At 71.4% G+C, this 54841-nt stretch carries 59 protein-coding genes, 1 pseudogene and 1 riboswitch (2 of these 61 only partly in view); of the genes and pseudogenes, 23 read left to right on the forward strand and 37 right to left on the reverse strand.

Annotated elements, in window-relative coordinates; translation table 11 throughout:
- Window positions 1-230, reverse strand: partial view of a PadR family transcriptional regulator gene (locus ABD437_RS12615; protein ID WP_344648962.1) — the 5' portion only. It extends 115 nt beyond the left edge of the window; the window shows 230 of its 345 coding nt (coding positions 1-230); the start codon lies at window positions 228-230; the stop codon falls past the left edge of the window.
- Between the two features lie 94 nt (window positions 231-324).
- Between ABD437_RS12615 and ABD437_RS12620 the strand changes: the two genes are divergently transcribed.
- Window positions 325-975 carry a 50S ribosomal protein L11 methyltransferase gene (locus ABD437_RS12620; RefSeq protein WP_344648963.1) on the forward strand — a complete coding sequence of 217 codons (651 nt, stop codon included), beginning with the start codon at window positions 325-327 and terminating at the stop codon, window positions 973-975.
- A 150-nt stretch (window positions 976-1125) separates the two neighbouring features.
- Here ABD437_RS12620 and ABD437_RS12625 read toward each other — a convergent pair whose 3' ends face one another.
- From ABD437_RS12625 to ABD437_RS12645, 5 genes are all read right to left on the reverse strand, one after another.
- The gene (locus ABD437_RS12625) at window positions 1126-1830 is read right to left on the reverse strand and encodes a hypothetical protein (RefSeq protein ID WP_344648964.1); all 705 of its coding nucleotides are present in this window, start codon (window positions 1828-1830) and stop codon (window positions 1126-1128) included.
- Complete coding sequence (locus ABD437_RS12630) at window positions 1827-2318, reverse strand: RNA polymerase sigma factor (protein WP_344648965.1); 492 nt, start codon at window positions 2316-2318, stop codon at window positions 1827-1829. Before ABD437_RS12630 ends, ABD437_RS12625 begins: the two co-directional genes overlap by 4 nt.
- Before the next feature lie 51 nt (window positions 2319-2369).
- Window positions 2370-3083 (reverse strand): class I SAM-dependent methyltransferase, encoded by a 714-nt coding sequence (locus ABD437_RS12635; RefSeq protein WP_344648966.1) that lies wholly within the window; start codon window positions 3081-3083, stop codon window positions 2370-2372.
- A 42-nt stretch (window positions 3084-3125) separates the two neighbouring features.
- On the reverse strand, window positions 3126-3506 hold the full coding sequence (locus tag ABD437_RS12640) for a PPOX class F420-dependent oxidoreductase (protein WP_344648967.1): 381 nt from the start codon (window positions 3504-3506) through the stop codon (window positions 3126-3128).
- Window positions 3507-3650: 144 nt separating this feature from the next.
- Window positions 3651-4028, reverse strand: coding sequence for a DUF4406 domain-containing protein (locus ABD437_RS12645; protein WP_344648968.1), 378 nt, complete (start codon window positions 4026-4028; stop codon window positions 3651-3653).
- Between the two features lie 48 nt (window positions 4029-4076).
- Between ABD437_RS12645 and ABD437_RS12650 the strand changes: the two genes are divergently transcribed.
- Window positions 4077-4832 (forward strand): DeoR/GlpR family DNA-binding transcription regulator, encoded by a 756-nt coding sequence (locus ABD437_RS12650; protein ID WP_344648969.1) that lies wholly within the window; start codon window positions 4077-4079, stop codon window positions 4830-4832.
- A gap of 10 nt (window positions 4833-4842) precedes the next feature.
- A complete protein-coding gene (locus ABD437_RS12655) occupies window positions 4843-5670 on the forward strand; it encodes an alpha/beta fold hydrolase (RefSeq protein ID WP_344648970.1) in 828 nt (275 codons plus the stop codon).
- Here the strand turns inward: ABD437_RS12655 and ABD437_RS12660 are convergent.
- From ABD437_RS12660 to ABD437_RS12670, 3 genes are read right to left on the reverse strand one after another with little or no spacing between them, the layout of a single operon-like run.
- Window positions 5667-6809, reverse strand: a complete 1143-nt coding sequence (locus tag ABD437_RS12660) for an RNA polymerase sigma factor (RefSeq protein WP_425558140.1) — start codon at window positions 6807-6809, stop codon at window positions 5667-5669. The two genes, ABD437_RS12655 and ABD437_RS12660, sit on opposite strands and share 4 nt — an antisense overlap.
- Window positions 6810-6856: 47 nt before the next feature.
- Window positions 6857-7201 carry a YciI family protein gene (locus ABD437_RS12665; protein WP_344648971.1) on the reverse strand — a complete coding sequence of 115 codons (345 nt, stop codon included), beginning with the start codon at window positions 7199-7201 and terminating at the stop codon, window positions 6857-6859.
- Entirely contained in the window at window positions 7198-7833 is a 636-nt protein-coding gene (locus ABD437_RS12670) for an SRPBCC family protein (RefSeq protein ID WP_344648972.1), read from the reverse strand. Before ABD437_RS12670 ends, ABD437_RS12665 begins: the two co-directional genes overlap by 4 nt.
- A 68-nt stretch (window positions 7834-7901) precedes the next feature.
- Here ABD437_RS12670 and ABD437_RS12675 point away from each other — a divergent pair, with 68 nt between their 5' ends.
- Genes ABD437_RS12675 through ABD437_RS12685 form a run of 3 tightly spaced genes read left to right on the forward strand, consistent with a single transcriptional unit; the run spans window position 7902 to window position 9749 of the window.
- The gene (locus ABD437_RS12675) at window positions 7902-8381 is read left to right on the forward strand and encodes a cupin domain-containing protein (protein ID WP_344648973.1); all 480 of its coding nucleotides are present in this window, start codon (window positions 7902-7904) and stop codon (window positions 8379-8381) included.
- Between the two features lie 44 nt (window positions 8382-8425).
- Window positions 8426-9322, forward strand: a complete 897-nt coding sequence (locus ABD437_RS12680; RefSeq protein WP_344648974.1) for a hypothetical protein — start codon at window positions 8426-8428, stop codon at window positions 9320-9322.
- A 58-nt stretch (window positions 9323-9380) separates the two neighbouring features.
- Entirely contained in the window at window positions 9381-9749 is a 369-nt protein-coding gene (locus ABD437_RS12685; protein WP_344648975.1) for a hypothetical protein, read from the forward strand.
- Here the strand turns inward: ABD437_RS12685 and ABD437_RS12690 are convergent.
- Window positions 9736-11010: a DUF1479 domain-containing protein gene (locus ABD437_RS12690; protein ID WP_344648976.1), complete on the reverse strand. Its 1275-nt coding sequence runs from the start codon at window positions 11008-11010 to the stop codon at window positions 9736-9738. The two genes, ABD437_RS12685 and ABD437_RS12690, sit on opposite strands and share 14 nt — an antisense overlap.
- Window positions 11011-11106: 96 nt before the next feature.
- Between ABD437_RS12690 and ABD437_RS12695 the strand changes: the two genes are divergently transcribed.
- Entirely contained in the window at window positions 11107-12183 is a 1077-nt protein-coding gene (locus ABD437_RS12695) for an ROK family transcriptional regulator (RefSeq protein ID WP_344649033.1), read from the forward strand.
- Here ABD437_RS12695 and ABD437_RS12700 read toward each other — a convergent pair.
- Both ABD437_RS12700 and ABD437_RS12705 read right to left on the reverse strand, forming a co-directional pair.
- Window positions 12167-12481: a DMT family transporter gene (locus tag ABD437_RS12700; protein ID WP_344648977.1), complete on the reverse strand. Its 315-nt coding sequence runs from the start codon at window positions 12479-12481 to the stop codon at window positions 12167-12169. The two genes, ABD437_RS12695 and ABD437_RS12700, sit on opposite strands and share 17 nt — an antisense overlap.
- Window positions 12482-12495: 14 nt before the next feature.
- Window positions 12496-12565, reverse strand: a riboswitch (guanidine-III (ykkC-III) riboswitch).
- 18 nt (window positions 12566-12583) lie between these two features.
- Complete coding sequence (locus ABD437_RS12705) at window positions 12584-13033, reverse strand: MarR family transcriptional regulator (RefSeq protein ID WP_344648978.1); 450 nt, start codon at window positions 13031-13033, stop codon at window positions 12584-12586.
- Window positions 13034-13093: 60 nt separating this feature from the next.
- Between ABD437_RS12705 and ABD437_RS12710 the strand changes: the two genes are divergently transcribed.
- A complete protein-coding gene (locus ABD437_RS12710; protein ID WP_344648979.1) occupies window positions 13094-13480 on the forward strand; it encodes a tautomerase family protein in 387 nt (128 codons plus the stop codon).
- Here the strand turns inward: ABD437_RS12710 and ABD437_RS12715 are convergent.
- From ABD437_RS12715 to ABD437_RS12750, 8 genes are read right to left on the reverse strand one after another with little or no spacing between them, the layout of a single operon-like run.
- The gene (locus tag ABD437_RS12715) at window positions 13470-13991 is read right to left on the reverse strand and encodes a mycothiol transferase (protein ID WP_344648980.1); all 522 of its coding nucleotides are present in this window, start codon (window positions 13989-13991) and stop codon (window positions 13470-13472) included. The two genes, ABD437_RS12710 and ABD437_RS12715, sit on opposite strands and share 11 nt — an antisense overlap.
- Window positions 13991-14722 (reverse strand): VOC family protein, encoded by a 732-nt coding sequence (locus ABD437_RS12720; protein WP_344648981.1) that lies wholly within the window; start codon window positions 14720-14722, stop codon window positions 13991-13993. The genes ABD437_RS12715 and ABD437_RS12720 overlap by 1 nt, the downstream gene beginning before the upstream one ends.
- A gap of 40 nt (window positions 14723-14762) precedes the next feature.
- Window positions 14763-16484, reverse strand: coding sequence for a GAF domain-containing SpoIIE family protein phosphatase (locus ABD437_RS12725; RefSeq protein WP_344648982.1), 1722 nt, complete (start codon window positions 16482-16484; stop codon window positions 14763-14765).
- Window positions 16485-16526: 42 nt separating this feature from the next.
- Window positions 16527-17684, reverse strand: a complete 1158-nt coding sequence (locus ABD437_RS12730; protein WP_344648983.1) for a serine hydrolase domain-containing protein — start codon at window positions 17682-17684, stop codon at window positions 16527-16529.
- A 33-nt stretch (window positions 17685-17717) separates the two neighbouring features.
- Window positions 17718-19064: an FAD-dependent monooxygenase gene (locus ABD437_RS12735; RefSeq protein WP_344648984.1), complete on the reverse strand. Its 1347-nt coding sequence runs from the start codon at window positions 19062-19064 to the stop codon at window positions 17718-17720.
- A 51-nt stretch (window positions 19065-19115) separates the two neighbouring features.
- Complete coding sequence (locus ABD437_RS12740) at window positions 19116-20048, reverse strand: PDR/VanB family oxidoreductase (protein ID WP_344648985.1); 933 nt, start codon at window positions 20046-20048, stop codon at window positions 19116-19118.
- Between the two features lie 2 nt (window positions 20049-20050).
- Window positions 20051-20518 (reverse strand): MOSC domain-containing protein, encoded by a 468-nt coding sequence (locus tag ABD437_RS12745; RefSeq protein WP_344648986.1) that lies wholly within the window; start codon window positions 20516-20518, stop codon window positions 20051-20053.
- Window positions 20515-21204 carry an alpha/beta fold hydrolase gene (locus ABD437_RS12750; protein WP_344648987.1) on the reverse strand — a complete coding sequence of 230 codons (690 nt, stop codon included), beginning with the start codon at window positions 21202-21204 and terminating at the stop codon, window positions 20515-20517. The genes ABD437_RS12745 and ABD437_RS12750 overlap by 4 nt, the downstream gene beginning before the upstream one ends.
- 50 nt (window positions 21205-21254) lie before the next feature.
- On the opposite strand from ABD437_RS12750, the gene ABD437_RS12755 reads away from it, so the two are divergent.
- The gene (locus ABD437_RS12755) at window positions 21255-21941 is read left to right on the forward strand and encodes a FadR/GntR family transcriptional regulator (protein ID WP_344648988.1); all 687 of its coding nucleotides are present in this window, start codon (window positions 21255-21257) and stop codon (window positions 21939-21941) included.
- A gap of 2 nt (window positions 21942-21943) precedes the next feature.
- On the opposite strand, the gene ABD437_RS12760 is transcribed toward ABD437_RS12755, so the two are convergent.
- Window positions 21944-22315: a RidA family protein gene (locus tag ABD437_RS12760; protein ID WP_344648989.1), complete on the reverse strand. Its 372-nt coding sequence runs from the start codon at window positions 22313-22315 to the stop codon at window positions 21944-21946.
- A 111-nt stretch (window positions 22316-22426) separates the two neighbouring features.
- Entirely contained in the window at window positions 22427-23014 is a 588-nt protein-coding gene (locus tag ABD437_RS12765) for a TetR/AcrR family transcriptional regulator C-terminal domain-containing protein (RefSeq protein ID WP_344648990.1), read from the reverse strand.
- Between the two features lie 88 nt (window positions 23015-23102).
- Between ABD437_RS12765 and ABD437_RS12770 the strand changes: the two genes are divergently transcribed.
- Genes ABD437_RS12770 through ABD437_RS12785 form a run of 4 tightly spaced genes read left to right on the forward strand, consistent with a single transcriptional unit; the run spans window position 23103 to window position 26268 of the window.
- Entirely contained in the window at window positions 23103-24032 is a 930-nt protein-coding gene (locus ABD437_RS12770) for an acetamidase/formamidase family protein (protein WP_344648991.1), read from the forward strand.
- A 29-nt stretch (window positions 24033-24061) separates the two neighbouring features.
- Window positions 24062-24505 carry a DUF4396 domain-containing protein gene (locus tag ABD437_RS12775; protein ID WP_344648992.1) on the forward strand — a complete coding sequence of 148 codons (444 nt, stop codon included), beginning with the start codon at window positions 24062-24064 and terminating at the stop codon, window positions 24503-24505.
- 3 nt (window positions 24506-24508) lie between these two features.
- Complete coding sequence (locus ABD437_RS12780) at window positions 24509-25126, forward strand: hypothetical protein (protein ID WP_344648993.1); 618 nt, start codon at window positions 24509-24511, stop codon at window positions 25124-25126.
- Window positions 25123-26268, forward strand: a complete 1146-nt coding sequence (locus ABD437_RS12785; protein ID WP_344648994.1) for a PrsW family intramembrane metalloprotease — start codon at window positions 25123-25125, stop codon at window positions 26266-26268. Before ABD437_RS12780 ends, ABD437_RS12785 begins: the two co-directional genes overlap by 4 nt.
- Here ABD437_RS12785 and ABD437_RS12790 read toward each other — a convergent pair.
- The gene (locus ABD437_RS12790) at window positions 26245-27705 is read right to left on the reverse strand and encodes an alpha/beta hydrolase (RefSeq protein ID WP_344648995.1); all 1461 of its coding nucleotides are present in this window, start codon (window positions 27703-27705) and stop codon (window positions 26245-26247) included. The two genes, ABD437_RS12785 and ABD437_RS12790, sit on opposite strands and share 24 nt — an antisense overlap.
- A 90-nt stretch (window positions 27706-27795) precedes the next feature.
- On the opposite strand from ABD437_RS12790, the gene ABD437_RS12795 reads away from it, so the two are divergent.
- Window positions 27796-28500, forward strand: a complete 705-nt coding sequence (locus tag ABD437_RS12795; RefSeq protein ID WP_344648996.1) for an endonuclease/exonuclease/phosphatase family protein — start codon at window positions 27796-27798, stop codon at window positions 28498-28500.
- On the opposite strand, the gene ABD437_RS12800 is transcribed toward ABD437_RS12795, so the two are convergent.
- Window positions 28449-29348 (reverse strand): serine/threonine-protein kinase, encoded by a 900-nt coding sequence (locus ABD437_RS12800; RefSeq protein WP_344648997.1) that lies wholly within the window; start codon window positions 29346-29348, stop codon window positions 28449-28451. The two genes, ABD437_RS12795 and ABD437_RS12800, sit on opposite strands and share 52 nt — an antisense overlap.
- A 165-nt stretch (window positions 29349-29513) precedes the next feature.
- Here ABD437_RS12800 and ABD437_RS12805 point away from each other — a divergent pair, with 165 nt between their 5' ends.
- The gene (locus ABD437_RS12805; RefSeq protein ID WP_344648998.1) at window positions 29514-30350 is read left to right on the forward strand and encodes an oxygenase MpaB family protein; all 837 of its coding nucleotides are present in this window, start codon (window positions 29514-29516) and stop codon (window positions 30348-30350) included.
- Here ABD437_RS12805 and ABD437_RS12810 read toward each other — a convergent pair.
- A complete protein-coding gene (locus tag ABD437_RS12810) occupies window positions 30321-31070 on the reverse strand; it encodes a maleylpyruvate isomerase family mycothiol-dependent enzyme (protein ID WP_344648999.1) in 750 nt (249 codons plus the stop codon). The genes ABD437_RS12805 and ABD437_RS12810 overlap by 30 nt on opposite strands.
- Window positions 31071-31158: 88 nt before the next feature.
- On the opposite strand from ABD437_RS12810, the gene ABD437_RS12815 reads away from it, so the two are divergent.
- Entirely contained in the window at window positions 31159-31539 is a 381-nt protein-coding gene (locus ABD437_RS12815) for a YciI family protein (protein ID WP_344649000.1), read from the forward strand.
- Window positions 31524-32741: an RNA polymerase sigma factor gene (locus ABD437_RS12820; RefSeq protein ID WP_425558144.1), complete on the forward strand. Its 1218-nt coding sequence runs from the start codon at window positions 31524-31526 to the stop codon at window positions 32739-32741. The genes ABD437_RS12815 and ABD437_RS12820 overlap by 16 nt, the downstream gene beginning before the upstream one ends.
- Here the strand turns inward: ABD437_RS12820 and ABD437_RS12825 are convergent.
- The gene (locus tag ABD437_RS12825) at window positions 32705-33766 is read right to left on the reverse strand and encodes a glycoside hydrolase family 6 protein (protein WP_344649001.1); all 1062 of its coding nucleotides are present in this window, start codon (window positions 33764-33766) and stop codon (window positions 32705-32707) included. The two genes, ABD437_RS12820 and ABD437_RS12825, sit on opposite strands and share 37 nt — an antisense overlap.
- A 172-nt stretch (window positions 33767-33938) precedes the next feature.
- Between ABD437_RS12825 and ABD437_RS12830 the strand changes: the two genes are divergently transcribed.
- Both ABD437_RS12830 and ABD437_RS12835 read left to right on the forward strand, forming a co-directional pair.
- On the forward strand, window positions 33939-34667 hold the full coding sequence (locus tag ABD437_RS12830; protein ID WP_344649002.1) for a hypothetical protein: 729 nt from the start codon (window positions 33939-33941) through the stop codon (window positions 34665-34667).
- 211 nt (window positions 34668-34878) lie between these two features.
- A complete protein-coding gene (locus tag ABD437_RS12835; protein WP_344649003.1) occupies window positions 34879-35451 on the forward strand; it encodes an arsenate reductase/protein-tyrosine-phosphatase family protein in 573 nt (190 codons plus the stop codon).
- A gap of 358 nt (window positions 35452-35809) precedes the next feature.
- Here the strand turns inward: ABD437_RS12835 and purD are convergent, their stop codons facing one another.
- The 4 genes from purD to ABD437_RS12855 form a co-directional block, all read right to left on the reverse strand.
- Window positions 35810-37051, reverse strand: coding sequence for a phosphoribosylamine--glycine ligase (purD, locus tag ABD437_RS12840; protein WP_344649004.1), 1242 nt, complete (start codon window positions 37049-37051; stop codon window positions 35810-35812).
- Between the two features lie 22 nt (window positions 37052-37073).
- Entirely contained in the window at window positions 37074-37505 is a 432-nt protein-coding gene (locus tag ABD437_RS12845; RefSeq protein ID WP_344649005.1) for a hypothetical protein, read from the reverse strand.
- A 151-nt stretch (window positions 37506-37656) separates the two neighbouring features.
- Window positions 37657-38991 carry an aspartate aminotransferase family protein gene (locus ABD437_RS12850; protein ID WP_344649006.1) on the reverse strand — a complete coding sequence of 445 codons (1335 nt, stop codon included), beginning with the start codon at window positions 38989-38991 and terminating at the stop codon, window positions 37657-37659.
- Window positions 38992-39003: 12 nt separating this feature from the next.
- Window positions 39004-40488, reverse strand: a complete 1485-nt coding sequence (locus ABD437_RS12855; protein WP_344649007.1) for a CoA-acylating methylmalonate-semialdehyde dehydrogenase — start codon at window positions 40486-40488, stop codon at window positions 39004-39006.
- Between the two features lie 81 nt (window positions 40489-40569).
- On the opposite strand from ABD437_RS12855, the gene pdxR reads away from it, so the two are divergent.
- Window positions 40570-42018, forward strand: coding sequence for a MocR-like pyridoxine biosynthesis transcription factor PdxR (gene pdxR, locus ABD437_RS12860; protein WP_344649008.1), 1449 nt, complete (start codon window positions 40570-40572; stop codon window positions 42016-42018).
- Here pdxR and ABD437_RS12865 read toward each other — a convergent pair.
- The 5 genes from ABD437_RS12865 to ABD437_RS12885 form a co-directional block, all read right to left on the reverse strand.
- Window positions 42008-43066, reverse strand: coding sequence for a hypothetical protein (locus ABD437_RS12865; RefSeq protein ID WP_344649009.1), 1059 nt, complete (start codon window positions 43064-43066; stop codon window positions 42008-42010). The genes pdxR and ABD437_RS12865 overlap by 11 nt on opposite strands.
- Window positions 43063-44004 carry a transporter substrate-binding domain-containing protein gene (locus ABD437_RS12870; protein ID WP_344649010.1) on the reverse strand — a complete coding sequence of 314 codons (942 nt, stop codon included), beginning with the start codon at window positions 44002-44004 and terminating at the stop codon, window positions 43063-43065. The genes ABD437_RS12865 and ABD437_RS12870 overlap by 4 nt, the downstream gene beginning before the upstream one ends.
- Before the next feature lie 189 nt (window positions 44005-44193).
- A complete protein-coding gene (locus tag ABD437_RS12875) occupies window positions 44194-45312 on the reverse strand; it encodes a low temperature requirement protein A (RefSeq protein ID WP_344649011.1) in 1119 nt (372 codons plus the stop codon).
- A gap of 54 nt (window positions 45313-45366) precedes the next feature.
- A complete protein-coding gene (locus ABD437_RS12880; protein WP_344649012.1) occupies window positions 45367-46509 on the reverse strand; it encodes a baeRF2 domain-containing protein in 1143 nt (380 codons plus the stop codon).
- A gap of 66 nt (window positions 46510-46575) precedes the next feature.
- Window positions 46576-47862 (reverse strand): adenylosuccinate synthase, encoded by a 1287-nt coding sequence (locus tag ABD437_RS12885; RefSeq protein ID WP_344649013.1) that lies wholly within the window; start codon window positions 47860-47862, stop codon window positions 46576-46578.
- A 99-nt stretch (window positions 47863-47961) separates the two neighbouring features.
- On the opposite strand from ABD437_RS12885, the gene ABD437_RS12890 reads away from it, so the two are divergent.
- A complete protein-coding gene (locus ABD437_RS12890) occupies window positions 47962-48777 on the forward strand; it encodes a diacylglycerol kinase family protein (protein ID WP_344649014.1) in 816 nt (271 codons plus the stop codon).
- Window positions 48778-51638: 2861 nt separating this feature from the next.
- A pseudogene (locus ABD437_RS43015) lies at window positions 51639-52409 on the forward strand (MinD/ParA family ATP-binding protein); the annotation flags it as partial.
- On the opposite strand, the gene ABD437_RS12900 reads toward ABD437_RS43015, so the two are convergent.
- Window positions 52374-53132, reverse strand: coding sequence for a TetR/AcrR family transcriptional regulator C-terminal domain-containing protein (locus tag ABD437_RS12900; RefSeq protein ID WP_344649036.1), 759 nt, complete (start codon window positions 53130-53132; stop codon window positions 52374-52376). The pseudogene ABD437_RS43015 and the gene ABD437_RS12900 sit on opposite strands and share 36 nt — an antisense overlap.
- A 144-nt stretch (window positions 53133-53276) precedes the next feature.
- Here ABD437_RS12900 and ABD437_RS12905 point away from each other — a divergent pair, with 144 nt between their 5' ends.
- Complete coding sequence (locus tag ABD437_RS12905) at window positions 53277-54767, forward strand: DHA2 family efflux MFS transporter permease subunit (RefSeq protein WP_344649015.1); 1491 nt, start codon at window positions 53277-53279, stop codon at window positions 54765-54767.
- Between the two features lie 33 nt (window positions 54768-54800).
- On the opposite strand, the gene ABD437_RS12910 is transcribed toward ABD437_RS12905, so the two are convergent.
- Window positions 54801-54841, reverse strand: the final stretch of a protein-coding gene (locus ABD437_RS12910) for a DUF3151 domain-containing protein (RefSeq protein WP_344649016.1). 382 nt of this gene lie beyond the right edge of the window; 41 of the gene's 423 nt are visible here — the last part of the coding sequence; its start codon lies off the right edge, out of view; it ends in the stop codon at window positions 54801-54803.

Consider the following 54841-nt stretch of genomic DNA (forward strand, 5'->3'; position numbering starts at 1 on the left):
CGCGGCCTGGCTTCGTCGGTGTTCCAGGAGCTGGTGAGGAGCCCTTGGGACTCCAGACGCCGCAGCAGCGGGTAGAGCGTGTTGGCCTCTACCTCGAACCCGGCCGCGCTCAACGTTTCGAGCAGCGAGTACCCGTAGCCCGGCTCCCGCAGGACGGTGAGGCTCGCAACGACGACCGTGCCGCGGCGCAACTCCTGCAGGTGGCTGGAGAGTGTCGCGTCGCTTGTCATGTCACTCACCATAGTGTGTCTCGCACACTATTGCAATGGACGCGTTGTTTTATCGAGGTGCGAGGGCGCGCGAAGGTCTGTGAGGATGGCGCCGATGACTCTCTCGATGCTCGACTGGCAGGGCTGGCGAGACGTCGCCACGACGCTGTCCGTCGCCCCCGGCGTCCACGAACCGTCGGCGTTCTCGGCCCTGCTGGCGAGCACCCTGTCCGACGTGGAGGGCAAGACCGTCGTCGACGCCGGCAGCGGCGCCGGGCTGATCGCGATCGCGGCACTGCGGTACGGGGCCCGGCACGTCGTCGCGGTGGACTCGGACGCGGCGGCGCTCGCCGTGACGGCCGAGAACGTCGAGCGGGTCGGTGGCCCCGAGGCACGCGCTCGGCTGTCGCTGTGGCAGGCCGACTTCGCCGAGCTGGGGCTGCTGCGTGCCGACGTGCTCGCGGTCAACCCGCCCCAGCGCCCCACTGCGGTACTGGGCGGCGTCGAGCCGGGCCAGCGTCACCTGCACGTCGGCGGCGGCGACGACGGCCTGCAGACGATCCGGCTCGTACTCAGGCACGCTCGCAGCTCCGAGGTACGCACCACCGCGGCCGACGTGCTTCCGGTGACCGCCGCGCTCGCGCTCGACGGCTGGCTGCCACCGGAGCGTCTGGCGCGCACCACGCTGCCGGTGCACCCGGCGTGGGAGCCGCTCACCGGAGGGCGCGAGGCGCTCGTCGACGTCTGGTCGTTCCTGGCCACCTGATTGGCCAGCCCGCACGACCCGCCGAGACCGCGTGGGCCACCGGCTGAGCTCGAGAAGGCGGTGAAGGTCGCCAAGGCCTACGTGAACCTCACCAAGTAACACGCGCGGTCAGCGGGGCAGGCCGGATGGCGGTGTGCCCCGCTGTCGCGTTCAGTCGCCCCGGCCAGCACTCAGGCCCGAACCGTCCCAGTGCACGGTCGTCATGCCGCCATTGAACTCCAGTACGACCGTTCGACCGTCGAGTCGTATCCGCGTGACCTGGGCTTTCGCCGACGTGTTGATCAGCGCCCCCGGCCCCAGGACGGTCAGCTCCGGAAGCTCGCCGGAGAGCGCGAACACCCAGGTCCGGCCGGTGCCACCGCCTTCACCCACGCAGCCGAGCATCGCCACCCACTCCGGGCGGCCGTCGCCGGTGATGTCGCCGCGAACCGGCTCGGGACGGTCACTGACCCAGTAGCCGAACGACGTGTTCAGCCGCCTCACGTCAGCGCGCCCGTCCCGGAGTCGCACGGTCGGGCCCCCACACGCGTCCGTGGGTAGTGCGGAGAAGTCGATCGTCGTGTTGTCGAGCGGGCCGGCGGGGGTCGACGTCGGCGTGGGCGCGGCCGCGCTGGTGGTGGACGGCGCGACCGCGGGCACCAGGCGGTCCTCGGTGGAGCCGGAGCGCAGCAGGCTCGTGCCGAGGGCCACGAGCAGCACGAGCGCGCCGGCGACAGCGGCTCGCCGGCGGTGACGGCGCTTCGTGACGGTGGCACGCACCGCCGCACCGCCCGCACCGCGGTAGGTGGGCACGGCCCGCTCCCGGTAGGCCGCGAACTCCGCCGTCATTCGGGTGTCGCTGTCGTCGATGCTCACTGAGTCGCTCCTTCCCGCTGGTCGAGCGCCGTGGCCAACCGGGTCCGGCCCCGGTGCAACCACGATTTGACCGTCCCGACCGGCACGCCTTCGCGCGCCGCGATCTCGTCGACACCGAGGTCGGCGAGGTAGTGCAGCACGACGACACGGCGCTGGGCGTCGGGCAGCGTGGCCAGCGCGCTGACCAGGTCCACCCGGCCGGGATCGGGCGGCGGCACCACCTCCGACCGGTGCCGCAGCCGATGGGTCAGCGCGGTACGCAGCCGACGCCAACGACTGATCGCCAACCGGTGCGACACCGTGTGCACCCACCCGGCCGGATTGTCGTAACCCGACACCTGCGACCAGCGGTTCCAGGCACGACAGAACGCCTCCTGGGCGATGTCCTCGGCCTCGGCCCGATCGCCGAGGAACAACGCGATCTGTGCGGCGACGATCGCGTAGTGCCTGCGGTAGAACTCGTCGAACTGCTGCTCGGCGGATGCCATACCTCGTGCACGCGTGGCCGGGCGGCCAGGTTGCACCCGAGTGGGAATTGATCAGCGGCGCGCGAGCGCGTACCGGAAACGGTTGCGGAAACGGTAGCCACCGGACTCGGTGCGGTACGGCCGCGCCGCCTCGACGACCAGCGGCGCCGACTCCGGATCCTCGCCGAACAGGATCGCGGCGACCAGCGCGGCCTCGTCCGGCACCTCGAACGGCACGTCCACCAGACCGGAGTCGACGACGTCCGCGCCGACGTCCGCGAGCAACTCCTCCAGGCCGCCGGGCCGCCGCAGGTCGCCGTCGGTGCCGGGCTCGTCGTTCAGCGCGGCGTCGATGGCGTCGAGCTGGTTGCCGGCACGTTCGGCCCAGTTGGCGACCGCCACCCACCCTCCGGGGCCGACGACACGCAGCAACTCGGCCGCCGCGGCCTCCGGGTCGTCGGCGAACTGCAGCGCGTTGATCGCGGTCACGACGTCGAACTCGCCGTCGCCCCACGGCAGGGACTCCGCGTCGGCGAGCCGTACGTCCGCGGTCGGCGCGACCCGGCGGGCCAGGTGCACCATTCCCTCGGCGGGGTCCACACCGGCCACTCGGACACCGCGCCCGGCGAGCTCGGCCAGAAATTCACCACTGCCGCAGCCGACGTCGAGCACGCGCGATCCCGGGCCGACGGCAGTGGCACGCACGATCAGTTCACGCGCCGGGGCCGCGAACGACCCCCACCACCGCGCCCATTCCTCGGCAACAGGCGACCAGTCTTCCCCCACCCTTCAGACCTTATCTCCGAAGGCGTAACGGGTTCCTGGGTGTCAGAGCGTAACTACGACACCGATCATCGGCGGGCGACGCAGGCGCACCAGGCGTGCGAACGCGTTGCCGACGCGAGACATCAGGTAACGGTCAGCGAGCAGTTCGCGCGCCCGGGCCGTGCCGGCGTCGTCGAGCAGGCGCGCGGTGCCGGACACCGTGGACGCGCCCGGCGCGATCTTGCCCCGCACGTCACACGCGACGACCTCGACCTGCGGGTTGTTGCGGATGCGCTTGACCTTCCACGACTCCGCCTCGGTGACGATCCACAGTTCACCGTCGTGCGGCACCTGCCAGACCGGGGTCGCCACCGGGGTGCCGTCTTTGCGATAGGTCGTCAGCCTGACGTGCTTACTACGCGCGATCTCTTCCGCGGCGGTCATCCCGCCAGGGTAAGGCCTGTCAGCGCAACCACCACTGCGGACTCGGCAGCACGACCGGCCACGACAGGTCGGCCCCGCTCCGCCGATGGCGGCCCCGGTAGTGCCTACGGTCGGCCGCCCGTTTCGCCGCGATCGATCTTCGGGTCATGCCGCCACCCCCGGGACGTCTTCGAGCTGGAACCACACCGGGAGGCCGCGTTCGCGCGCGATCGCCACGTCCTGGTCGGCTCCGGTGGAGGCGCCGGGGAGGCGGAGCACTGCGTCGCAGTGCTGGAGGAGCCGCTGCGCGGTCGGGTACATGATCTGCTCGGCGACCGGATCCAGCGGCCCGGATCCGCCGGCACCGTGCAGAACCGGCAGCGCGACCCACTCGCCGATCATCGGCACGTGCCCGGCGCGGAAGATCGGCCACGCCGCTTCCTCGAGTCTGCGCAGGTTGGCGGCCATCAGCGCGGGATCGTCACCGGTGCCGGACCGGTAGGGACCAGCGATCAGAATGAGGAGTGGCTTGTTCGTCGTCATGAACGTTAAGCTACATGCAAGAACGTGCAGAAACAAGAAGGAGTCTGAATGCTCGCCGCTCAGCGCCAAGAGCTCCTGCTCCGGCGACTGGAGTCCGAAGGGCGGATCGTCGCCAAAGACATCGCCCTTGAACTGGGGATCTCCGAGGACAGCATCCGGCGGGACCTCCGCGAGCTAGCCGCCGCCGGGCTCTGCCAGCGTGTCTACGGCGGCGCTCTACCGGTCTCGCCAGCAATCGCGGATCTCCAAACACGCACGAACGTGCAGCCGGACAGCAAGCTCCGGGTCGCGACCCGCGCCGCCCGCCTCATTCCGCCGGGCACGACGGCGATCCTCGACGGCGGCACGACCGCGCTGGCCGTCGCCCGGTCACTCCCCCCGGACCTGCGCGCCACGATCGTCACGCACAGCCCCACGGTCGCGTCCGCGCTCGTCGACCACGCGGGCGTCGAGATCCACGTCATCGGCGGGCGCATCTTCAAGCACTCCGCGGTGGCCTGCGGAGCCGCCGCGGTCGAGGCCGCGGCCGGCATCAACGCGGACGTGTTCCTGATGGGCGTCACCGGCGTGCACCCCACCGCCGGGCTCACCACCGGCGACGCCGACGAGGCGGCGATGAAGCGCGCACTGTCCCGTCGCGCGGCCGACACCTACGTGCTGGCCAGCGCCGAGAAGATCGGAACGGCGTCCCGCTTCGCCGTGCTGGGCCTCGCCGACGTCGCGGGCATCATCACCGACGTGGCCCCCGACCACCCCACCCTCCGCGATCTCACCGCCCTCGGCATCAACGTCCTCACCGCTTAGGAGCACGACGATGGAAGACCCGGCACGACTCGGAACCAGCATCCGGCCCGACGGCCGCACGCTGGCCTGGAGCGAATGGGGGCCGGCGGACGGACGCCCGGTGCTCCTGTTCCCCGGCGCGGCGACCAGTCGGTGGCTCGGCCTGGCCGAAGGCGTTCCGGATGCACTGCGCGTCCGTCTGATCTCGGTGGACCGGCCCGGCCTCGGCGCCTCCGACCCCGCTCCCGGCCGGTCGCTGCTCGACTGGGCCGACGACGTCCGAGCGCTCGGCCTCGACCGCCCGGCGGCGATCGCGTACTCCCAGGGCGCGCCGTTCGGTCTGGCCTGCGCCCACCGCGGGGTGATCTCGGCGCTCGCGGTGGTCGCCGGCACCGACGAGCTCGCGGCACCCGAGGTCGCCGATCGCCTGCGGCCCGACGTCCGGAAGCTGGTGCAGTTGCCGGAAGCCGAAGCCCGGGAAGCCTTCGCCGGTGTGGCCAACCCCGACACCATGATCGAGATGGTGCTCTCGATGAGCTCCGACGCCGATCGGGCGATCTACACCGAACCGTCGTTCGCGGCCGCGTACCGCCGAGCCCTGACCGAAGCGTTCGTGCAGGGCACCGACGGGTACGTGACCGACACACTGTTGTCGATGACCCGGTGGCCGTTCGACCCGGCGGAGATCCGGGTGCCGGTGACGCTCTGGTACGGCGCGCGCGACACCAGCCCGGTGCACTCGCCGGACTTCGGGGCGTCGCTGGCCCGACGCATCCCCGGCGCCGCCCGTCACCTGCTGCCCGACGAGGGCGGGGCACTGCTCTGGACCCGCGGCTGCGACATCGTGAGTGGCCTCTAGGAGAGCTCACGCTCCAGGAAGGCCCGTTCGGCGGCGTTGCTGGTGAGCGCGAGCGCACGCGCGTACTCCACGCGGGCTTCGGCGTCGCGGCCGCAGCGACGCAGGAGGTCGGCTTTGGTCGCCGGGAGGTACTGGTACCGCGCGAGCGCGCCGCTCGCTTCGAGCGGCTCCAGCGCGGCGAGCCCGGCCTCGGGGCCGGACACCATCGCCACCGCGACCGCCCGGTTCAACGCCACGACCGGCGTCGGCCAGACGCGCGACAACGCGTCGTAGAGCGTCACGATCTGCGGCCAGTCGGTCTCGGCGTAGGTCGGCGCCTGGGCGTGCAGTGCCGCGATCGCGGCCTGGAGCGTGAACCGGCCCGGCGGGCCGGCCCGGAGCGCGGACAGCACCAGGCGGTCGGCTTCCGCGATGAGCTCCCGGTCCCAGGCCGACCGGTCCTGGTCGGCCAGGCGGAGCAGCCGGCCGTCGGCATCCGTGCGGGTGCTCTCCCGGCTCTTGTGGACGACGAGCAGCGCGAGGAGCCCGGCGACCTCGGCCTCGCCCGGCAGCAGCGCGTGCAACATCCGGCCCAGATCGAGGGCACGGTCGGCCAGGTCGACGCGCACGAGCGTGCCGCCCGAGGGCGCGGTGTGACCGGTGGTGCCGAGCAGGTGGACGGCGGTCAGCACGTCGTCGAGCCGGGCCGGTAGTTCGTGCGGTTCCGGCACCCGGTACGGGATCCGCGCCGCGGCGATCTTCTTCTTGGCCCGCGTGATGCGTGCGGCCATCATCGGCTCGGGAACCAGGAACAACGACGCGACGTCGGCGGTGTCGACCCCGCACACCAGGCGCAGCGTCAGCGCGACCCGCGCTTCGGGAGCCAGAGCGGGATGGCAGCAGGTGAAGACGAGGCGGAGCCGGTCGTCGGGCACGGTCTCCCCCTCCCGTTCGATCAGCAGTGGCAGCTTCGAGCGCAGCGTCCGCTCACGCGCGAGCGCGTTCAGGGCCTTGTTCCGCGCCGCCGTGGTGAGCCAGGCCCCGGGCCGGGAGGGCACCCCGTCGCGTTCCCACGCGACCAGCGCCGAGACGTACGCGTCCTGGACGCACTCCTCGGCGAGGTCGAGATCGCGGGTGACGCGCACCGTCGCGGCGAGCACCCGGGCCCACTCGTGGCGGTGCGCGTCCGCGACGGCCTGCTCGGTGCTCAGCCGAGCACCTGGAAATCGATCAACGGACGCACCTCGACGCCGCCGGTGACGATCGGCGTCAGCCGGGCCAGCTCGAGCGCGTGGTCGAGGTCGCGGGCCTCGAGCACGTAGACACCGGCCAGCGCCTCCTTCGTCTCGACGAACGGGCCGTCGGTGAGCAGGCCACCGCGGATGGCCGTGGCCGTCGACGGATCCTGGAAACCCAGGCCGGCGACGACGCGGCCGCCCTTCTCGGCGATGCGATCCGGGAGCGTCAGGTGCCCGTCCAGAACCGGCGGGGGTAGCTCCTCCGGGGGCACGGCCTCGTAGATGAAGACCGCGTACTGGGGTTTGCTGCTCATGCGGACACCGCCTCGGTGGTGGCCAGGCTGTCGAGCCAGGCGTGCCAGTCGTCGCTCTGGTGGAAAGTGTGGACCGAGACTGCGACCGAACCGTCCCACGCGTCGCGGCCGAACACGCGGATGATCACGTCGTCGGCGCGGAGGCCCAGGAAGTGGGGGCTCTCGTAGTAGACCGGGCCGCGGTCACGCACGCGGGCGCACACCTCGGCGAACGACCCGGGCACGTCGACCTCCCGGCAGCGGGCCGGTCGACCGGCGAACCAGCGCAGATAGGCCTCCAGGCTGCGCAGGTAGAAGTCGGTGTGCGCCGCGCACTGCGCGTAGACGACGTCGTCGGCGAAATCCGGGCTGGTGTGGGTGAAGTGCAGGTGCGTGCCGGCGCCGGCGGGCTCCAGACGCAGATCGAGCTCGTTGAACCAGCCGTGCTCGTTCTCCGCCCGGGTGCGGAAGTGCCGCCCGGGCAGCCAGGCGGTGACGAACCCGCCGCCCGGCGTGAGCCCGCGCTCGGTGCCGCCGAGCCGCGGCTCGTAGTCGACCTGCCACTGCCAGGCGGCGGTGTGCCGGGTGATCGCGTCCCAGGTGGTCATGGGGTCGGCCGGAAGCGTGCCGTCCCAGCGATAGGTCTCGGGCATCGTCGGTCTCCGTTTCGTTCGAAGCGTTCTGTCAGTGACGACCGACGACAGCGACGAAAATCGACAGCATGAGTTATCCACCTCCGCGGTACGACGGAGAACACGGGGAACTGACCGCGACCTATCGCCGGCCCGACGCGAAGCCGGAGCTGACCTACCCGAACGGCAACACCGTGCACTACCTGGCCACTCACGAGTCGACCGGTGGGCTGTTCGGCCTCTACCGGTGGGACATGGGGCCGGAACCGAGCGGTCCGGGGCCCCATTTCCACCGTTCGATCGCCGAGTCGTTCTACATCCTGTCGGGCCGCGTCCGGATCTACGACGGCACGCGCTGGATCGAAACGTCACCGGGTGACTGGGTGCACGTGCCCATCGGCGGCGTGCACGGCTTCCGCAACGAGTCCGGCGAACCGGCGTCGATGCTCCTGCACTTCGCCCCCGGCGCCCCGCGCGAAGGTTACTTCGAGGGCCTGCTCGACTTCGCCGCGATGTCCCCGGAGGAAAAAGCCGAGTTCTACCTCCGCCACGACAACCACTGGCTCTAGCCACCATGCGCCCGCGCCGGTCGTTACCGCTCTTCTGGCACGTCATGGCCATGGTGGGCCTCGCGGTGGTGCTGCTGGCCGCGGTCGCCTCGCTGCTCTGGGCGGCGCTCGGCGCTCCGCCCCTGACGTCATCCGGCGCCGCCAGACCCCTGACGGCCGCCGAACGACTCGACGCGCTCAAGATCTGCATCGCGGTGGTCGGCGGCCTGGGCGGCGTCGTCGCGCTGACCGTCGCCTACCGCAAACAGCGCGACAACGAGGCCGCCGAGCGCCGAGAGCAGACGCGCGTCTTCAACGACCGGTTCGTCGCCGCCACCAGCCAGTTCGGTGACGGCAGCAGCGCGACGACGCAGGTCGCGGGCGCCTACGCGCTCGCCGGCCTCGCCGACGACTGGCCGGACGGCCGCCAGATGTGCATCGACGTGCTCTGCGGTCATCTCCGCCTGCCCTACCAGGGCGACCCCGACGCCGACGACTACTCGTACGAACGCCGGGAGGTCCGCCGCATCATCTTGCGCATCATGCGCGACCACCTCCGGGAAGGGCACGCGACGGTGTCCTGGTCGGAACACCGGTTCAGCTTCGAACGCGTGGTCTTCGATTGCGGAGACCTGTCGAAGGCCCACTTCAAGAACACCAGCGTCAGCTTCCATCGCGCCCGCTTCCTGGCCGGAACCACCGAACTGAACGGCATGGTCTTCGAGAACACGTCGGTGTACCTGACCAAAGCCGTGTTCGGCGGCGGGCGGGTGGACTTCACCGGCACGGCGTTCGCCGGGCACCGCACCAGTTTCGCCGGCGCGGTGTTCGGTGGCGGCTCGGTGACGTTTGTGGACGTCGACCTCGGCGAGACCGAGCTGGTGCTGGACGACGCCGTCTGGACCGGGGGCGCGGTGGACTGGGGGCCGGTTCCGGCGCTTCCGCTACGGCCGGGTGCGTAGGGCGGGATACGACCGGACGTGGACGTCGTCGGGGCTGGAATTCGCCAGTGTCGAACGCATGACGAAATCGCGGCTCGTTCTCGGCGGTGCCCTGCTCGTGGCGTGCGTCGGCCTGGTGATCGAGTTCTTCGCCGGCGTGGTGGACTTCCCGACGATCCCGCCCGGGCCGTTCATCCTGGGCATCTCCGGGATCGTGGTGCTCGCGCTCGGCCGGGCGCGGTGGCCGATCGTGCTCGGGTTCGTCGCCGCCCTGTTCCTCACCGTCGGCGGGCTGATCGAGGGATCGGTGTGGCACCGCATCGCCGACCCCGGCCAGACCGCCGACTGGATCGGCGTCCTCCTGCAGTGGCCCAGCCAGGTGGTGGCGCTGGTCGCGGGCGCACTGGCGATCCGGCAGGCCTACTTCCGCCGGCTCAGGCCGGTGTGACCGCCAGCCCGAGACCCCGACGGCCGATGGCGGAGAGGTCGTCGGCCTGGAAGCGGTTCGACCAGGAGCGCTCGTAGTGCTCCTCCGGGAAGTCGCTCGGGCTCGACCCGCTGAGGAACGCGTCCCGCACCTGCACCGCGTACTGCTCGTTACGCGGGCACCACGGCGCGGCCGGGATGTACATGACGTTGCCCCAGCCCTGCTGGTTCTCCACCGGCGCGACGCTGTGGATCATGTCGCAGTGCCACCAGACCGAGTCGCCGGCACCGACGTCCGGGATGCCGCTCAGCGCCTCGATCAGCAGCGGGTGCCACTTCTCGCTCGCCGGGAAGACCTGGTTCACGGTGACGCCACACATGTCGTCGTCGGGAACGTCGGGGAGCAGCGGACGCAGCATCAGGTAGGCCATCGCCGCCGGAATCGGCACGGTGTGCAGCACACCCTGGTCGTGCGCCATGTCGGAGAGCGCGGTCCAGCCCTGGAACGTGCGGAACACCGAGCACATCGTGGACCCCGGGTACTGCGGGCCGGCCGTGCGGTACGCGGCGTCCCACGGGTCGTACTCCTCGATCGAACCGTCGAACAGGTGCCGGAACGCCTGCTGGTAGGCCTGGGTCATCCACAGGTCGAGCGTCCCGGGGTCGAGGTGCGTGCCGAGCCCGCCGGAGGTGGCACCCGGCGGGCGGCGGCGGATCCGGTCGGGGTAGAGCGAGTCACGCTCGGGGTCGAACCACTGCGTGCCCTCGGACTCGTGCTTCCACTGACTGTTCAAGAATTTCTGGACGGACGCCATGCGGACGCTCTGGCGCGCCTGCATCTGCGCCGGTGACCAGTAGATCGGGTAGATCTCGGGCTTCGAGCCGACGCTGCCGAAGAAGTCGTCGCCGGGGCCGCGGTAGTTGTCGAAGAACTCGTTGCTCTCGACGTAGTCGACGATGCTCTCGTCCCAGGCCAGGGCCTGCTCGCGGGGGAAGTGTCCGCGCACGACCAAGCAGCCGCGGCGGCGGAGTTTGGCCAGGTCCGCCGGTGTGACCGTGCCGGCCTCGATGTCGGCGTAGTCGATCACCGGCCAGATCGTCTCGCCGCGCTCTTTGGCCGCCTTGATGTCGTCGACCTCGGCTCGCAGGTGCTTCTCGACGACGGCGAAGACCTCTTCGACCGAGCGGCCGGAGGCGGCGATCTGCGCCCGGAGCGCGGCTTTGATCTCGCGGGTGGCGGCGGCGAGATCGGTCGGCTGTTCTTCCCAGTGCGGCAGGGCCATGGCGAGGCTCCTTCTAGATAAGTCTCCTTACTTGTATTAGACGGGCTCGTCGCGTTCTAGGCAAGGGTCTTGCCTAGAATCGTTGCCGTGGACTCGATGGAGCTCGTCCGCTCGGCGACCGACGAGCACGTGCTGCGTGCGCTGATGCGTCACCGGCGGCTGACCCGGGCGGAGCTGGCGATCGAGGCGGGGATCTCGAAGCCCACCGCCGGGGAGAGCGTCCGGCGGTTGAGCCTCGCCGGGTTGCTCGTCGACACCGGCGAACGCACCCCCGGCGGACGCGGACGCGGGCGGGTCGGGACGTACTACGCGCTGGCCGGCGGGGTGGGCACCGCATTGGCGGTGAGCATCGCGCCCGAGGGCGTGGTGGCCGAGTGCGTCGACGCGTACGGGGACGTGGTGGCCCGGGCCGAACACGAAGTGGCCCGCCCGGCCCGCCCCGAATCGGTAGCCACCGCTCTCCAGCAGGCCGCCACCCGAGCCACCGCCGCAGGCGCGGTGCGCCTGGCCGTGGTCAGTGCGGCGGATCCGGTCGACCGGGCCACCGGGCGGATGATCCACCTCCCCGACTCCCCGTTCCTCCTCGGCGAACTCGACCCGCTCCACCTGCTCGCCCCGCTCGTGACCGGGCCGATCGTCGTCGACAACGACGTCAACTGGGCCGCTCGGGCCGAACGCGACGGCTCCGCCGACTTCGCGTACCTGTTCCTCGGCGAGGGCCTCGGCTGCGCGATCGTCAGCGACGGCGAGGTGCGTCGCGGCGCGAACGGCCTGGCCGGCGAGGTCGCGCACCTGCTCACGACCGGCCCGGACGGCCGCGCGGTGCGCTTCATCGACGTTTTCGAACCGCTCGGCCTGCGCCGCCACGACTCCACCGCCATCGACGTCGACCGGCTCCTCGCGGCGGGCGCGGACGTCCACGCCACGCTGGGCGAGGCGGTCAGCGGCGTGCTCGCCGCCCTACTGGCGCTGGCCGATCCGGAGCACGTGATCATCGGCGGCCCCTGGGGTGCTCACCCGGCCGTGCTGGACGCGATCACCGCCGCGGCCGCGCACGAACCGCGGCCCGTCCCGGTTCGGGCGCCGACCGTTCTCGACGAACCGTCGCTGGCCGGCGCCCGCCGGGAAGCGTTGGAACTGCTCCGCACCACGATCGTCAGTGGAACACCTTGAGCCCGACGACACCGCACACGACGAGCAGCAGGCACAGGATCCGCGGCAGGCTGGCCGATTCACCGAGCGCCAGCATGCCCACCAGTGCGGTACCGACCGCGCCGATACCCACCCACACCGCGTAGCCGGTGCCCACCGGGATGGTGCGGAGCGCGTACCCCAGCCCGGCCATGCTGAGCAGGAGCGCCACCGCGAAGATCCCGGTCGGCCAGGCGCGGCTGAACCCCGCGCTCTTCTCCAGAGCGACCGCCCACACCGTCTCGAGGACGCCGGACACGACGAGTACGAGCCAAGCCATGACAACTCACCTCAACGGCGGTCGTCTTTTCCGGGCCGGGTACGACACGCAACTCGTCCGGGATCACCGCGTTTGCGGCCTCAGTTAACACCGTAGCAACGTTCAGCCGTCCTCGGCTGTGACTCCGGTCGCCGCTTCGTAGGCCAGGAACGCGTCGACGACCAGGCGCTGTTCGGCCGGGCTGAGCGGCGCCAACGCGGTGCGCCAGGCCGCAGCGCCCGGCTGCAGCCACGCCTCCACCGCCGGCCGCACGTCCGACGCGATGTCCACGATGCGCCGTCGACGGTCGTCCTCGTCCTCACGCCGATCGAGTACGCCCTTCCGACTCAGGTCACCGACGATCAGGCTCACCGTCGTCGGCGCCAGCTCGAGCCGGTCGGCCAGCTGGGACACCGTCTGCGGCCCGTCGAGCAGCAGCAACGACAGCAGCGAGAGGTGCCGGGGCGCCAACTCGGCCGAGCGGAGCGGCTCAGGCACCGCGATCTTCTTGATGCGGCCGATGATCCGCGGCATCACGAGCAGCAGTTCCCGGACGGCGTCATCCGTTGACACTGCCCTGCCTCCTCAATACCTTTGTAATCAAAGCTAATTTGTTCTCAAAGGAGAGTCGACGTGCCGCACCTCCTCGTCCACACGCTCGACCGCGACCTGGACGGCCGGGAGGCCGACCTCATCGCCACGATCACCGACGCTATCGTCGCCGTTTACGGTGACTGGGCCCGAGAGCACGTGGTGGTGCAGCTGATCGGTGTCCCGCCGGGCCGCTGGGGCGTCGGCGGGAAACCGGCGGTGAACCCGGCTCCGCGCGTGATGTTCGGTATCCGCGACGGCGTGTTCAGCCGGCCGGACGGCCCGGAGATCCTCGGCCGGCTCGCCACCGGCGTCACCGACGCCATCGCGACCACGATCGGCGAGCACGTCCGGAAGGGCACGACAATCGAGTTCGTCGGCGCCCCCGACGGCCGCACGGCCATCGGGGGCGCACTGGTCACGTACTAGGCGGGTCTTCGCCGACCAGACCGTCGACGCCCTCGCGGATCAGGTCGGCGTGCCCGACGTGGCGTGCGTACTCCTCGAGCACGTCGGCGAGGACGCGGCGCAGGCTCGGCTGCACCCCGCTCTCGGACTTCCATCTGGTCAGCTGGTCGACGCCGCCTTCCTCCAACGCGGCGGCGACCGCCGCGCGGGACCGGGCGACCGCTCCGTCCCAGAGCGCACGCAGTTCCTCCGGGGAGTCGTCGGCCGCCGAGCTCCACTCCCAGCCGTCACCGTCGTAGGACTCCCACACCGCGGGATAGTCGCCGCCACGCAACCGCACGGTGAAGTACTGGTCCTCCACCAGCGCGAGGTGCTTGAGCAACCCGCCGAGCGTCATCGTGGACGCACCGACGGTGGAGTTCAGACCGGCCGCGTCGAGACCGCTGCACTTCCAGGCGAACGTGGCCCGCTGCCGGTCGAGCGAACCGAGCCAGGTCTCGGCTTCCGTACCCGCGACCGGCGGCTCGACCATCACGGCACCGTCAGGCAGAACGGGTGCCCGACCGGGTCGGTGAACACGGCGAAGCCGTTGGCGTCGCGGTTCACCAGCTTCGCCCCCAGTTCCACGACGCGGGCCTCGGCGTCGGCCAGGTTCTCCACCGCGATGTCGAGGTGGGCCTGCTGGGGATGCTGCGGATCGGGCCACTGCGGCGGCGCGAAGTCACCGACCGGCTGGAACATGACGTTGTACTCGACGCCACGGTGCCCGGGGCCGGTGATCTGCGCGCCGTACTCACCGTCGTAGGTGACCTCCATGCCGGTGACCGCGGCGTAGAAGCCGGCCAGCGCGGACGCGTCGGGCGCGTCGATCGTCACCGCGTAGAGATCCATCGCGGGCCCGACCCCGTCACGCTGACAGATGTCGAACGGGTGCCCGGCCGGGTCGGCGAGCGTGATCCAGGTGGCGCCGTCGCTCAGGTGCGTCGCGCCGAGTTCGACCGCGCGCTTCGCGGCCTCCTGGTACCCGTCGACCAGCAGATCGAGGTGGAACTGCTGCGGACGCTCCTGCCCGGGCCACTGCGGCGGCACGTGATCGGGCGCCAGCTGAAAGGCGACCTCCTTGTCCTCGGGAGTCCGCATCGCGATCCAGTCGGAATCGGTGCGGGCGACCCGCCAGCCGGCGAGTTCTTCGTAGAACGACGCGAGCTTCCCGATGTCAGGCGCGTCGAAGGCGATTACTTCCAGACGTCCCACTCCAGTCATGCCCGCCATCCTGCACCTCCCCACTGACAGAACAAGTCAGCTATGTATCGGGCGTAGCGAGCAGCAGGAGGGCGACGTCGTCGTGCCCCTGGGCGACCGCCGTCTCGATCAGCAGGTCGGCCAGCGGCTCCAGCGGCGTGTCGGAGTGGGAACCCAGGAACTCCCCCAGCCGCTCCAACCCCAGATCCACCGGCATCCGCCGGCTCTCCACCAACCCGTCGGTGTGCAGCAGCAGCCGCGACCCCGGCGGCAGCGTCACCGAGTGGTCCCGCCGGGACAGATCCCGGCCCAGCCCGATCAGCGGATCCGTTCCGGGCAGCAGTCGCGCCGCACCGGACGAAACGAGCGTCGGCGGCGGATGCCCGGCGTTCGACCAGGTCAACTGGTACCCGCCGGCCGGCACCGGATCCAGGTACCCGAGCAGGACGGTCGCCAGACCGGACGTGCCCAGCGCCATTCCGGTGCGCTCGAGCCGGCGCAGCACCCACGACGGTGATTCCTGCCGGTCGACGATCAGCGTCCGCAACGTGCTGCGGTACTGGCTCATCGTCGCGGCCGCCTCCACGCTGTGCCCGACGACGTCCCCGATGACCAGCGCGAGCCGCCCACCGTCGAAGGCGATCGCGTCGTACCAGTCGCCGCCGACGTGGTTCTCGTGGTGTGCCGGGGCGTAGCGCGCGGCCATGCGTAGCGGCTCGCACCGTGGGAGCGGCGTGAGCAGCGCTTTCTGCATCGTCGCGGCCGCCGTTCGCCGGTCGTCGAGCACGCCGGCCCTGGTCACGGCGTGCGCCACGTAGCCGGCGAGCGCGCCCAGCATCGCCTGCTGATCGGCGTCCGGAGCGAACGGCTTTTTCCAGACGAACGTCAGTGAGCCGAGCGGGCCGCGCGGACCCGGCAGGGGCCAGCTCGCCGCCGCCTGCCAGCCGAGCTCCTCGAACGTCGACAGGGCGTCCGGGGTGCGTGCCGCCACCGCGGCGAGGTCGGGCAGCAGCACCACCTCACCGGTGCCCGCCGCCAGCGCCGACGGCGTCCGGACGTCCTCGCTATAGCGCGACCACCGCTCGCCCAGGTGCGTCGGCAGGTACTGGCCCGACGCCAGCACCACCTCACGCCCGGGCGCGAGTTCGGAGATCCCCACGTACGCGGGGTCGAGCATCGTCGTGACCAGCTCGTGCACCGTCGCCACGACGTCGTCGAGCGTCGTCGTGGCGGCCAGCGCGGACGCGGCGCTCAGCAGCAGCCGGCTCCGCGCGAACGACGCGGCGACGTCGTGCGACGCGATCCGCAGCCGGAGACTGTCCGAGCACGCCGCGGCCAGGTCCTTGAGCAGCGACAGTTCCCGTTCGGTCCAGTCGCGAGGCACGTGGTCGATCGCGCAGAGCGACCCGAGCACCTGGCCGTCGGCGTCGGTGAGCGGCATCCCCGCGTACCCGACGACGCCCAGATCGGTGATGGCGAGGTTGTCGTGCACCCGCTGGTCGTTGCGCGCGTCGACCACGACGAGCGGCGAAGCGCTCGCGACCACGTGCTGGCAGAACGAGTGGCTCAACGGCGTCTCGCGCTGCTGCGCCCACGGGTCGCCGAGCCCGCAGGCTCCCGGGAAGATCTGCCGCTCGTCGGTGACCAGCGAAACCAGCGCGACCGGAACGTCGAGCACGGTGCGGACCATCTCGGCGAACCGGTCGAACATCGCGTCGGCGGCGGCGTCCAACCCGGTCCGTCCCAGGGCGTCCAGCCGCAGTACGGACGAGAGTTCGCTCACCGGAATGAAAATACGCTGAGCAGCGGAGTAACGCGCGGCGAGTCAGCGATCGAGCGCCGCCCAGAAATCCCGGTACAGGCTCGACTGGACCGGCATGCCCGACCGCTGCGTCAGCAGGATCCCGATCGTTTCCGACGCCGGGTCGGCCCAGCACGACGTGCCCAGCCCGCCGTCCCAGCCGAACCGTCCGGACGGGGTCACCGCCAGCCCGAAGCCCCAGCCGTGGTCGGAGAAGAAGTCCGGGAAGAAGCGGGCGTTGGCCCGGGCCGCCGGCGACAGCTGGTCGGTCGTCATCGCGGCCACCGACTGGCGGGTCAGCAGCCAGTCGCCGCCCGCGCGCCCACCACGCAGCAGCAGCCGCGCGAACGCCAGCAGGTCGTCGGCCGTGGAGACGAGCCCGCCGGCGGCGGACGGGTAGGTCGGCCGCTCCCGCCACTCGCTCCCCCACGACGCCGGGTCGTAGACGTCCAGCTGGCCGCCCCGCGGATCCTGCGTGTACGCGGGCGGCACCCGGTCGAGCTTCTCCGCCGGGACGGCGAAGCCGGTGTCCACCATCCCGAGCGGATCGAACACCCGCTCCTGCAACAACACTTCCAACGTCTGTCCGGACGCCCGGGACAGCAGAATCCCCAGCACGTCCGCCCCGATGCTGTACATCCAGCCCTCGCCGGGGTGGTGCACGAGCGGGAGCTCACCGAGCCGCCGGAGCCACTCGTCGGGGCTGTCGGAGTGTTCGGGGATCGGCGGGCCGTTCATGACCCGGAGCTCGTTGGCCGCCCGGCGCAGCGGCGCGTCACCCGCTCCGAAGAACAGGCCGAAGCCCCAGGTGTTGGTCAACAGGTGCCGCAGCGTGATCGGTGTCGTCGCCGGCTCGGTGTCGTCGAGTTCGGCGGTGAACGAACGCAGCACCCGCCGGGAGGCGAGCTCGGGCAGCCAGAGATCGACCGGCTCGTCGAGACCGAGCCGGTCCTCCTCGGCCAGCATCAACGCGGCCACGGCGACGATCGGCACGGTCATCGCGCCGATCCGGAAGATCGTGTCGCGACGCAGCGGGGTCCGACCTTCGACGTCCGCCGTCCCGGCCACCTCGACGGTCACGTCGTCTCCGCGGCTCACCACCGCGAGCGCGCCCGGCGCCCGCCCCGCCGCCACGTACGCGGCGAGCACGTCCGGCACCTCGATCGTCGTCACGTCCGCCATACGGGACAGCTTCTCAGTTGATCACCCGATCGCTCACCCCGCTTCGGCGGCGAACCACGGGACGGCCGGACGTTCGGTGCTCGCGCCGACCCACGCCACGTAGCCGTCGGGACGCACGAGCGCGGATTCACCGCCGACGTCGACCAGAACCGGACGTCCCGAGCGGAGCGCGGTGAACAGCGAGCCGCCGTCCCGGAGCGGCCGGTCCGACGCCCTCGTGCCGACGAGCGGGTGCGCGCCGACCGGAGCCGGATAGCGGACGGCCAGCCCGGACAGCCGCTCGGCGAGGCTGCGCGCCAGTTGCGGCTGCTCCCCGATCAGTTCGCCCAGCAGAGCGCGCAGTTCCCGACCGGCCGGGGAGAAGTTGCTCATCAGGGCGGTCTGCGCCTGAGTGCTGCGGAGCAGGTCCCGCCCGACCGGGTGCCGCTCGTCGTGATAGCTGTCGAGGAGTTCGTCACCGGCACGGCCCTGCACGACGGCCGCGAGCTTCCAGCCGAGGTTGGCCGCGTCCTGGATGCCGACGTTCATCCCGACGCCACCCGCGGGCATGTGCTGGTGGGCGGCGTCACCGGCCAGCAGCACGCGTCCTGTGCGGTAGCGCTCGGCCTGGCGGGCCGCGTTGCCGAATTTCGACAGCCAGACCGGCGTGTGGAGACCCCAGTCGGTGCCGGCCACCGCGGTCACCCGGGCCCGCACGTCGTCGAGGGTGAGCTCGGCACCGGTGTCACCGGCGTCGATGCCCACCAGCCGGTGGATGCCGCCCGGGAGCGGGACGCCCATCACCTGGCCGTGCTCGGTGTAGTAGCTGAAGATCGGCGTCTCCGGAGGCTCCGCGAGCGTGACGTCCGCCAGCCAACCGAACACGGTCGACGGCGTCCCGACGTACGGAATGCCGACCGACTCCCGCACGAGGCTGCGAACGCCGTCACAACCGACCAGCCACGCGGCCTCCAGCGTGGTCCCGTCCTCGGTGGTCACCTCGACCGAGCCTGTCCCGGCCCGGACGGCCGTGACGCGGCGACCGCGGCGGATGTCCGCACCGGCCGCACGGGCGTGCTGCTCGAGTAGTTCCTCGGTGCGCGCCTGCGGCACGGCCAGCGTGAACGGATAGGGCGTGTCCAGCACGCTGAAGTCGAGCCGCTCGTCGAGCACCGCGAAGTGGCCGCTCGGAATCCGCACGCCTTCCGCCAGCAGCGGCTCGGCCAACCCGCGGCACGCGAGGATCTCGATCGTCCGCGGATGGATCGTCAACGCCTTGGAGTGCGGGTCGGGCTCGAGCCGGGTCTCGAACACGGTCACCGACACGCCGGCCAGCCGTAGTTCAGCGGCGAGCCACAGCCCGACCGGACCCGCGCCGACGATCGCCACCTGAGCATCCATGCCGCCTCCTCTTGGTCACTGACCAAGAGTCTAGGTCAGTGACCAAGAGAGTCACAACAGGAGGCGCAGCACCCCGTCCCCGCGGGACACGCACGCGAGCATCGACGACTCGCGCTGGGACGCCGAGAGCACCAGATCGCGGTGGACGGGCGTGCCGGCGACGACACCGACACGGCAGGAGCGGCAGAGCCCGCCCTCGCAGGAGCTGTCGACGGTGACCCCGGCCTCGCGCAGCACCTCGAGCAGCGTTCGATCCGCCGGGACGTGGAGCGTCTTGCGGCTCGCGACGAGCTCGACGTCGAAGGGGGCACCGCGGTCCGACACCGCGCCGACGAAACGCTCCCGGTGGACGGTGCCGTCGGGCCACCCCGCGGCCGCGGCTTCGACCGCGTCGCCGAGCGACGGCGGCCCGCAGCAGTACACGTGCTCACCGGGCGTGTGCTCGGCGAGCAGGCCCGCCACGTCGAGCCGCCGTCCTTCGTCCGAGGGGTAGAGGGTGACCGCATCCGCGAGGTCCTCGACCTCGGCCAGGAAGGCCGCACGGCTCCGCGTCGCAACGCAGTAGTGCACTTCGACGCGCGACCCCGGCGGACGGTCGCGGAGCATGCCGAGGATCGGCGTGATCCCGATCCCGCCCGCGATCAGGACGTGCCGCGACGCGGCGGCGGCGAGCGCGAAGTCGTCCTGCGGATGGGTCAGGTAGAACTCGTCGCCGACCCGGGCGGCGGTGTGCAGGTACTCCGAGCCGCCACGACCGCCGGGTTCCCGCTGCACCCCCACGCGATACGCACCGCGGTTCGACGGGTCGCCGCAGAGCGAATAGCTGCGCCGGACGCCGTCGGGCAACCGCAGGATGACGTGGGCGCCTCCGCGCCACGGCGGCAGTTCGGGCCTGGTCACCGGCACGAACGTCAACGAGCGGATGCCCTCCGCTTCGTCCCTGACACCAGCCAGACGCACCTTGATCAGCAGTTTCGGCGCCATCGTCAGACCGGTTCGACGACGTCACCGGGGCGGATGACGCCACCGGTGACGATCCGGCAGTTCAGGCCCGACCGGTTGATCAGCGGTGTGAACACCGGCCGGTCGAGCAGGTCCTCCAGATAGGTGCACGGGACGTTGAGCCGACCGGCGTAGAGCACCACCTCACCGACCCGGAACCGCGTTCCGACCAGATGGTTGAGCGGGACGCCCCGGGTCAGCAGGTTCCGGCGGGTCTCCTCCGGACGCAACGTCAGCTGGTGGTCCCGCGCCAGCGCGTCGAGCGTCTCCTGCTCGATGAGGGTGACCTGCCGGTCTTCGTGCGGCAGGTACGAGTAGTGCCCGCGCCCGGTGGCGTAGCGGTCGCCTTCGATGCCGACGCCGGCCACCAGCCGCGCCTCGGAGCGCTCGGTCATCTCCACCGAAGCCAGCTCGGCGGTGTGAATGGCCAGCAGCGTGCCCTGCCAGCTCATGACGCCAGCCCCAGCAGCACGCCCGCCACCCGTTCGGGGAACTGGAGCGGTAGCGCGTGCCCGGCGTCGGACCAGGTGAGGACCGTGGCGCCGGCCGCGGCGGCGGCAGCGGCGGTCGCGTCGAACAGGGGCGAAGCCGCGCCTTGCACGTACGTGGTCGGTACCGTGTGCCGCGAGGCCGGGAGCTTCTCGCGGTGGGTCAGCACCGGCATGGGGGTCGCCCGGTCGGTCAGGGCCGCGACCTCACCCGGATCGGTGATGCCCAGCACGCCGACGTCGATCATCGGCCAACCCCACGGGTGTTCCGGCGGTGGCTCGCCGAACAGCCCTTCGAGCACCGGGAGCACGTCGAACGCCGACTGCCCGGCCTCGGGACGGAACGCGTCCAGGTAGACCAGGTGCGCGAGCCGCTCCGGGACCGTGCCGGCGACACCGGTGACGACCATGCCGCCGTAGCTGTGGCCGACCAGGACGACGTCGTCGAGGTCTTCCCACTGCAGCAGCCTCGTGATGTCGGCGATGTGGGTGGAGAGCCCGATGTCGGGCCCGGCCAGGTGGCCGCGATCGGCCAGGCCGGTGAGGCTGGGCGCGAGCACGCGGTGGCCGGCGGCCTCGAGGAGCGGCCGGACGTGTTCCCAGCTCCAGCCGCCCGACCAGGAACCGTGGACGAGGACGTAGGTGGTCATCTCGGATCTCCTCGGCGGTCGGTGGGGCAACGCTGTCGTAACCTTGCGGCGTGACCGAGGACCGGCGGCAGATCGCGATGCCCACGCGCCGACTCCTCGTCGATCAGGTGATCGCGAGCCTCCGCGAACTCGTCGAGCACGAGGGCCTCACGGTCGGCGACCGGTTGCCGAGCGAGCCCCAGCTCGCCGAACGGCTCGGCGTGGGGCGCTCCACCCTGCGCGAGGCGATCCGCGCGCTCTCGCACACCGGCCTGCTGGAGACCCGGCAGGGCCGCGGCACGTTCGTCGCGCAGGACCCCGGCCTCCCGGCGCGTTTCGCCGCCGCACGGGTGGTGGAGGTCTTCGAGGTGCGCCGGGCGCTCGAGGTGTTGATCGCCCAGCTGGCCGCCGTCCGGCGAACCAGCCAGCACGTCGAGCGGCTGCGGAGCGCGCTGGCGGACTGCCGCCGGCATGCCGACGCCGGCGACATTCCGGCCTTCATCACGGCCGACTCGATGTTTCACCAGGTCGCGGCCGAGGCCACCGGTAACTCGGTGCTGGTCGAGATGTACGGGGCGCTGCGTCCGCCGTTGGAGGGTGCGCTGGGCGTCGTCGCCGACATCGTGGTTCCGCAGCAGGCGAACGATCGGCACGAGGTGCTGCTCGACGCGATCGTGGCCGGCAACGCCGACGCGGCGGTCGCGGCCACCGCCGCCCACCTGGACGAGACCGTCGCGCTGTTCGCGCGGGAAGGCTGACCTCACGGGCCGGAGACGGCCGCGAGGCCGTCGATCTCGATCAGCCACTCCGGCAGGCCGAGCGCGGCGACACCGAGCCACGTACTCGGCACCAGCGGCCAATCGTCACCGAAGACGCGCCGGCCGGCGCCGAACACCGGCTCGATCAGCGCCGGTGAGGAGTCCACCACGTGGATCGTGTACTTCACGAGGTCGGCCGGTGCGGCGCCGGCGGCCGTCAACGCGAGGCGGAAGTTCCGGAAGGCCTGCTCGGCCTGCAGCCCGTAGTCGCCGGCGCCGACGAGCGCACCGGTGGCGTCGAGAGCCACTTGCCCGGCGATCGTCACCAGCCTGGCCCCCGGCGGTGACACCGCGACGTGGGAGTAGAGGTTCATTACGGGCGGGGCCAACGTTGGCGGGTTGATTCGCTGAACAACCATGGCGAACTCCGAGGTCGGGAGAGCCATCAGGTCATCAGACAAGTTGAAGTGCTGTCAAGCCTCGGTTCAGCGCGCGAGGATGCGCTCTAGTCCGAATTCGAAGCGCTCGTCGAAGTCGTTCGCGGCCAGGTAGGGCCGGATCCGCGTCAACGCGGGGTGGCCGCCGACATCGAGCTTCACCGCCAGGTGCTCGTCCGGTGACTGCTGCTCTTCCTGGACGAGCCCGAGAGTGAAGTAGATCAGCGTCCAACACGTCCACCCGGCCGCGCGCTCGTCGAACCCGGCGTCGAGGATCGCGGCCGCGAGCGCCTCACCGAACGCGAACGTGCCCGGCTCGGCCGGGAACGTCCCGGCGACGACTCGACCGCCGTCCCGGTGCGCGAGCAGGGTCCGGCGATAACGACGCAGCAACTCGCGGGCCCGCTCGCCACCCGCCGACGGCAAGCGGTCGAGCCGGATCTCGCCGACGACGGCGTCGGCCAGCAGATCACGCAGGCCGGCCTTGGTCTTCACGTGCCAGGACACCGTGTTCAGCCGGACACCGATCCGCGCGGCGACCGCCCGCAACGTCACCGCGTCGAGGCCCGACTCGTCCAGCAGATCGAGCGCCGCGCGGACGATTTCGGCCCGACGGTCCGGAGATCCACTGTCCACGGCGTCAGCCTAGGACCATTGACAGCAGCGGACGGCGGCGCGGACACTCTCCAGTCATCTGATGACCTGCTGACTCCGGGAATCGCGTATGGCCATCCATGAACTCACCGGCCCACCGCACCGACTCTGGTCCACCACGCACGAGCCCGCCATCACCGTCGCCGACGGGGACTCGGTGCGGTTCTTCATCCAGGAAGCCCTCGGCGGTCAGTTCGACGCGCTGAACACCGGGGACTCGGTGCCCGACCTCGACTGGGACGCGGTCTACCCGATGGCGGGTCCGATCCTCGTCGCCGATGCCGAACCCGGCGACGTCCTCGAGATCGAAGTTCTCGACGTTACCCCAATCGACTGGGGCTGGACGGCGATCGTGCCCGGGCTCGGCCTGCTCGCCGCCGACTTCCCGGAGTCCGCGTTCCACCGCTGGGACCTGTCGTCGGGCCGCCACGCCGACTTCAAGGGGGCCGCCCGGATCCCGATCCGGCCGTTCCTCGGCGTCATGGGCGTCTGCCCGGACGTCGTGGAGCCGCAGCCGGTCCTGCCGCCCGGCCACTTCGGCGGCAACCTCGACTGCCGCGACCTGGTCGCCGGCTCGAAGCTCTACCTGCCCGTGCAGACGCCGGGTGCGCGGCTCGCACTGGCCGACTCGCACGCCGCCCAGGGTGACGGCGAGGTCTGCGTCAGCGCCATCGAGGCGTCGGCCCACGGCGAGGTCCGCCTGCGCCTGCACAAAGGTCGCACCATCTCCGGCCCCCAGCTGCGGACACCGGGGCCGTTGCGCGCCGGGCTCGAGGACGCCGGCTGGTACGCGACGACCGGTGTCGGCCCCGACCTCATGGCCGCCGCGCAGGACGCGGTCAGGGCGATGATCGACCACCTCGGGCGCGAGTACGGGCTGGGCCCGGTGGACGCGTATCTGCTCTGCAGTGTCGCCGTCGACCTCAAGGTCACCGAAGTCGTCGACGCTCCGAACTGGGTCGTCGGTGCCTATCTCCCGGTGGGGATCATGACCGGCTGAACCTACCCCCAGGGGGTATATTCGATGCCATGGACACCACCGGCTGGCGGCCCGCCTTACAGGCCACACTGCACTGCCTCACCGGGTGCGCGATCGGCGAGGTGCTCGGCATGGTCATCGGCACGTCGCTGGGCTGGCACAACGCGGCCACGGTCGTGCTGTCGATCGCGCTGGCGTTCGTCTTCGGGTACGCGCTGACGATGCGCGGCGTCCTCGCGGCCGGGGTGACGTTCCGGCAGGCGCTGAGCGTCGCGCTCGCGGCCGACACGGTCTCGATCGCGGTGATGGAGGTCGTCGACAACGGTGTGGTGCTGGCGGTGCCCGGTGCGATGGACGCCGGGCTCGGCAGCGTGCTGTTCTGGGGCTCGCTGGCGGTCTCACTGCTCATCGCGTTCGTGGTGACCACACCGGTCAACCGGTGGATGATCGGTCGAGGCCGTGGTCACGCCGTGGTTCACCAGTACCATCACTGACTCGTGAACACGAGTCAGCCCGACGGCTGGGTCCCGGTCGAGCACCGGTTCCTGGGCCTCGATCGCCGGCAGCTCCGTCCCGCCCTGTTCGTCCTCGTGGTGGGCCTGGTGCTCATCTACGGGTTCCAGGGCCTCAACGCACTGATTCCCTGGGACAACCCCACGAAGGCCGGTGACGTGCTCGCGCTGGGCGACGGCGCCACCGCCGTTCCGCCGGTCGGGTGGCAGCTCGAGGACGGCACGCTGGTCGGCGACGGCTCCGGCAGCGCGGACGTCACGCTGGTCAAGGGCGGAGCGACGATCCACCTGCAGGGCGCCGCGTTCACCGGTTCCGCGACCGCGTTCCTCGACCAGGTGCGCCGCGTCGAGGAACGCTCCCCGGCCGTCACCGGTCCGCGGGCGTCGTTCACCACCGACGCCGGCCTGGTCGGCGTCGTCGAGACCGAGAGCGGGCCGCGCGGCGAAGGGCTCGACGCGGCCTTCAAGCTGGCCGCCGGTGCCGCCGCCGACACCGCGCCCGCGCTGCTCGTCGAGGTGGCCGCGGCGCCCGGCGAGTTCGAGCAGTACCAGGACGAGATCGGCGCGTTCCTGCGCAGCATCACGCCGGAGGAGCGGGCATGACGGCCAAGGACGCCCAGCTCAGCGCCATCGACCAGTCCGGCTGGGGGGTGCCCTACCGGTTCCTCCAGCCGCACAACCCGGTGTTCTGGGTGTACCTGTTCGGGCTCGGTGCCGGTGCCGTCACGATGGTGAAGTTCTTCGGCCCGGCGTTCGGTCCGTACGGTCTGGCGCTCACCAGCGGAATCGTGTTGTTCGGCGGCTACCTGGTGCCGTGGCTGCTGCTGTTGCGTCACCACAACCGGTACACCGCCCAACCCGCCGGCCTGCTGCTGACCGCGTTCCTCTGGGGCGGCATCGCGGCGCCGTTCTGGATCGCGCTCCCGGCCAACGGCGCGCTCCTGGAGGTCTGGTCGAAGCTGCTCGGCCCCGATGGCGCCGGCGACTGGGGCGCCGGGCTGACCGCGCCGATCAACGAGGAGTGGGGCAAGGCACTCGGTCTGATCCTGATCATCGGCCTCGCACCCCGGCTGGTGCGCAGCGCCTACGACGGGTTCATCATCGGTGCCTACATCGGCCTCGGGTTCCAGGTCTTCGAGGACGTCCTCTACGTCTACAACAACGCCCAGGCGACGTTCGGCACGGACCAGTTGGGCTCGACGCTGCAGATCCTGGCGATCCGGGGCGCGGCGGGCATCGTCTCGCACACGTTGTTCAGCGCGATCTTCTGCGCCGGCGTGATGTGGGTACTCGGCCGCACGCCCGGCGACCGGAACGTCGTCCGCGGTGTGCTGACCTGCCTGGTCGCGATGTTCTTCCACTTCAGCTGGGACGACGCGGGCGGCCTGTCGTTCGGCAACCCGGTCGTCGCGACCGTGCTGCCGTGGCTGGTGCTGGTGCCGATCGAACTGGCCGCGCTGTTCTACGTCCTGCGTCGCGCGGCACGCACCGAACGCGGCTGGACGCGGGACCTGCTCGGGCCCGAGGTCGAGTCCGGGGTCGTCGACGCGGAACTGCTCACCGCGGTCAGCGGCCTGCGGAAGGACCGGAAGCGCTACCGCAAGCAGGTGCGGGGGGCGCGGCATCTCGTCGAAGCGGCCGGGGACCTCGCCCACGAGATCGCCGGCGCGCGCGGCGCGGACACGCCCCGGGTGGAGCATGCCCGCGCCGAGGTGCTGCGGCTACGCGCCCAGGTACGGGCGTAGCACGCCGGCGGCGTCCAGCTGTGCCTGCACCGAGGCCTGCACGTCGGCGCCGAGGCCGAAGAACGCGTGCGGGACGCCGGTGTAGCGGCTCAGCGTCGTCGGCACACCGGCCTCGGCCAGCCGCGCCGCGAACAACTCGCCCTGGTCGCGCAGCGGGTCCCGCTCGGCCGTGACGACGTGCGTCGGCGGCATCGCGGCGAGCATCTCCGCCGGTGCCTCCAGCAGCGCGAACCGCGGGTCCAGCGCGTCGGCGGGGTCGGCGAAGAAGTGCGTCAGGAACCAGTCCAGCGTGGGCCGGTCCAGCAGCGCCGCGTCGGCCGAGTCGTCCATCGACGGGGTGTTCTGGGTGGCGGTGGTCAGGGGCGTGATCAGCAGCTGAGCCGCCAGCCCCAGACCGGCGGCGGCCGAAGCGGCGAGGTTCGCGCCCATGGACTCCCCGGCCGCGACCACGCGCGCCGGGTCGCCGTCGATCTCGCCCGCGCTGGCCAGCACCCACTCCAGCACCGCGCGGACGTCGTCGTGCCCGGCCGGGAACGGGTGCTCCGGAGCGAGCCGGTAGTCGACGCTGACGACCAGGCAGTCCAGTTGATCGCAGAGCGCCTGCGCGGACGTGTTCGCCGCCGTTCCCACCACCCCACCGCCGCCGTGGGCGAACACGACGACCGGCAGCACGGTCTCCACCCCGGCCGGCCGGAACAGCACCGTCGGTACGCCGGCGATCGTCCGCCGCTCGACCGGATCGGGCGCGGCCACCGAGACGACGTTGCGGAACGTGGGCTGCTCGCGGGCCTCGTCCGGCGTGAGCGTGTCGAGCGGGCGCGGCTGGAGCCCGGCGAACGCGTCCACCACCCGCTGGGCGTCCTGGTCGAGCAGGCCGGACGCGTCGGTGGCCAGCCGGTCCACCCGGCCGGACGACCGGTCGAGCAGCCCGTCGATCACCGACGTGACCGCCGCGACGATCTTCGACGCCCCCGGCGACACCGGTGCGTCGGGGTGCGCGTGGCTGGGGGCCCGGCGGCGGGCCGCGAGGTACTCGTCGCCGAGCGCACGCAGGTTCGCACCGGACGCGCGCAGCGCCGGGAGCAGATCACCCTCGATCTCGGCGGCGTGCAAGCGGGTGCCTTCGATGAGACGCAGCAACGCCTGCTCGAACTCGGCCTCACCCGGCTCGGCGGCCTCGATCACGGCCAGACGCTCCTTGGCCGAGTGCTGGGCGCTCATCGCGTCGTCGACCGCGGCGTGTTCCTTGAACGCCGGGAACACGACCTGCTCCAGCCCCGCCGAGAGCGACGAGTAGCGGTGCACCAGTTGGTCGGCGAGCGTCCGACGGTCACCGGTGACGTTCTCGAGGTGCTCGAGCAGGCGGAGCACCACCGCGAGGTCGTCGGCGACCGCCCGGTCGACGTCACCGGGGAGCGTGGGGTAGGGCAGAGCCATCGCGTCCTCTCCTGATGCAAGGGGTTGACGCTTCGCTACCCGTTCCGGCTCCCAAACATGTGTCGCCCACCTACGGGGTAAGCGCACGGTATGGCTTCCGTGGTCGTGGCGACGTTCAACATCCAGCACGGGCGTACCGAGGCGGGCACCGTCGAGCCCGGTCTGCTCGGCAAGGCCTGCGCCGAGCTCGGTGCCTCGGTGGTCGCGCTGCAGGAGGTGGACCGGTGCACGACCCGCTCGGGCGGCACCGACCTCACCGCGCTCGCCGCCGAGGAGACCGGCATGCAGTCGTGCTTCGGCGCCGCGATGGAGATGGAGGGCGGCGAGTACGGCAACGCGCTGCTCGTCGACGGTGACCTGGGTGACCGGGAAGTCGTGCTGCTACCGCAGACGTCGCGCTACGAGGGCGCCGAGCAGCGCGTCGCGATCCTGGCGCACGTGCACGCGGCCGGCGAGACGTTCTCGGTCGGCGTCACCCACCTGGACTTCCGGCCGGCGTTGGCCGAGATCCAGCTCGCGGCCGTGATCGACGTCCTGCGTCGCCGCCCGGGCCCGCACCTGCTGATGGGCGACCTGAACCTGCCGCCGTCGGTCGTGGTGCCGGCCGTGGAGGCGGCGGGCTGGAGCGCCACCGCGGGGCTCGAGACGTTCCCGCTGCGCCACCCCGACCGCACCATCGACTACGTGATCACCCAGGGCTTCACCGTGGAGTCACTGCGCACGCAGATCCTGCCGGTCGGTGATCACCGGGCGCTGGTGGCGACCGTGACTCCGAGCGGCGCCGCGCCGGAGTGAGCACGGCGGGGGAAGCAGGTTCGCCGCGGCGGTAGGCGCAGCGCGGACTGGACCTCCGCGAGCGTCGGGCGGTCGGCCGGGTGCCGCGCCATCATCCGCAGCAGGATCGTCCCCAGCGAGCCGGCCTTCCGCGGCCGGCGGGGCGACTCGAACTGCGGGGCCATCAGCGTGGCCCACGCGTCGTCGCCGCTGAACGCGTGCTCACCCTCCACCGCGTAGTACAGCGTCGCGCCGAGCCCGAAGACGTCGACGCCCGGCTCGGGCGGATCGCCGCGCACCTGCTCGGGAGCGGCGTAACCGGCACTGCCCTTGGCCGCGCGGGAGACGATCGCGAGGTCGTCCGCGACGGTGCCGGGCGCCTCGTCGGCCGGCACGCAGCTGCGTGGCTGGGCGATGCCGAAGTCGACGAGCCAGGGGTGGTCGTCGCGGGCGAGCATCACGTTTGACGGTTTCACGTCGCGGTGGACGATCCCCTGCTCGTGCGCGGCATCGAGCGCCGACGCGAGGCTCACCCCGATCCGGGCCACGGCGTCGGGGCCGAGCGGTCCGTCGCTCTGCACCCGCTGCTGGAGCGTCGGGCCCTCGATGGCCAGCATCACGATCCACGGCCGGCTGCGGTACTCGACCACGTCGTACACCGGCACGATGTGGGTGTGGTTGAGCGCGGCCGCGGCCCGCGCTTCCTGGAAGGCCGCCGCGGTCAGCTTCGTCGCGCCGGTCGCGGCCAGGCGGATCTCCTTGATCGCCACCGACCGGCCCAGCACCTGGTCCCGGCCGAGCCAGACGGCCCCCATACCGCCGGCGCCCAGCTCTTTCTGCAATTCGTACCGTCCTGCGATGAGCCGCATCGGCTTCCCCCACCGGATACCAGGGCCCGCTCCTGTCGCTAATCAACGGTAAACGGCGTCGCCCAATGCACCAGGACCCGAATGTGGAGTTCAACCTGCTACTAGATTGTTTTAAAGAACGGCATTTCGGCAGTTGATTCGTGCCACTCGAGTCACGGAGGCCCCATGGCGCTACCGGAGCCGTTCGGACCCGACTCGCTGATCTGGCAGCACTTCGGCTCGCGGCTCGGGTATCTGCACGGCGCCGCCTACGGCATCCTGCAGAACATGTACCCGGCCCTCGGTGCCGGTGTCACGCAGCACTCCGACGTCTACGACGACCCCTGGGACCGGCTGATCCGTTCGCTGCCGCAGATCCTGGGCGTCGTGTACGACGGTCCGGAGGCGCACGCCACCGCGGAGCGGATCCGCCGCTACCACGAACCGATCGGCGGAATCGACGACCAGGGCCGGCGCTATCACGCGCTCGACCCCGACACGTTTTTCTGGGCCCACGCCACGTTCGTGCGCGCGATCTTCTTCGGCATCAAGATCGGCGGCACGACCCTGACTCCGGATCAGAAAGAACAGCTCTATCGCGAATGCGTCGACTGGTACGCGATGTACGGACTCACGATGCGCCCGGTGCCCGCCGATTACGCAGCGTTCTGCGAATACTGGGACCGGACGTGCGCGTCGGTGTTGGAGCCGACGCCGGCCGCGCTCCGCCTGCTCGCGCTGTTCGACCACTTCGGGGACGTGACCTACCCCGGGGTGCCGCGGTGGATCTGGCGCCTGGGCGGGCCGCTGATCGCGCCGCCGCTGCGGTGGCTCAACTACGGTGTGTTCCCGCCGGTCGTCCGGGAGAAGCTCGGCATCACCTGGACGGCGCGCGACCAGCGTCGGTTCGAACGCGTCATGCGGACGTTGAGCGCGGTGTGGTCGCGGATGCCACCGCGGATCCGGTGGATCTCCCGTGCGTACGCGGCGATGTCACGCGAGCGGGAGGCGGTGCCGAAGTAGGCCGTCACCGTCGGCGCGGCCGGAGAGCGTGCGGACGAACTCGACCGCGTCGATCTCCAGCACCGGTCCGTCGTCCCGCGTGAACTTCCCACCGGCCGGGCCGGTCAGCACCAGCGTGAACGGCTCGGAGTGCGTCGTCGCCCACTCGGCGACCAGGTCGGCCACGATCCGCCCGTCGTGCTCCGGGGACAGGTGCGGCTCCTGCTCCACGGCCCTGGCGATGTCGATCCGGTGCATCCAGACGCTGCGCGTGAAGCCGATGCCGTACAGGTAGCCGACCGGCTTCCACCCGAGCTCACCCAGCGGCAACAGCGGCAGCCGCAGCACGAGCCCCGGGATCCGCTGACGGGCGTGCAGCGCCCGGTAGGACTCCGTCGCCCACGCGTCCGGTAACTCGGCCGGCGTGAGCGCGGCGCCCTCGGCCAGCTGGGCCGCGTTCGCCCGGTCCCGCCAGCGCTTCGCACCGCTTTGGCGTCCGGCCCGTACCTGACGCAGCATCTCCTGGGGCGACGCTTGAGCGCGCGCCGAACCGAGCACGTGCACCGCCACCGCACGGACGTCCCAACCGGCGCAGTCCGTCGCCCGGTGCCAGTCGTCCGGCTCCAGTGCGTCGAGCTGAGCGTGGAAGCGGTCGTGTTCGACGATGGTCAGGTCCATCGCTTCGACGTGGTCGATCCGCGCCAGTGCGCTGATCGGCGTCTCGATGTCCGGCGCGCTCATCACCGACATATATCGCGTGCGGGTGAGACTGTCGATTCGTCGCGGGCTCGTTCGTATAGCGGGCATCTACTCGGAATCGGAGGCCACCATGCCGCAGTACTTGCTCAGCGTCTACCAGCCCCAGGGCACCCCGCCCGAGCCGGACGCCCTCGCGGCGATCATGGAGCGCGTCGCGAAGAACGAACAGGAAATGAAGGACGCCGGCGTCTGGCTGTTCTCCGGGGGCCTGGAGGCCCAGGAGACCGCGACCGTGGTGCGCGCCACCGGCGGACTGCGGTCGGACGGAACGCTCGCCAACGACGACGTGCTGGTCACCGACGGCCCGTTCGTCGAAGCCAAGGAGTACCTCGGCGGTCTCACGATCATCGAGTGCGACGACCTGGACGAGGCGCTGCGCTGGGGACGTCGCACCACGCTGGCGATCGGGCTCCCGATCGAAGTCCGCCCGTTCTACTGGGCGAAATCCTGAACGACGACGACCTCTCGGCGATTTTCCGCGCCGAGTACGGGCGCGCGGTGTCGGTGTTGGTCCGCGTCTGCGGCGACATCGACACCGCCGAGGAGTGCGTCCAGGACGCGTTCGCGGCCGCGGTGCAGCGGTGGCCGGTCGACGGGGTGCCGCCGAGCCCGGCCGGCTGGCTCATCACGACCGCGCGCAACCGGGCCATCGACCGTGCCCGCCGGGAGCAGTCCCGGGACGCACGTCAGGCCGCCGCGCTCGCGTTGTCGGACACCGATCCGCCGGAGGAGGTGGGCCCCGTGCAGGACGACCGGCTGCGGCTCGTCTTCACCTGCTGTCACCCGGCGCTCGCCCCCGCCGCGCGGGTCGCGCTCACCCTGCGGCTGCTCGGTGGCCTCACCACCGCCGAGATCGCGCGGGCGTTCCTGGTGCCGGAAGCGACGATGGCCGCACGCATCACCCGGGCGAAGAAGAAGATCGCGGCGGCCCGGATCCCGTACCGCGTCCCGCGCGACGCCGACCTCCCCGACCGGCTCCGCGACGTGCTCGCCGTCGTCTACCTGGTCTTCAACGAGGGACAGTTGACGCGGGCCGACCTGGCCGCGGAAGCGATCCGGCTCGGTCGGCTGCTGGTCGAGCTGATGCCCGACGAACCCGAGGCGCGCGGTCTGCTGGCGCTGATGCTGCTGGCCGAGTCACGACGCGAAGCGCGCGTCGCCCCCGACGGGTCGCTGCTGCCGTTGACCGAACAGGACCGTTCGCGGTGGGACCGGCCGCTCGTCGACGAGGGGCGCGCGCTCGTGCGTCAGTGCCTGCGTCGCGGGCAGCCCGGGCCGTACCAGGTGCAGGCCGCGATCAGCGCCGCCCACACCGACGGACCGCCACCCGACTGGACCCAGCTCAGGCAGCTCTACGACCTGCTGCTGACGATGACGCCGACGCCTGTGGTCGCGCTCAACCGGGCGGTGGTGATCGCCGAACTGGACGGGCCGGCGGCCGCGCTCCCGCTGGTCGAGGAGCTGCCGCTGGAGCACTACTACCTGTTCCACGCGGTACGCGCCGACCTGCTCCGTCGGCTCGGCCGGCACCCGGAGGCGGTCGCCGCCTACGAATCGGCTCTGGGTTCGGCCCCCAACGACGCCGAAATCGCGTTCCTGCGGCGGCGCCTGGCCGACTACCAGCGGGCGCGGGACGCCAGGCCGAGCGCGTAGGACTGCCACCACACGCCTGCCTTGGGGGCGCCGGTGCGGCAGGCGCCGTCGGACAGCCCGATCGTCTTGATCCAGAGCGTCGCGTCGAGCAGCGGATCGCGGGTCGACGTGGTCGGGCGCGCGCCCAGCGCCCGGCCCGGCGGGTTGCACCAGCTCTGCGTACCGGTCCACGGCCCGTTGCCGTTACGGCTGACGTCGACGACGAAGTGCGCGTCGTCCGCGAGCGCCGAGACCTGCCGTCCGTACGCGATCTCGTCGGCCGTGGCGCGGAAGTTCGCGACGTTGAGCGCGAACCCGGCCGCGCGATCGATCCCGGCCTGTTCCAGCCGGGCGGCCATGGTCTCGGCCGGTTTGAACGCGCTGTGCCCCGCATCCAGGTAGACCGCGACACCGGACGTGTTCGTCAGCCGCGTCACCGCGTACCGCAGCAACGCCAGCCGCGCCGCTTGCCTGGTGGTCGTGAGGCAGTCGAGGTGCGGCAACGCGTCGGGTTCGAGCACCGCGACGACTCTGCCGCCGGCCAGCCCCGCCGCGACCTGGTCGATCCAGGCCCGGTACGCGGTGTCGCTCTTCGCGCCGCCGGCCGAGTAGCCGTGGCAGTCGCGGAACGGGATGTTGTAGAGCACCACCGGCAACAGCTTGTTGGCCTTCTTGGCCGCCTTGACCAGGGTCGTCGCCTGGGAACGGGCCTTGGCCGGGGTGAGCCAGTCGCCGAGCCAGACCGCCTGCGGCTGCCCGGCGATCTTGGTGAGCAGAGCGCGGGTGGAGGTCTGCGAGCGCGGGGTCTTGGCGAGCGCGACGGCGGCGGCGCTGCCCGGCGCAGTGTAGAGGGGACGGGTGCGGACGAGCGTCTGCTGGGTCTGCGGGCTGGCGCCGGCCGCGGCCACGGTGAGCGGGCTGCCGGGGGCGTAGAGGGACTCCTCCAACCTCGCCGTGGTTCGTTCGCCGGCGGTGAGCGTGGCGAGGCCGAGCGCGGTGGCGGCGAGGACCGCCACGCCGCGGTGCTGTCCGCCGACCGTCCGCATGAGGAAAGGATCGGTTCGGTGGGCTCGGTTCTGACGGTTTTCGAGCCGGGTGCCGGGCGGCTGGGGTTTTCGGTGCGGGACGGGAGTGGTCGGCGGGAACCGGTGGCGCCGGGGTGGCCGGGGCCGACTCGACGAGTGCACCGCCACCGTCCGTCCCAGGAGAGCCGAGCCGATGACCACACCCGGTACCGAGCCGACGCCCGCCGTCGACTCCGGGCTGTCCCCCGACGCCCCGTCCACGCCCCCGCCGTTCCACGTGGAACCGGGATCGGAGATCCCGGTGTCCCCGGCGATCACCCTTCCGCCCGCGGTCTCCCCGGCCGGCGTACCCGCGATGGCGGGCGCGGAGGCGTGGAGCCGGGGCTCGGCGTCGATCCCCACCGGCTACTCCGCGCCCCCGAGCTTCGACTCCCCGGGGTACGGCTACGGCTACGCCGCCGCTCCCGCCTGGGGCCCAGCCATCACCGGCCCCAAAGCCTGGCCGGTAGCGGCGTTCACCCTGCTGTTCGGCATCTTCGGCGCCATCTCCGCCGCCCGCCGCTCCAGCGACGCCCGCGCACTGGGCCTACCGGGCGGCCGCTACTGGGGCGTGTTCGCCGGCGCGCTGGTCGCGAGCTTCGCGGTCTGGACCCTCGTGCTCGGCATCGTCATCGCGATCACCGTTCCGCTCTACTTGAACTACAAGTCCACGGTCATGACCACCACCGAACTCGAGCAGGCACTCGTGTCTAGCCCCTCGGCCGACGGATCGGTCGTCGACGCGACCTGCATCGAGAGCGCGGTGAACCCGGTCGGCGTCGGCACCTACGAGTGCCTGGTGCACTTCGACAACGGCACTGACCTGCCCTATCGGATCACCGTGGCCAGCGACGGGAGTTGGGCGGCATCCGTTACCGACTGACTTTCTGCTAGGCCTTGTCCGGTGGGTCTCGCTCGCAGCGAGGCACCGCTCAGGCGTCGTCAGGCAAGGCGGAGGGCCTCCTGGATACCGTTGTTGTATCCAGGAGGCCCGACAACGCGGCCTGGCGGCGGCTGAGCGGAGCCGCAGCCGAGCATGGACCCACCGGACAAGGCCGGGAACGAGGTTCCACGAACAGCGAGGTGGAGACAGCTTGGGCGGGATTCTGTTCGTCTGCACTGCGAACCAGATCCGGTCCCCGTTCGCCGAACGCCTGATGCGCGAGGGCCTGCTCGCCCGGTTCGGCCCGGTGGCCGACGCGGTCGCGGTGACCAGCGCCGGCACGCACGCCTCGCCCGGCCGGCCGATCTGGCCGGAGGCCGCCGCCGAACTCGCCCGCCGGGGCGTCTCGGCGGCGGGCCACACGTCCCGCCAACTGGCACCGACGATGATCCGCCGCGTGAACGTGGTTCTCGCCGCCGAGCGAACACATCGTGACCAGGTCACCGCCCTCTGGCCCGAGGCCCTGAACCGCGTCTACACGTTGCGTGAGTTCGCGTGGCTACTCGACTCGTGCACGGCGGCCGACCTTCCCGGCCGCCGACTCACCGAGCGACTGGAGCTGCTCCCCGTCCTGGCCCGCAGTCGCCGGGGATCGCTCGCCCCGCTCCCACCCGACGCGATGGACATCGCGGACCCCGTAGGCGGCAGCGAGGCCGACTTCGCCCGAGCCGCCGCCGAAATAGAACAGGCGCTAGCCACCCCGTTGAGGGTGCTGGGCCCCTAGGGCGCCGCCACACGGGAGCCGAACGGACCAGCCGTCCTCGCTCGCTCGCTACCAGCGCCGCGACCGCCTTGACGAGCGCCGCAGGCGGGCGTCACCACGCACGGGCATCACCGCAGACGGGCGTCGTTGTGCACGCGGGTGTGCCGGCCCGCCAGGCTCAGCGCGCCAGACCTCGCCGCAGAACTCCACTCCACGCCGCGGGACTTCACGCCGCAGAACTCCACGCCGCAGAACTCCACGCCGCAGAACTCCACGCCGGGCGACCCACGCCCGCAGCGACCCACGCCCGCAACGACCCACGCCCGCAACGACCCACGCCCGCAACGAGAACCCTGGACGTGTGACCTGGGCAGCGGGGTCAGACCTTGATCTCCTGGGCCTCGGCCTTGGCCGCGATATCGGTACGGAACTGGGCGCCGTCGAAGCGGATCCCCTCCAGCTTCGAGTACGCCGCCCCCCGGGCCTCCCCCAGATCAGCACCCACCGCGGTCACCGACAAGACGCGCCCGCCGCTGGTGACCAGCTCACCCGCATCGTTCCTGGCAGTGGCCGCGTGCAGCACCCCGGCCTGATCGGCACCGGTGATGACATCCCCGGTGCGAGGGGTGCCCGGATAGCCCGCGGACGCCATGACGACAGTGATCGCGGCACCCTCCCGCCACTGCAGCGGGGCGTGGGCGGCGAGCGCACCGGTGGCGGCGGCGTACAGCAGACCGGCCAGCGGCGTCTCCAGCATCGCCAGCACGACCTGCGTCTCCGGATCGCCGAAGCGCGCGTTGAACTCGATCACCCGCGGACCGCGGGAGGTGATGGCCAACCCGACGTACAGCACGCCGACGAACGGCGTGCCGCGGCTCGCGAGGTCCTTGAGCGTGGGGTGCACGACCGAGCGCATGACCTCGTCGACGCAGCCGCTCGGCAGCCAGCTCAGCGGCGTGTACGCCCCCATGCCACCGGTGTTGGGGCCGGCGTCGCCGTCGCCGAGGCGCTTGAAGTCCTGCGCCGGCAAGAGGGGCACCGCGGTGCTGCCGTCGGTGACGACGAACAGCGACACCTCGGGGCCGTCGAGGTATTCCTCGATCACGACGCGACCGCACTCGGCCGCGTGGGCCAGCGCGACCGCGCGATCGTCGGTGACGACGACACCCTTGCCTGCGGCCAACCCGTCGGCCTTGACGACGTACGGCGCGCCGAATAGGTCGAGCGCGGCCTCCACCTGCGGCCCGTCGTCGCAGGTGCGTGATTCGGCGGTGGGCACGCGGGCGGCGCTCATCACGGCCTTGGCGAACGACTTCGAGCCCTCGATGCGGGCGGCGGCGGCGTCGGGGCCGAACACCGGGATGCCTTCTTCGCGCACCATGTCGGCGACGCCGGCCATCAGCGGCGCCTCCGGCCCGACGATGACGAGCTCCGCGTCGACCTGCCGGGCCAGCGCCGCGACCGCGTAGGGGTCGGTGGGCTTGACCGGCTCGATCTGGGCGACCGCCGCGATCCCGGCGTTGCCCGGGGCGCAGACGAGACGCTCGACGGACGGATCTGCGGCCAGTGCCGTACACAAGGCGTGTTCGCGGGCACCGGATCCGATTACGAGGACGCGCACGGCGACGAGCCTAGTGGCGCGCTCAGTCGCCCGATGCCCCGCCCGGCCCTCCTGTGGACAACCGGACGATCGAGGCCGCTGAACGACGGCGGGTGACCCCCCGTGCGGTGGTCATCCGACGGACGGGCGGCGCGGCGGTCAGGCGCGCCAGCGAGCGCGGTCCGCGCGAGCGACCGCGGACCCCGGCGTGCGTCAGCGAGTTCTGGCCACGCCCGGCCAGCCAGCACTGCACCTCGGCACTGCGCCACAGCCGCCAGCCGGCGAGCGTGAACATCGGGATCGTGATCAGGTCCGCGCTGGTCAGGCCGTGTTCGCTGTCGAGCGTCCAGAGCACGTGGCCCTCCATCGGGCCGTTCGCCAGTATCCAGACGACGCCGAGGACGGCGAGCGCCGACGCGCAGCGGCAGCTACCCCGTGCCGCGCCGATCGCCGTTCCGATGGTCAGCGTAAGCACGCACAGCGGTAGAGACACCCTTTGAGTAGATCATGCCGATTGCAGATGAGTTGTACCGTTTTATTAACTCGCCGTTACCGAATCGCTACTCATTGGTAGGAAAGCGAAGGGCCGGCCGCGGACGCGACCGGCCCTGCTCACCAGCGTCGAACTACTTTTTGTCGTAGTGGCGGTCTAGAAGTGTGAACACCTCATCGAGGATCGCGAGGCCCTCCTTGGCCTCACCTTCGCTGACCGTGCAGGGGGGCACGACGTGCATGCGGTTCATGTTCACGAACGGGATCAGTCCGCGGAGCTTGGCCTCGGCGAGCAGCTCAGCCATCGGCGCGTTGTCCGGGCCGGCGGCGTTGTAGGGCACCAGCGGCTCGCGCGTGTCACGGTCGCGCACCAGGTCCAGCGCCCAGAACACGCCCAGGCCGCGCACCTCGCCGATGACCGGGTGCCGGTCGGCGAGCTCGCGCAGGCCGGGCCCGAGCACCTCCTCGCCGATCCGGGCCGCGTTGGCGACGATGCCCTCGTCCTCCATCGCGTTGATCGTCGCCACCGCGGCCGCCGCCGCCAGCGGGTGCCCGGAGTAGGTCAGCCCGCCCGGGAACGGGCGTTCGGCGAACGTCGCCGCGATCTCGTCGGAGATGATCACGCCGCCCATCGGCACGTACCCGGAGTTCACACCCTTGGCGAACGTGATCAGGTCGGGCGTGACGCCCCAGCGGTCGACCGCGAACCACTCCCCGGCCCGGCCGAATCCCGCCATCACCTCGTCGGCGACGAACACGATGCCGTACCGGTCGCAGAGCTCACGCACCCCGGCCAGGTACGCCCCCGGCGGCACCAGGATGCCTGCCGTGCCGGGAATCGTCTCCAGCACGATCGCGGCGATCGTCGAGGGTCCCTCGAGCTGGATCGTGGCTTCGAGGTGCGCGAGCGCGCGTGCGCCCTCCTCTTCCTCGGTGGCCGCCCAGAACGGCGACCGGTAGAGGTACGGCCCGAAGAAGTGGTGCACGTCGGTGGCCACACCGTCGTTCGGCCAGCGCCGCGGGTCGCCGGTCATCTGGATCGCCGCACCGGTGTTGCCGTGGTAGCTGCGGTAGGTCGTCAGCACCTTCCGGCGCCCGGTGTGGAGCCGCGCCATCCGCACGGCGTTTTCGTTCGCGTCCGCACCGCCGTTGGTGAAGAAGACTTTGTTCAAGCCTTCCGGAGCACGCTCGACGATCAGCCGCGCCGCTTCGCTCCGCACGTCGTTGGCGAACGCCGGCGCCACCGTGCAGAGGCGCGCGGCCTGTTCCTGGATCGCGGCGACGACCTTCGGGTGCTGGTGCCCGATGTTGGTGAACACCAGCTGCGAGGTGAAGTCCAGGTACCGGGTGCCCTCCTCGTCCCACACGTAGGACCCCAGGGCGCCGTCGATCACCATCGGCTTGATCAGCGACTGAGCCGACCACGAATGGAAAACGTGGGCACGATCGAGCTCGTAAGTACGAGACACCGTGGTTGCTCCTTACTTGTTCTGCGGGAAGCCGAGATCCACACCCCGGTGCGAAGGGTCCGGCCAGCGCGTGGTCACGACCTTGCCCCGCGTCCAGAACCGCACGCCCTCCGCGCCGTACATGTGCACGTCACCGAAGAGCGAGTTCCGCCAGCCACCGAAAGAGTAGGTGGCCACCGGCACCGGGATCGGCACGTTGATGCCCACCATGCCCACCTCGACGTCGAGGCCGAACTGCCGGGCGACGCCGCCGTCGCAGGTGAACAGCGCGACGCCGTTGGCGTAGGGGTTCGAGTTCACCAGCTCGAGCGCCTCGTCGTAGGTCTCCGCCCGCACGACCGACAGCACCGGGCCGAAGATCTCGTCGGTGTAGATGGTCTGGTCGCGTCGCACGTGGTCGAAGAGCGTCGGGCCCACCCAGTAGCCGTCGCCCTCGACGTCCACGGTCCGGCCGTCGGTCACCAGCGTGGCCCCGGCCGCCTCACCGGCGTCGATGTAACCGCGCACCTTGTCGCGGTGCTGCGCGGTCACCAGCGGGCCCATCTCGGCGCCTTCCGAGTCGCCGGGGCCCACTTTCACCGCGGGGATCCGCGCCGCGATCTTCTCCACCAGCTCGTCGCCGACCGCGCCCACCGCGACCACCACCGAGATCGCCATGCAGCGCTCGCCGGCCGCGCCGTACCCCGCGCTCACCGCGGCGTCGGCGGCCAGGTCGAGGTCGGCGTCGGGCAGCACCACCATGTGGTTCTTCGCCCCGCCGAGCGCCTGCACCCGCTTGCCGTGCGCGGTGGCGGTCTCATGGATGTACTTCGCGATCGGCGTCGAGCCGACGAAGCTCACCGCGGCGACGTCCGGGTGGGTGAGCAGGCCGTCGACGGCCACCTTGTCCCCGTGCAGCACGTTGAACACGCCGTCGGGCAGGCCCGCCTCGGCCCACAGCTCGGCCAGCCGCACGCCCGCCGACGGGTCCTTCTCGCTGGGCTTGAGCACGAACGTGTTGCCGCAGGCGATCGCGATCGGCGACATCCACAGCGGCACCATCACCGGAAAGTTGAACGGCGTGATGCCGGCGACCACACCCAGCGGCTGGCGCACCGAGAACGAATCCACCCCGGTCGAGACGTTCGGCGATTGGTCACCCTTGATGTGCTCGCCGATGCCGCACGCGAACTCGACGATCTCCAGGCCCCGGGCCACCTCACCCTTGGCGTCCGGCACGGTCTTGCCGTGTTCGCGGCTGATGATGCGGGCCAGCTCGTCGGTGTTGCGGTCGAGCAGCTCGCGGAACGCGAACAGGATGCGGGTGCGCTGCGCGAGGCTGGACTTCTTCCAGGTCCCGAACGCCTCCTTCGCGGCGCTGACCGCCTGGTCGACGTCGCTCGGCGCGGCGAAGGCCACGGTCGCGATCTGCGAACCGGTACTCGGGTCGAACACCGGCCCGCCGTCGGTCGTGCCTTCGACGGGCTTGCCGCCGATCCAGTGCGGGACGGTGCGCATGAGGGGCTCCTCCGGGTTGGGGTCTCCGGCTACCGTGACCCGGATCTGGACCACTCACAAGATCCAGTTCATGCTGACGTAATGAGTCCAGTTTCGTTGCGGCGGACCAGCGGCGTACCGCTGTACCGGCAGCTCCGAGCCGCTCTGGAGGCCGAGATCCTGGCCGGTCGGCTCGGCGCCGAGGGCCGGTTGCCGTCGTCGCGTGAGCTGGCCCAGACGCTCGGGGTGTCACGCAACACGGTGGTCACCGCGTACCAGGAACTGATCGCCGAGGGCTACGTCACGTCGCTGCCCCGGTCAGGGCTGGCCGTCAACGCGGAGGTGCGTCCGTCGGCGGCGGCGGTGGCGCCCGCCGTCCCCCGTTTCGACTGGGACGCTCGGCTGGCCCCGGTCCTCGACGGTGACCTGCCGATCTCGCACCGCCCTCGGGACTGGCAGCGTTACCGCTACCCGTTCCTCTCCGGGCAGCCCTCGGCCGACCTGTTCCCCCACCGGGCCTGGCAGCGGTGCCTGCGGGCCGCGCTGGAGGGGCCGTCGTTCTGGCCGAGCCTCTCCGACCTCGGCGACGCCGACGATCCCCTGCTGGTCGAGGCGCTGTGCCGGCACATCCTGCCCGCTCGGGGCATCGACGCCGACCCGTCGCAGGTGCTGGTCACGCTCGGGTCCCAGCAGGGGCACGCACTGGTGGCCGGTGAACTGCTCGGGCCGGGGCGCCGGCTGGCCGTGGAGGATCCCGGCTACCCCGACCTGTGGCACATCGCGGTGCGCACCGGGGCGTCGCTGGTGCCGTTCTCCGTCGACGGCGGGGGCTTGGTGCCGGTCAGCGCGCTGGCCTCGTGCGACGCGGTCGCCGTCACCCCGTCGCACCAGTACCCCACGAACGTGACGTTGACGGTGGGGCGTCGGCGCCAACTGCTCGACGCCTCCCCCGATCTCGTGATCATCGAGGACGACTACGACGCGGAGTTCCGCTACGCCGGCAGCCCGACGCCGGCCCTGAAAGCCCTGGACCGGCGCGGTCAGGTCGTCTACCTGGGCAGCTTCTCGAAGTTCCTGGCCCCGGGCCTGCGGCTCGGGTTCCTGGTGGCCGACGCCCGCCTGGTCGCCGCACTACGCGAGCGACGCCGGTTCCAGGTCCGGCACGCCCCCGGCCAGCAGCAACGCGCGCTGGCGCTCCTGATCACCTCGGGTGACTACGCCCGCGCGCTGCGCCGGGCCCGCACGATCCTGCGCGACCGCTGGCGCCGCACCGTGGCCGCAGTGGAGACGCACCTGGGCTGGGGTCCGGCGTTCGGCGACACGTTCCCGGCCGGCGGCACCGCCCTGTGGGTGGTGGGGCCGCCGGAGCTGAACAGCCGGGCGCTGGCGGCCGCGGCGAGGGGCCGCGGTGTGCTCGTCGAGCCGAGCGACACCTACCACCTCCGCGAACCCCGCCGGGCGAACGCCGTCCGGCTGGGCTTCGCCAGCATCCCCACCGACCTGATCGAGGAGGGCATCACCGAACTGCGCAACGCCACGGTCAGGGGGTGACCGGACGGCCCAGGCAACGCGGATCGGTCGGTTCACGCACCGAGCGGCTCGGCGCCAGCCAGCTCAGCATCGCCCGCTCCACCTGCCACCCGTGCACGGCCACCGCGCTGTACGGCGGATCCAGCGGATCGGGGCACAGCACCTGGCTGATCACCGCCGTGTTGGGCACGAACGCGACCTTCCCGCCCGTCTCCAGCAGCGTGGTGGAGCGGTCGTCCACGGTGATCACCTGCCCACGCACCACGGTGACGTCGGTCTCGCCGACCACCACGTCGTCCGAGGCCGACGGCAGCCCGGCCGCGTCCCGTTTCAGCTCCACGGCCACCTCGGGCAGCACCGGCGCCTGGACGAAGATCGCGGCCACCAGGATCGGGCCGATCACCAGCCCGGCCATCGCCACCCAGTGCGTGACGAGCATCGCGGTCGGCGCCGGCACCGGCCCGGTGAGGAACGGCAACGCCAGCACCGGTGCGAGCAGCAGGAACGCGGTCTCCGGCTCCGCCACGCGCAGGGCGTCGAACGCGGCCGGCCCGACGAGCAGCAGGCCGAGCAGCGAGAGCGTCACCGGCACCGCGATGCAGGCGATCATCACCAGCTGCGGATAGTCCTCGTAGCGCAGCCGCACGTCGAGCGCGAAGATGACGACGAGCAGCAGGACGAGCGTCGGCAGGAAGCGCAGTTGCCAGGTGACCGCGGCCACCGCGAACGCCGACAGCACCACCCAGCCGGGTGTGCGGCCGGCGGTTCTGGCCAGCCACGAGCGGCCGGCGTCGATGGAGCTGACCAGCAACAACCCACCCAGCGCCCGGCCGACCAGGATGAACACCGGCGGCGCCCACACCAGCGTGATCAGCAGCGAGCCGATCAGCCCCAGCGGGCTGACGTTCTGCACCAGCAGCAGCATCGTCTGCAGGTCCTGACGGCTCAGATACCAGAGCCGCAGCACCAGCAGGAGCAGCGGGAACGCCGGGAGCGCGGTCAGCACCCACTGCTGGTCACGACCGCGGCGGCGGCGTCCGAGCAGAATCGGCTGCGGGCGATCGGTCACGGCTCCGTCTCCCACGGCCAGATGCGCACCCGGGGCCGATCCACCTCGGGCTGCTGGGCGACCGCCACCTGCTGCGGCATCGCGGCGGGCTGCTCGACGCGCAGGCAGTCGTCGTACGCGGTCTCCCAGCGACGGTCGGTGGGCTCGGTGTACGAGCGGTAGAGCGCCAGATTGACCAGCGTCTGCAACGCCTTGTTGCGGCCCACGTTGATGCCGTAGAGCTCGCTACCCTCGGCGCCGATGTCGTGGATCGTGAACTTGCCGGGGTTCCGGTACACGAAGCCGGCCAGGATCGCCGCGTCCGTGGACACCGCCGCGTACGCGCCGGACTCCAGGCCACGCACGCACTCGCTGATCTTGTTCTTGCCGACGGGCTCCACCCCGGCCGTCCGCAGGTTCTGCGCGGACGTCGTCGTGTTGAGCGTGCAGACCTTCTCGCCGGCCAGGTCGGAGAGCGCCTCGTACTTGTTCGTGGTCTTGCGCGTCAGCACCGACTGCTCGGTGCGCAGGTACGGCGCGGAGAACATGACGTCCGGGTCGTCGACGCGTGCCTTCGTGATGCTGAACGTGGCGACGACGAGGTCCACCGTGACGATCTTGTTCGTCTTGACGTCCAGCGCCTGGCGCCGGGCGCGGTCCTCGCTCTCGATCGTGAGGAACCGTACGTCGGCCGGGGCGAACCCGAGGTCGGCCGCGACCAGGTACGCGATCTCCACGTCGAAACCGCGGTAGACGCCGTTCTCACGCAGGGCCATGCCCGGCTGGTCGTCCTTGACGCCGATCAGCAACTGGCGCTTGTCGAGCAGGCCGGCTTCCCGGCGCAGATCCTCCTCGGACGGCGGCCCGAGACCGGCGACCGCGACCGTGGCGACCACCACCGCACCGACCAGCAGAACGATGACGACGCAGAGCCGCACGACGCGCGCGGCCAGGCTCATGCTGTCGAACTTGGAGAACGTCCGGCCGCCGGAGGCCCACCGCGGTGGGAGACGGGGCGGTAACTCGGTGATGGGTGGAGGAGGCGTCGCCTCGTCAGCCCCGGGAGGGGGACCCTCGTCCGCCATCGTCACCGCCCTTCGTCAGTACCGCCGTTATAGCTGCACCACGCAGAGTACGCAGACCCGGTACTAGTCCTCGGGCACGAGAAAAGCATCCGACACCAGCGTCGCGACCAGCACCGCCAACACCACCGCCAGCTCCGCGGCACCGGCGATCTCGTGCCCCACGGGGATCGCCGCGAGCACGACCACGGCGCCGGCGAACCGGTTCCAGGCGCCCGGCAGGCCGAGCGAGAGCCGGAACAGACCGTGCCCGAGCAGGTACAACGCCACGCCGCCGGCCAGCACGACGGCCGCGAACCAGTGCAGGTGCTCGGTGGGGTGGCCGATCGTCTTCTTCACGCCGGCGGCCAGCAGCACGACACCGAGGAGCATCGGCGCGAGCGCGTAGAAGTACGAGTTGAGCGCCGGGCGGGCGCGCCGGTTCTCCGGGAGCGACTCCAGCCGGTGCTCGGCCCGCTCGTCGTCGCCGGTGTAGTACGCCCACCACAACGCGGCCGTGACGCCGAGCGCCATGACCGCGGTGAGCAGCAACGGGAAGTCCAGGTGCAGCCCGCTGGCCCCGACGCCGATCGCCAGGATCGACTCGCCCAGCACGATGATCAGCAACAGCCCGTAACGCTCGACGAAGTGCGTCGCCTGCACGCGGAACATCGCGATCGGCGCCAGGAACGGCGTGAACACCAGCAGGATCAGCGAAATCGTCCAGAGCGTGTACGCGACGCCCCCACCGACGAACCCCGCCACCAGCAGCAGCACCGCCGACAGCAGGTTGAACGGCGCGACCCGGAAGATGCCGGCCACCGAACTGGTGTTGGCGCTCTGGAGGAACATCACCGTGTGGACGACGACCACCAGCAGATAGCCGAGCGCGAATGTCACGCCGCCGTCGTCGAAAGCGGTGGGGATGGCCAACCCGATCAACAGGAAGCCGACCATCCCGAGCAGTAAGAGCAGCCGCCGGACGGCCCGGTCGGGGGCCACCGCGTTGGCCAGCCAGACGTACCCGCCGTAGATCCACTGGATCACGCCGAACATCAGCACGACCTGCGCCACTCCGCGCCAACTCGGCTCGTCGACGAGCACGGTCGTCAGCTGGATGATCGCGAACACGAAGATCAGGTCGAAAAAGACCTCGAGGGTGGCGACCCGGGTGATCGGCTCGTACTTCTCGGCTGTGGACGTCACGCGCTCATTCTGGGGCCCCGCCCCGACAGTTCGGGGCGGGGCCGTCCACAAGGCTCAGTACTGGCCGGCTCCGGGGCGGCGCACGATCGCCGCCAGCCCGTCGGTGAACTCGACCGGCGGCTTCTCGGCCGACTCGTTCAGGTCCTCGTCGGGCGACCGGTCGTACGTGATCACCTCGAGCCGCCCACCGGACGCCGCCAGCGCACGGACGATCGCGGCGTCCGCGCGATCACGCCGGGCCTCGACGCCGTACCCGGCCAGCACGTCCTCGCGGAGGGCCAGCTGCAGCGGGTCCGGCCCGACGGCCAGCGTCAGATCCGAGCTCGGGTCGTCGACGACGACGAGCGTGTCGACCATGCCTTCGCGGAGCGCGCCGACCACCGCCTCCAGCCCCTGGACCGCGGTGTCCCTGGCGTAACCGGCGCCCAGCCGCTCGAGCAGCTCCGAGCGCTCGGAGCTGATGCGTGCCGAGACCAGCGAATCGACGTCGAGCCCGGACGGGTCCGCCCGCGAACCGGACTCCGTGGACACGGCCACCTCGGCCACCCGCGGCGGCAACGAGTCCATCAGGAGCGACCGTGCCCGCACGTCACCGGCGACCACGACCAGCCGGGCCCGGACGGCGTCCGCCACCCGCGTCACCTCCTGGGCCACCGCGACCGCGTTGTGCTCCCACGCCACCTCGACCGCGTGCTGGTAACGCAGTGCGGACCAGCCACCGCCCGGCACCTTGTGCAGCGGGTACTGATCGGGGCCCACGACCGAGTCGGCGAACAGCTGCTCCCCCGGTCCGGCCCAGGCCGAGACGTCGGCCCCCGACCGGTCGGCGACGACCACGAGGTACGGCAGCGGATCCGGGTACTGGGCCAGCAGCGGCATCACGTGCGGCAGCGGCGACCAGCGCGCCTCGATACGCAGCGGAGGACCGGGGAGTGACCGGTCGAGCAGCGTCTCGCCGTGCGCGGCGACGAGCACCCGCCCGGCCGGCCCGACCGCCGGTTCCGCGGTCTCGACCGCCTTGTCCAGCGCGGTCAGCGTCGCCTCGTCCGCGCCCTGGGACGCCAGGTCACGCCGCGCATCGCGCCAGGAGAGATCCACCCGGCGCTCGGCGTCGGGCGTGTTGTGGCTGGCGTCCAGATAGACGGTGGCGAACGGACCGCGTCGGACCGCCAGTTCGGACAGGAACTCCAGCTCCACGCTGATCTCCTCCTCGCAGCAGGCGTCGGGTCACCCCGAGTGCCCGAGGAGGAGATCAGCAAACGGTCAGATCAGATCGCGGACGACCACGTTCTGCTCCCGGCCGGGACCGACGCCGATCACGCTGATCTGCGTGCCCGACAGCTCCTCCAGCCGCGACACGTAGGCCTGCGCGTTCTTCGGCAGGTCGGCGAAGGTGCGGATGTCCGACAGGTCCTCCGACCAGCCGTCCATGTACTCGTAGATCGGCGTCGCGTGGTGCAGGTCGGTCTGCGTCATCGGCATGTCGTCCATGCGCTCGCCGTCCACGTCGTACGCGACGCAGATCGGCACCCGGTCGAGCCCGGACAGCACGTCGAGCTTCGTCAGGAAGATGTCGGTGAGGCCGTTGACGCGGGTGGCGTACCGGGAGATCACCGCGTCGAACCAGCCGGTGCGACGGTTGCGCCCGGTGGTGACACCGATCTCGCCGCCGACCTTGCGCAGCCGCTCGCCGTACTCGTCGAGCAGCTCGGTCGGGAACGGGCCCGAACCCACCCGGGTGGTGTAGGCCTTGAGGATGCCGATCACCTTCGTGATCCGCGTCGGGCCGATGCCACTGCCGGCGCAGGCCCCGCCCGCGGTCGGGTTGGACGACGTCACGAACGGATAAGTGCCGTGGTCGACGTCGAGCAGCGTGCCCTGCGAGCCCTCGAGCAGGATGGTCTCGCCGCGTTCGAGCGCCTGGTTGAGCAGCAGGCGCGTGTCGGCGATGTGGTCCTTCAGCCGCTCGGCGTAGCCCAGGTACTCCTCGGCCACGGCTTCGGCGTCCAACGCCTTGCGGTTGTAGATCTTGGTCAGGATCTGGTTCTTCTCGGCGAGCACGGTGTCGAGCTTGCGGCGCAGGATGCCCGGGTCGAGCAGGTCCGCGACGCGGATGCCGATGCGGGCGAGTTTGTCGCCGTAGGCCGGGCCGATGCCCCGGCCGGTGGTGCCGATCCGCGCCTTGCCGAGGTAACGCTCGGTGACCTTATCGAGCGCACGGTGGTGCGGCATGATCAGGTGCGCGTCGGCCGAGATCCGAAGGCTCTCGACGCTGACCCCGCGCTCGATCAGACCGTCCATCTCGCCGATGAGCACGGCCGGGTCGACAACGACACCGTTGCCGATCACCGACGTCGTGTTCGGCGTCAGGATGCCCGACGGGATCAGGTGCAGCGCGTACTTCTCGCCGTCCGGAGTGATCACGGTGTGACCGGCGTTGTTGCCGCCCTGGTACCGGACTACCCACTGGACCGAACCGCCGAGAAGGTCGGTGGCTTTACCCTTACCCTCGTCGCCCCATTGGGCACCGACGAGCACGATCGCGGGCATACGGTCCTCCATCAACCCAGGAATGGATTACATGTAAGGCTAACCAACGTGGACGTGCTGCTTCTCGCCCCGGGTCCTGGTGTCGCTACCCGGGTACCCGTGTTGTCCTGTCGTGATGCGCTGCGCAAGGGCGCGAACGTCGAAGTCCTGGAACTCGATTCGGACACGGACGTCGACGCCGCGGTGAAGCGCGCCGCCGTCGACGGCGCGCGTCTGGTCGTCGCCGGTGGAGACGGTCAACTGCGTGCGGTGCTGCGCCGGATGGTGCGTCGGTCCCTGCCGCGCGGCGGCGAACGGCCCGCCGATCTGCCCAGCGACCGCACGGTGCCCGACCTTCCCGCCATCGGGGTGCTGCCTCTCGATGCCGGTGCCGACGCCGACCTGGCCGCGAAGCTGGGTCTGCCGCGCTCCCCCGGGGACGTGGCCGCCGCGGTGCTCGGCGGGAAGTCACGGCGGGTCGACCTGCTGCGCCACGACGGCGGCTCGGTCACCCTGCACGGCGCGGTCGTCGGCGGTGGCGACGACAGCGGCCGCCCGCTGCCGTGGTTCGCCCGGATCGACGTCGACGACACGCTGCTCAGCGACGGCAGCGAGCCGCTCCTGGCCTGCGCGGTCGCCAACGCCGACGGGTACGGCACGCTGGCGGGCCTGCCGCTGATCGTGAGCGCCGACCCGGCGGACGGCGTGCTCGAAGTAGGGCTGGCGTTGCCGGCCGCCCGGCCACGGGGCTTGTTCGGCCGCAAGCGTGCGCACGGCGAGGTCGAGGTGCGACGGGCGCGTGGGCGCGCGGCCCAGTTCACGATCGTCGACTCCGAGGACGGCGTGCCGGTGGCCGACGACGGCGTGGCGGGCACCGTGAACAAAAAGCGGACGTGGTGGATGGAGCGCGACGCCTGGGGTGTGTACATCCACTAACCGGCGTTATAGACCGTCGGTGGGTACCGGCAGGATGGATACTGGGCAAAGGTCCAGATCGAGTAGTGCTCCGGCCAGAAACGTTGGGGGTTCGAACCGTGCAAGGCACCGGCCAGAGCAACGGTGAGGCCAACGGACGTCCCGAACTTGAGGTGGCGGGAGAACCGTCCGCGATCGGGTGGCCGTCTTCCGAGTCCTCGACGTCGGAAGGCTCGGCCTCTGACTCGCCGGGCGCGGCGCACCTGCAGTCCGGGTCCGGGTGGGTGGAGTCGAACACCGGCACGAACGGGGTCGTGCGGCTCAACGAGGCGCCGGAGGTGCCGGCGCAGCCCGGTCCGGACGCGTCGACGTCCGCGCCGCCGGTGACGCCGCTGTGGCCCTCGGCGGACAGCCCGGTCTCGGGGCCGGCGCCGGTGATCGATCCCAGCACGCCCACCGTGCCCGGAGTGCCGTCGGGTGAGCAGTGGCAGCCGCCGTCGGCGCAGGGTTGGCCGGGTGCCGATCCGAACCAGGCCGATCAGCCGTGGCCGCCGGGCTCGTCCGAGCCGCAGGTGCCGTGGTCTCCGCCGGGTGAGTGGTCCGGCCAAGGTGAGAACTGGCTGCGGCAGGGTGAGCAGTGGCCCGCGCAGCAGGTTCCCGGGGCGCAGCAGTGGCCGGCGCAGGAGTCGGGCTGGCCCGCGCAAGGTGCGGGGTGGCCGGCGCAGGATGCGGGCTGGCCGGCGCAGGGTTCGGGATGGCCGGCACAGAGTTCGGAGTGGCCCGTGCAGGGTTCGGGGTGGCCCGTGCAGGAGGGTCAGGGTCAGCCCGGGTCCGGGCCGGGGCAGTTCGGGGCCGCGCAGGCCGGGGCGGGCGAATCCGGGGTGGGCGAATCCGGGGCGGGCGAATCCGGGGCGGGCGAATCCGGGGCGGGCGAATCCGGGCCGGGGCAGCCTGGGCCGGGATTCGCCGGGCCGGGGCAGCCCGGGCCGGGATTCGCCGGGCCGGGGCAGCCCGGGCCGGGATTCGCCGGGCCGGGGCAGCCCGGGCCGGGGTTCGCCGGGCCGGGGCAGTGGCAGAACGGGGCCGGGCAGCCGGTAGAGGGGCAGACGGACTGGCTCGGGCAGGGCGAGACCGGGTCGGCTCAGCCGGGGCAGCCGCTGGAAGGACAGCCGGTCTGGCCCGCGCAGGGGCAGCCGGGGTGGCCGCCCGCGGAGCAGCAGTGGCCGGCGCAACAGTCCTGGAACGGGCCGGATCAGCAGCAGTGGCCGTCGAACGGAGGGTGGCCCGCGCAGCCGCAGTGGCCTGCTCCGGAGCAGCAGTGGCCCGGTCAGGAAGGTCAGTGGCAGCAGCCGTGGCCCGGGAGCGAGCCGCAGTCGCAGTGGCCGGCGCAGGAGCAACCCCAATGGCCCGCTCAGCAGCCGGCCGCTCAGCCGTGGCCACCGCAGCCCGAACACCAGTGGACCCCCCAGCCTCCGATTCCCGGCCAACCAGCCTCCGACCAGCCGGTCTCCGGCCAGCCGATTCCGGGCCAGCCGATTTCGGGCCAACCAGTGTCCGGGCAGCCGCTGTCGGGGCCGCCCGCATCGGAGCAGCCGATTTCAGGTCAGCCACTCGCTGGATCCTCCGCGCCGGAGCAGCCCGTATCCGGCCAGCCGCTCTCCGGCCAGCCGGTGTCTGGGCAGCCGCTCTCGGGCCAGCCGGTGTCTGGGCAGCCGCTCTCGGGCCAGCCCGTGTCTGGGCAGCCGCTCTCGGGCCAGCCCGTGTCTGGGCAGCCGTTCTCGGGGATGCCTGTGTCCGGGCAGCCGCATCTCGACCAGCCGGTGTCGGGCCAGCCCATGTCCGGGCAGCCGAGTGGCGGCGAGCCTGATCCGTTGACCGCGCCGCACTGGCCGATGACATCCGGTGAGCAGGCCCCGGGCGCCCACGCTGCGAGCGGATACCCCGCTGACCCGCAGGCGGCAGGCCCGAACGCCTCCCCCACGCAGATCCCTGGCCCGAATGGGACCGATCCGAACGCCCCCAACCCCTACGGCCCCGGCCCTCAAACCGCCGGGCCGCACGGCCCCACCCCGCACGGCCCCACCCCACACGGAGCCGGCCCACACGGAGCGGACCCGCTCGGAACGGACCCGCACGGAGCCGGGCCGGGCCAGCACACCGCCGCGCCATACGGAACCGGCCCGCAAGTACCTGGCCCGTACGGAGCAGACCCGCAGGCTCCCGGGCCCTACGGGACAGACCCGCAGGCCCCCGGGCCCTACGGGGCAGACCCGCACGCCCCCGGCCCCTACGGCCCCGGCCAGCAGCACGGATCAAACCCGCAAGCCCCGGGCCCCTACACCCCCGGCCAGCACAGTCACGGCCAGCAAGGAACCGGGCCGCAGATCTCAGGGCCGCACAGCTCGGGGCCGCACAGCTCGGGGCCGCACAGCTCCGGGCCGGAGGGAAACGGGCCGCACGGACCCGGGCCACACGGAACCGGGCCGCACAACCCTGGGCAACACGGACCCGGCCCCCACGGACCCGGCCCTCACGGACCCGGCCCCCACGGACCCGGCCCCCACGGAGAGCAGGGCCTACCTGCCCCGGCCCCGCACGATCTGCAACGGCCGCCGGACCACTACTCCTACCGCCCGGCCCCCGACGCCGCCCAACCCACCCCGGACCAGCGTCCCAACCCCGATTGGCACGGAGCCACCAACCAGCGGTTCGACCAGCCCACCGCACCCCCCACCGCCGAGGAGTTCGCCGCTCGGCGGGCCCACCGCCCGCGTCCGCCGGAGCCCACCATGGGCATGCCGGCCCTCATCCGGCGAGTCACCTTCGGCACCGTCTCTCCCGCGCTGTCCAAGCGCGAGATCGACTACCGGGACGCGGTCGCGAAGGTCCGCCGGAACTTCGGTGGCCTACGCCAGGTGACGGTCGTCAACCCGAAGGGCGGCGCCGGCAAGACCGTCGCGGTGCTGATGACCGCGATGACCTTCGGTCAGAACCGCGGCGGCTACGTCCTGGCCTGGGACAACAACGAAACCCAGGGCACGCTGGGCATGCGCTCCCAGCAGGACTACCACGTGCACACCGTGCGTGACGTCCTGCGCGCACTGCCGGGCTTCCAGCACAGCGGCAAGGTCGGCGACCTGACGCCGTTCGTCCGCTCACAGGGCGAGGCGATGTTCGACGTCCTCGCGTCCGACGAGTCCGCGACCGCGGGTGAGATGCTCACCGCGAAGGCGTTCGTCGACATCCGTGAGGTCGTCAGCCGCTTCTACAAGTTGATCGTGGTGGACACCGGCAACAACGTCCGGGCCGAGAACTGGCAGGCGGCGATCGACGCCACCGATCAGCTCGTCATCACGATGTCGGCGCGTGGTGACTCGGCCGAGACCGCGGCCCGGATGCTCGACCACCTGGATCAGACGGGTCGGCACGAGCTGGTCCGGCGGGCGGTGAGCGTGGTCGCGATGCCGGCGAACCGCAAGGACGTCGACCTCGAGGCGATTCAGCGGCATTTCGCGGCCCGCACCCGCTCGGTGTTGCTGGCACCGTACGAGCGCCTGCTCGACTCGGGCGAGCCGATCCGCTACGGCGAGTTGTCCTCACGCACCCGCAACGCCTGGCTACGCATCGCGGCCGCGATCGCCGAGGGCCTCTGACCCCACCGAGGCCCCGGCGGAGCCCGTGTCGAAGGCCCGCGCCTTCGCCTCCAACCCGGTCAGGAGCACGTCGAGACCGAATTCGAAGCGCTCGTCACCCCCGCCGGTGGTGAGCGTCTTCGCCATTACGACGATGTTGGGGAACCGCTCGGGCGGCAGCGACGCGAAGTACGTACCGAGGGCCTCGAAGTACTTCGCGCTCCCCTTCTCGTCGCCGAACGTCGACGCGTAGAGGCTGCCGTCGTACGCGTCCGCGGTGATGTAGTCGAACACCAGCGGTCCGGCCCACCCGACGAGCTGGTCGGGTAGGCCCATCTTCCGGAACACGCCGTAGACGTGGTCGGCCAGGCGGAGGGCGTTGGCGCCGGTCGGCACTTTGCCCCAGAGCACTTTGGCGATGTCGCGGTGGGCTTGCAGTGCACTCCGGGTGGCGTAGGCGAGCTGGATGAAGTCGTGACGCCAGTCGCCGGTCGGTTCGGGGATGACCACCTCGGCGAAGACCCGGTCGAGGACGGCGTCGACGAGATCGTCCTTGTTCTGGACGTGTGCGTAGAGCGAGGCCGCACCGGTGCCGAGTTCCTGGGCGACCCGCCGCATGCTCATGCCGTCGACGCCTTCGGCATCCAGGACGACGATCGCCGCGTCGACGATCTGGTCGTAGCTGAGCGGACGCCGCGCGGCCCAGGTGGACATTTTGCGCTCGCGCCAGGGCGGAACCGGCATGTCGTCCAAAGATGCCTCCTCGGTGCAGCTTCGAACACTGTACTTGACACGAACGGTGTTCGACCGTAGAACACTGTTCGTCAACGAACAGCGTTCGACCATGGAACGCCGTTCGGGAGAACCCCAGAAGGAGAGGAAGGAAGGGTGACCACTACTTATCGCGCCGGCGGCCGACGGGCCTGGGCGGTGCTGGCCATCGTCCTGGTCGCCGAGGTGATGGACCTGCTCGACACCACGATCGTGGGGGTCGCGTCGCCGGCGATCCGGGCGGACCTGGGCGGCACCTACTCGACGATCCAGTGGATCGCGGCCGGTTACACGCTGGCGTTCGCGGTCGGGCTGATCACCGCCGCACGGCTCGGCGATCTCTACGGTCGTAAGCGGCTGTTCGTCATCGGCGTCGCCGGGTTCACGCTCAGCTCCGCCGCGTGCGCGCTCGCGATCTCGCCCGGAATGCTCATCGGCTTCCGGATCGTCCAGGGCGTGTTCGCCGCGCTCCTGATCCCGCAGGGTTTCGGGCTGGTCCGGGCCGCGTTCCCGCCCGAGCAGCTCGGCACGGCGTTCGCCCTGTTCGGCCCGGTGATGGGGCTCTCCGCGGTGGCCGGGCCGGTGCTCGGCGGCGCGCTCGTCGACGGCGACCTGTTCGACACCGGCTGGCGGATGATCTTCCTGATCAACCTGCCGCTCGGCCTGATCGCCCTGGTCGGGGCGGTCGTGCTGCTGCGTGAGGACCGCTCACCGGACGCGGGCGGCCTCGACCCGATCGGCACCGGGTTGGCCACCGCTGGCGCGTTCCTACTCGTCTACCCGTTGGTGCAGGGCAACGAGCTGGACTGGCCGGCTTGGATCTTCGGCTGCCTGACGCTCGGCGCGGCGCTGTTCGTGGCCCTGGGGTGGCACCTGGTGCGGCGATCCCGGTCCGGGCGTGCGCCGCTGGTAATGCCGAGCCTGTTCGGCAAGCGCAGTTTCAGCAGCGCGCTCGTCGTCGGCGTGCTGTTCTTCGCCGGGATGAGCGGCCTGATGCTGGCGTTGACCCTCTACCTGCAGATCGGGCTGGGTTTCAGCGCGCTGCGCGCCGGGCTGACGTTCGGGCCGTGGCCGCTCGGTATCGCGGTCGGCGCCGGGATCGCGATGGGGGCGTTGGTGCCGCGGTTCGGCCGATCCGTGATCGTCGGGTCCGCGCTTCTCACGGCCGGTGGGATCGCCGGGGTGTGGTTCACGCTGCAGCTGACCGGTCCGTCGGTGAGCAGCCTCGACTTCGCGCCCGCGCTGTTCGTGTCGGGCCTCGGCATGGGCGGGGTCGTCGCACCGTTCTTCGACATCGCGCTGGGGGATGTCGGCGACGACGAGGTCGGCTCGGCCAGCGGGTTGCTCAACGCCGTCCAGCAGCTGGGCGGTGCGCTCGGGGTGGCGGTGCTGACCAGCGTGTTCGTCTCGCTGCTCGGCGACCTGCCTCCGACTCCGGAGATCTACACGGAGGCGGCGCAGAAACTGCTGCTGCTCGATGCAGGGCTGCTGGTCCTGCTCGCCGGGTTGTCGTTCCTGTTGCCGCCGAGGGCTCGACCTGAGTCCGCGGTGCCCGACACCGCACCGGATCTCGAGAGTGCCGTCGCCCCGGCGTCGGCAAAAGCGTGAAAGGCGGGCGCCGACGACGGCGCCCGCCTTTTCTCACATGCGGTCCGCAGCGGACGGGTCCGAGTCGCGGAGGA

Source organism: Cryptosporangium japonicum (genome assembly GCF_039524755.1).
Classification (GTDB): domain Bacteria; phylum Actinomycetota; class Actinomycetes; order Mycobacteriales; family Cryptosporangiaceae; genus Cryptosporangium; species Cryptosporangium japonicum.

Coding starts and splice junctions, on each gene's coding strand:
- ABD437_RS12810 (WP_344648999.1), bottom strand. CDS start 31,070: ATGAGCGCGCCGGACATCGAGACGCCGATCAGCGCACTGGCGCGGATC.
- ABD437_RS12785 (WP_344648994.1), top strand. CDS start 25,123: ATGACGGCCAAGGACGCCCAGCTCAGCGCCATCGACCAGTCCGGCTGG.
- ABD437_RS12715 (WP_344648980.1), bottom strand. CDS start 13,991: ATGGTCGAGCCGCCGGTCGCGGGTACGGAAGCCGAGACCTGGCTCGGT.
- ABD437_RS12830 (WP_344649002.1), top strand. CDS start 33,939: ATGACCACACCCGGTACCGAGCCGACGCCCGCCGTCGACTCCGGGCTG.
- ABD437_RS12695 (WP_344649033.1), top strand. CDS start 11,107: ATGGAGCTCGTCCGCTCGGCGACCGACGAGCACGTGCTGCGTGCGCTG.
- ABD437_RS12745 (WP_344648986.1), bottom strand. CDS start 20,518: ATGAGCTGGCAGGGCACGCTGCTGGCCATTCACACCGCCGAGCTGGCT.
- ABD437_RS12665 (WP_344648971.1), bottom strand. CDS start 7,201: ATGAGCAGCAAACCCCAGTACGCGGTCTTCATCTACGAGGCCGTGCCC.
- ABD437_RS12640 (WP_344648967.1), bottom strand. CDS start 3,506: ATGACCGCCGCGGAAGAGATCGCGCGTAGTAAGCACGTCAGGCTGACG.
- ABD437_RS12800 (WP_344648997.1), bottom strand. CDS start 29,348: ATGCGGCTCATCGCAGGACGGTACGAATTGCAGAAAGAGCTGGGCGCC.
- ABD437_RS12770 (WP_344648991.1), top strand. CDS start 23,103: ATGGCCATCCATGAACTCACCGGCCCACCGCACCGACTCTGGTCCACC.
- ABD437_RS12670 (WP_344648972.1), bottom strand. CDS start 7,833: ATGCCCGAGACCTATCGCTGGGACGGCACGCTTCCGGCCGACCCCATG.
- ABD437_RS12730 (WP_344648983.1), bottom strand. CDS start 17,684: ATGGCGGACGTGACGACGATCGAGGTGCCGGACGTGCTCGCCGCGTAC.
- ABD437_RS12655 (WP_344648970.1), top strand. CDS start 4,843: ATGGAAGACCCGGCACGACTCGGAACCAGCATCCGGCCCGACGGCCGC.
- ABD437_RS12825 (WP_344649001.1), bottom strand. CDS start 33,766: ATGCGGACGGTCGGCGGACAGCACCGCGGCGTGGCGGTCCTCGCCGCC.
- ABD437_RS12630 (WP_344648965.1), bottom strand. CDS start 2,318: ATGGCATCCGCCGAGCAGCAGTTCGACGAGTTCTACCGCAGGCACTAC.
- ABD437_RS12680 (WP_344648974.1), top strand. CDS start 8,426: ATGGCCATGGTGGGCCTCGCGGTGGTGCTGCTGGCCGCGGTCGCCTCG.
- ABD437_RS12855 (WP_344649007.1), bottom strand. CDS start 40,488: ATGCGCACCGTCCCGCACTGGATCGGCGGCAAGCCCGTCGAAGGCACG.
- ABD437_RS12790 (WP_344648995.1), bottom strand. CDS start 27,705: ATGGCTCTGCCCTACCCCACGCTCCCCGGTGACGTCGACCGGGCGGTC.
- ABD437_RS12775 (WP_344648992.1), top strand. CDS start 24,062: ATGGACACCACCGGCTGGCGGCCCGCCTTACAGGCCACACTGCACTGC.
- ABD437_RS12620 (WP_344648963.1), top strand. CDS start 325: ATGACTCTCTCGATGCTCGACTGGCAGGGCTGGCGAGACGTCGCCACG.
- ABD437_RS12650 (WP_344648969.1), top strand. CDS start 4,077: ATGCTCGCCGCTCAGCGCCAAGAGCTCCTGCTCCGGCGACTGGAGTCC.
- ABD437_RS12720 (WP_344648981.1), bottom strand. CDS start 14,722: ATGACTGGAGTGGGACGTCTGGAAGTAATCGCCTTCGACGCGCCTGAC.
- ABD437_RS12750 (WP_344648987.1), bottom strand. CDS start 21,204: ATGACCACCTACGTCCTCGTCCACGGTTCCTGGTCGGGCGGCTGGAGC.
- ABD437_RS12760 (WP_344648989.1), bottom strand. CDS start 22,315: ATGAACCTCTACTCCCACGTCGCGGTGTCACCGCCGGGGGCCAGGCTG.
- ABD437_RS12900 (WP_344649036.1), bottom strand. CDS start 53,132: ATGCCGGTTCCGCCCTGGCGCGAGCGCAAAATGTCCACCTGGGCCGCG.
- ABD437_RS12885 (WP_344649013.1), bottom strand. CDS start 47,862: ATGCCCGCGATCGTGCTCGTCGGTGCCCAATGGGGCGACGAGGGTAAG.
- ABD437_RS12675 (WP_344648973.1), top strand. CDS start 7,902: ATGAGTTATCCACCTCCGCGGTACGACGGAGAACACGGGGAACTGACC.
- pdxR (WP_344649008.1), top strand. CDS start 40,570: ATGAGTCCAGTTTCGTTGCGGCGGACCAGCGGCGTACCGCTGTACCGG.
- ABD437_RS12870 (WP_344649010.1), bottom strand. CDS start 44,004: ATGAGCCTGGCCGCGCGCGTCGTGCGGCTCTGCGTCGTCATCGTTCTG.
- ABD437_RS12795 (WP_344648996.1), top strand. CDS start 27,796: ATGGCTTCCGTGGTCGTGGCGACGTTCAACATCCAGCACGGGCGTACC.
- ABD437_RS12645 (WP_344648968.1), bottom strand. CDS start 4,028: ATGACGACGAACAAGCCACTCCTCATTCTGATCGCTGGTCCCTACCGG.
- ABD437_RS12735 (WP_344648984.1), bottom strand. CDS start 19,064: ATGGATGCTCAGGTGGCGATCGTCGGCGCGGGTCCGGTCGGGCTGTGG.
- ABD437_RS12805 (WP_344648998.1), top strand. CDS start 29,514: ATGGCGCTACCGGAGCCGTTCGGACCCGACTCGCTGATCTGGCAGCAC.
- ABD437_RS12685 (WP_344648975.1), top strand. CDS start 9,381: ATGACGAAATCGCGGCTCGTTCTCGGCGGTGCCCTGCTCGTGGCGTGC.
- ABD437_RS12690 (WP_344648976.1), bottom strand. CDS start 11,010: ATGGCCCTGCCGCACTGGGAAGAACAGCCGACCGATCTCGCCGCCGCC.
- ABD437_RS12700 (WP_344648977.1), bottom strand. CDS start 12,481: ATGGCTTGGCTCGTACTCGTCGTGTCCGGCGTCCTCGAGACGGTGTGG.
- ABD437_RS12815 (WP_344649000.1), top strand. CDS start 31,159: ATGCCGCAGTACTTGCTCAGCGTCTACCAGCCCCAGGGCACCCCGCCC.
- ABD437_RS12740 (WP_344648985.1), bottom strand. CDS start 20,048: ATGGCGCCGAAACTGCTGATCAAGGTGCGTCTGGCTGGTGTCAGGGAC.